General features: G+C 67.3%; 54 protein-coding genes and 2 tRNA genes (1 of these 56 only partly in view). 38 read left to right on the top strand and 18 right to left on the bottom strand.

The genetic code is table 11. The features are described from left to right. Positions 1-341: alpha/beta fold hydrolase (locus E3O19_RS03695; protein ID WP_166804446.1), on the bottom strand; the 341-nt coding region annotated here is incomplete at its 3' end. 120 nt (positions 342-461) lie between these two features. Between E3O19_RS03695 and E3O19_RS03700 the strand changes: the two genes are divergently transcribed. The 3 genes from E3O19_RS03700 to E3O19_RS03710 are packed head-to-tail and all read left to right on the top strand — an operon-like array spanning position 462 to position 2,418. Further along, positions 462-1,541, top strand: a complete 1,080-nt coding sequence (locus tag E3O19_RS03700; protein ID WP_134565359.1) for a zinc-dependent alcohol dehydrogenase family protein — start codon at positions 462-464, stop codon at positions 1,539-1,541. Between the two features lie 5 nt (positions 1,542-1,546). After that, complete coding sequence (locus E3O19_RS03705; RefSeq protein WP_134565360.1) at positions 1,547-2,062, top strand: DNA polymerase III subunit gamma/tau; 516 nt, start codon at positions 1,547-1,549, stop codon at positions 2,060-2,062. Next, positions 2,059-2,418, top strand: coding sequence for a hypothetical protein (locus E3O19_RS03710; protein WP_134565362.1), 360 nt, complete (start codon positions 2,059-2,061; stop codon positions 2,416-2,418). Before E3O19_RS03705 ends, E3O19_RS03710 begins: the two co-directional genes overlap by 4 nt. A gap of 92 nt (positions 2,419-2,510) precedes the next feature. Here the strand turns inward: E3O19_RS03710 and E3O19_RS03715 are convergent, their stop codons facing one another. Beyond that, complete coding sequence (locus E3O19_RS03715) at positions 2,511-2,927, bottom strand: DoxX family protein (protein ID WP_134565364.1); 417 nt, start codon at positions 2,925-2,927, stop codon at positions 2,511-2,513. Positions 2,928-3,024: 97 nt separating this feature from the next. On the opposite strand from E3O19_RS03715, the gene serA reads away from it, so the two are divergent. After that, on the top strand, positions 3,025-4,617 hold the full coding sequence (gene serA, locus E3O19_RS03720; protein WP_134565366.1) for a phosphoglycerate dehydrogenase: 1,593 nt from the start codon (positions 3,025-3,027) through the stop codon (positions 4,615-4,617). Here serA and E3O19_RS18545 read toward each other — a convergent pair. Continuing rightward, positions 4,607-5,200 carry a TetR/AcrR family transcriptional regulator gene (locus tag E3O19_RS18545; RefSeq protein WP_134565367.1) on the bottom strand — a complete coding sequence of 198 codons (594 nt, stop codon included), beginning with the start codon at positions 5,198-5,200 and terminating at the stop codon, positions 4,607-4,609. The genes serA and E3O19_RS18545 overlap by 11 nt on opposite strands. Before the next feature lie 61 nt (positions 5,201-5,261). On the opposite strand from E3O19_RS18545, the gene E3O19_RS03730 reads away from it, so the two are divergent. Beyond that, positions 5,262-6,788, top strand: coding sequence for an MFS transporter (locus tag E3O19_RS03730; RefSeq protein WP_241981171.1), 1,527 nt, complete (start codon positions 5,262-5,264; stop codon positions 6,786-6,788). Between the two features lie 49 nt (positions 6,789-6,837). Here the strand turns inward: E3O19_RS03730 and E3O19_RS03735 are convergent, their stop codons facing one another. Beyond that, positions 6,838-7,077: a DUF6458 family protein gene (locus E3O19_RS03735; RefSeq protein WP_134565371.1), complete on the bottom strand. Its 240-nt coding sequence runs from the start codon at positions 7,075-7,077 to the stop codon at positions 6,838-6,840. Between the two features lie 130 nt (positions 7,078-7,207). Between E3O19_RS03735 and E3O19_RS03740 the strand changes: the two genes are divergently transcribed. Genes E3O19_RS03740 through E3O19_RS03750 form a run of 3 tightly spaced genes read left to right on the top strand, consistent with a single transcriptional unit; the run spans position 7,208 to position 10,217 of the window. Next, positions 7,208-8,290 (top strand): 3-isopropylmalate dehydrogenase, encoded by a 1,083-nt coding sequence (locus tag E3O19_RS03740; RefSeq protein WP_134565372.1) that lies wholly within the window; start codon positions 7,208-7,210, stop codon positions 8,288-8,290. Then, a complete protein-coding gene (locus E3O19_RS03745) occupies positions 8,287-9,456 on the top strand; it encodes a branched-chain amino acid aminotransferase (protein ID WP_134565374.1) in 1,170 nt (389 codons plus the stop codon). The genes E3O19_RS03740 and E3O19_RS03745 overlap by 4 nt, the downstream gene beginning before the upstream one ends. Further along, positions 9,453-10,217, top strand: a complete 765-nt coding sequence (locus E3O19_RS03750; protein ID WP_134565376.1) for a fumarylacetoacetate hydrolase family protein — start codon at positions 9,453-9,455, stop codon at positions 10,215-10,217. Before E3O19_RS03745 ends, E3O19_RS03750 begins: the two co-directional genes overlap by 4 nt. Positions 10,218-10,353: 136 nt before the next feature. Here E3O19_RS03750 and E3O19_RS03755 read toward each other — a convergent pair whose 3' ends face one another. Further along, entirely contained in the window at positions 10,354-10,971 is a 618-nt protein-coding gene (locus E3O19_RS03755) for a TetR/AcrR family transcriptional regulator (RefSeq protein ID WP_134565378.1), read from the bottom strand. 101 nt (positions 10,972-11,072) lie between these two features. Here E3O19_RS03755 and E3O19_RS03760 point away from each other — a divergent pair, with 101 nt between their 5' ends. Both E3O19_RS03760 and E3O19_RS03765 read left to right on the top strand, forming a co-directional pair. Next, positions 11,073-12,107, top strand: coding sequence for an NADP-dependent oxidoreductase (locus E3O19_RS03760; protein WP_134565380.1), 1,035 nt, complete (start codon positions 11,073-11,075; stop codon positions 12,105-12,107). An 87-nt stretch (positions 12,108-12,194) separates the two neighbouring features. Further along, positions 12,195-12,902, top strand: coding sequence for a type 1 glutamine amidotransferase domain-containing protein (locus E3O19_RS03765; protein ID WP_134565382.1), 708 nt, complete (start codon positions 12,195-12,197; stop codon positions 12,900-12,902). Between the two features lie 40 nt (positions 12,903-12,942). Here the strand turns inward: E3O19_RS03765 and E3O19_RS03770 are convergent, their stop codons facing one another. Next, entirely contained in the window at positions 12,943-14,031 is a 1,089-nt protein-coding gene (locus tag E3O19_RS03770; protein WP_134565503.1) for an aminotransferase class V-fold PLP-dependent enzyme, read from the bottom strand. A 150-nt stretch (positions 14,032-14,181) separates the two neighbouring features. Here E3O19_RS03770 and E3O19_RS03775 point away from each other — a divergent pair, with 150 nt between their 5' ends. The 5 genes from E3O19_RS03775 to E3O19_RS03795 all read left to right on the top strand — a co-directional run bounded on the left by E3O19_RS03775 (position 14,182) and on the right by E3O19_RS03795 (position 17,834). Then, on the top strand, positions 14,182-15,150 hold the full coding sequence (locus E3O19_RS03775; RefSeq protein WP_134565384.1) for a LysR family transcriptional regulator: 969 nt from the start codon (positions 14,182-14,184) through the stop codon (positions 15,148-15,150). A gap of 12 nt (positions 15,151-15,162) precedes the next feature. Beyond that, positions 15,163-16,683: a glutamate--tRNA ligase gene (gene gltX / locus E3O19_RS03780; protein ID WP_134565386.1), complete on the top strand. Its 1,521-nt coding sequence runs from the start codon at positions 15,163-15,165 to the stop codon at positions 16,681-16,683. A 75-nt stretch (positions 16,684-16,758) separates the two neighbouring features. Next, a tRNA-Gln gene (locus tag E3O19_RS03785) sits at positions 16,759-16,830 on the top strand. A gap of 234 nt (positions 16,831-17,064) precedes the next feature. Beyond that, on the top strand, positions 17,065-17,205 hold the full coding sequence (locus E3O19_RS18210) for a helix-turn-helix domain-containing protein (RefSeq protein ID WP_338145065.1): 141 nt from the start codon (positions 17,065-17,067) through the stop codon (positions 17,203-17,205). Between the two features lie 149 nt (positions 17,206-17,354). Further along, positions 17,355-17,834 (top strand): hypothetical protein, encoded by a 480-nt coding sequence (locus E3O19_RS03795; RefSeq protein ID WP_134565388.1) that lies wholly within the window; start codon positions 17,355-17,357, stop codon positions 17,832-17,834. A 608-nt stretch (positions 17,835-18,442) separates the two neighbouring features. On the opposite strand, the gene E3O19_RS03800 is transcribed toward E3O19_RS03795, so the two are convergent. After that, on the bottom strand, positions 18,443-20,149 hold the full coding sequence (locus E3O19_RS03800; RefSeq protein ID WP_134565390.1) for a sialidase family protein: 1,707 nt from the start codon (positions 20,147-20,149) through the stop codon (positions 18,443-18,445). A gap of 515 nt (positions 20,150-20,664) precedes the next feature. On the opposite strand from E3O19_RS03800, the gene E3O19_RS03805 reads away from it, so the two are divergent. Beyond that, complete coding sequence (locus tag E3O19_RS03805; RefSeq protein ID WP_134565392.1) at positions 20,665-21,540, top strand: DUF1684 domain-containing protein; 876 nt, start codon at positions 20,665-20,667, stop codon at positions 21,538-21,540. A 220-nt stretch (positions 21,541-21,760) separates the two neighbouring features. Here the strand turns inward: E3O19_RS03805 and E3O19_RS03810 are convergent, their stop codons facing one another. After that, a complete protein-coding gene (locus E3O19_RS03810; RefSeq protein ID WP_134565394.1) occupies positions 21,761-22,054 on the bottom strand; it encodes a putative quinol monooxygenase in 294 nt (97 codons plus the stop codon). Between the two features lie 59 nt (positions 22,055-22,113). Further along, on the bottom strand, positions 22,114-22,470 hold the full coding sequence (locus E3O19_RS03815; RefSeq protein ID WP_134565396.1) for a DsrE family protein: 357 nt from the start codon (positions 22,468-22,470) through the stop codon (positions 22,114-22,116). A gap of 73 nt (positions 22,471-22,543) precedes the next feature. On the opposite strand from E3O19_RS03815, the gene E3O19_RS03820 reads away from it, so the two are divergent. From E3O19_RS03820 to E3O19_RS03840, 4 genes are all read left to right on the top strand, one after another. Beyond that, entirely contained in the window at positions 22,544-23,098 is a 555-nt protein-coding gene (locus tag E3O19_RS03820) for a TetR/AcrR family transcriptional regulator (protein ID WP_134565398.1), read from the top strand. Positions 23,099-23,255: 157 nt separating this feature from the next. Beyond that, on the top strand, positions 23,256-23,960 hold the full coding sequence (locus E3O19_RS03825) for a haloacid dehalogenase type II (protein WP_134565400.1): 705 nt from the start codon (positions 23,256-23,258) through the stop codon (positions 23,958-23,960). A 251-nt stretch (positions 23,961-24,211) separates the two neighbouring features. Continuing rightward, positions 24,212-25,498 (top strand): bifunctional alpha/beta hydrolase/OsmC family protein, encoded by a 1,287-nt coding sequence (locus E3O19_RS03835; protein ID WP_134565403.1) that lies wholly within the window; start codon positions 24,212-24,214, stop codon positions 25,496-25,498. Next, positions 25,495-27,348 carry a glycoside hydrolase family 15 protein gene (locus E3O19_RS03840; RefSeq protein ID WP_134565405.1) on the top strand — a complete coding sequence of 618 codons (1,854 nt, stop codon included), beginning with the start codon at positions 25,495-25,497 and terminating at the stop codon, positions 27,346-27,348. The genes E3O19_RS03835 and E3O19_RS03840 overlap by 4 nt, the downstream gene beginning before the upstream one ends. A 128-nt stretch (positions 27,349-27,476) precedes the next feature. Here the strand turns inward: E3O19_RS03840 and E3O19_RS17640 are convergent, their stop codons facing one another. Further along, positions 27,477-28,670 (bottom strand): DUF6114 domain-containing protein, encoded by a 1,194-nt coding sequence (locus tag E3O19_RS17640; protein ID WP_277613007.1) that lies wholly within the window; start codon positions 28,668-28,670, stop codon positions 27,477-27,479. A gap of 126 nt (positions 28,671-28,796) precedes the next feature. After that, entirely contained in the window at positions 28,797-29,393 is a 597-nt protein-coding gene (locus tag E3O19_RS03855) for a DUF6230 family protein (RefSeq protein WP_134565409.1), read from the bottom strand. Positions 29,394-29,842: 449 nt separating this feature from the next. Between E3O19_RS03855 and E3O19_RS03860 the strand changes: the two genes are divergently transcribed. Then, entirely contained in the window at positions 29,843-31,360 is a 1,518-nt protein-coding gene (locus E3O19_RS03860; protein ID WP_134565411.1) for an amino acid permease, read from the top strand. A gap of 94 nt (positions 31,361-31,454) precedes the next feature. On the opposite strand, the gene E3O19_RS03865 is transcribed toward E3O19_RS03860, so the two are convergent. Then, on the bottom strand, positions 31,455-32,723 hold the full coding sequence (locus E3O19_RS03865; protein ID WP_134565413.1) for a PucR family transcriptional regulator: 1,269 nt from the start codon (positions 32,721-32,723) through the stop codon (positions 31,455-31,457). 380 nt (positions 32,724-33,103) lie between these two features. Between E3O19_RS03865 and ald the strand changes: the two genes are divergently transcribed. After that, positions 33,104-34,222, top strand: coding sequence for an alanine dehydrogenase (gene ald, locus E3O19_RS03870; protein WP_134565414.1), 1,119 nt, complete (start codon positions 33,104-33,106; stop codon positions 34,220-34,222). Positions 34,223-34,292: 70 nt separating this feature from the next. Here ald and E3O19_RS03875 read toward each other — a convergent pair whose 3' ends face one another. The 4 genes from E3O19_RS03875 to E3O19_RS03890 form a co-directional block, all read right to left on the bottom strand. Next, a complete protein-coding gene (locus E3O19_RS03875) occupies positions 34,293-34,967 on the bottom strand; it encodes a TetR/AcrR family transcriptional regulator (protein ID WP_134565416.1) in 675 nt (224 codons plus the stop codon). A gap of 8 nt (positions 34,968-34,975) precedes the next feature. Further along, positions 34,976-36,277 carry an ABC transporter permease gene (locus E3O19_RS03880; RefSeq protein ID WP_134565418.1) on the bottom strand — a complete coding sequence of 434 codons (1,302 nt, stop codon included), beginning with the start codon at positions 36,275-36,277 and terminating at the stop codon, positions 34,976-34,978. Further along, entirely contained in the window at positions 36,274-37,008 is a 735-nt protein-coding gene (locus E3O19_RS03885; RefSeq protein ID WP_134565419.1) for an ABC transporter ATP-binding protein, read from the bottom strand. The genes E3O19_RS03880 and E3O19_RS03885 overlap by 4 nt, the downstream gene beginning before the upstream one ends. 231 nt (positions 37,009-37,239) lie before the next feature. Continuing rightward, complete coding sequence (locus E3O19_RS03890; protein WP_134565421.1) at positions 37,240-37,878, bottom strand: MBL fold metallo-hydrolase; 639 nt, start codon at positions 37,876-37,878, stop codon at positions 37,240-37,242. A 104-nt stretch (positions 37,879-37,982) separates the two neighbouring features. On the opposite strand from E3O19_RS03890, the gene E3O19_RS03895 reads away from it, so the two are divergent. The 10 genes from E3O19_RS03895 to E3O19_RS03940 all read left to right on the top strand — a co-directional run bounded on the left by E3O19_RS03895 (position 37,983) and on the right by E3O19_RS03940 (position 48,130). After that, complete coding sequence (locus E3O19_RS03895) at positions 37,983-38,891, top strand: diacylglycerol kinase family protein (RefSeq protein WP_134565423.1); 909 nt, start codon at positions 37,983-37,985, stop codon at positions 38,889-38,891. A 56-nt stretch (positions 38,892-38,947) separates the two neighbouring features. Then, positions 38,948-39,020, top strand: a tRNA-Glu gene (locus tag E3O19_RS03900). 262 nt (positions 39,021-39,282) lie between these two features. Then, entirely contained in the window at positions 39,283-40,308 is a 1,026-nt protein-coding gene (locus E3O19_RS03905; protein WP_134565425.1) for a TerC family protein, read from the top strand. Between the two features lie 123 nt (positions 40,309-40,431). Further along, the gene (locus tag E3O19_RS03910; protein ID WP_241981174.1) at positions 40,432-41,325 is read left to right on the top strand and encodes a PP2C family protein-serine/threonine phosphatase; all 894 of its coding nucleotides are present in this window, start codon (positions 40,432-40,434) and stop codon (positions 41,323-41,325) included. A gap of 361 nt (positions 41,326-41,686) precedes the next feature. Further along, entirely contained in the window at positions 41,687-43,144 is a 1,458-nt protein-coding gene (gene leuC, locus E3O19_RS03915; RefSeq protein WP_134565427.1) for a 3-isopropylmalate dehydratase large subunit, read from the top strand. A gap of 1 nt (position 43,145) precedes the next feature. Continuing rightward, positions 43,146-43,754 (top strand): 3-isopropylmalate dehydratase small subunit, encoded by a 609-nt coding sequence (gene leuD, locus E3O19_RS03920; protein WP_134565429.1) that lies wholly within the window; start codon positions 43,146-43,148, stop codon positions 43,752-43,754. Positions 43,755-43,855: 101 nt separating this feature from the next. Then, complete coding sequence (gene murA, locus E3O19_RS03925; RefSeq protein WP_134565506.1) at positions 43,856-45,184, top strand: UDP-N-acetylglucosamine 1-carboxyvinyltransferase; 1,329 nt, start codon at positions 43,856-43,858, stop codon at positions 45,182-45,184. A gap of 61 nt (positions 45,185-45,245) precedes the next feature. Beyond that, positions 45,246-46,001 (top strand): lysophospholipid acyltransferase family protein, encoded by a 756-nt coding sequence (locus E3O19_RS03930; RefSeq protein WP_134565430.1) that lies wholly within the window; start codon positions 45,246-45,248, stop codon positions 45,999-46,001. After that, on the top strand, positions 45,991-47,118 hold the full coding sequence (locus E3O19_RS03935) for an NAD(P)H-dependent glycerol-3-phosphate dehydrogenase (protein ID WP_134565432.1): 1,128 nt from the start codon (positions 45,991-45,993) through the stop codon (positions 47,116-47,118). The genes E3O19_RS03930 and E3O19_RS03935 overlap by 11 nt, the downstream gene beginning before the upstream one ends. Then, positions 47,021-48,130, top strand: coding sequence for a D-alanine--D-alanine ligase family protein (locus E3O19_RS03940; protein WP_134565434.1), 1,110 nt, complete (start codon positions 47,021-47,023; stop codon positions 48,128-48,130). Before E3O19_RS03935 ends, E3O19_RS03940 begins: the two co-directional genes overlap by 98 nt. A gap of 34 nt (positions 48,131-48,164) precedes the next feature. Here E3O19_RS03940 and E3O19_RS03945 read toward each other — a convergent pair whose 3' ends face one another. Beyond that, positions 48,165-48,680, bottom strand: a complete 516-nt coding sequence (locus E3O19_RS03945) for a DUF3515 family protein (protein WP_134565436.1) — start codon at positions 48,678-48,680, stop codon at positions 48,165-48,167. Positions 48,681-48,704: 24 nt separating this feature from the next. Here E3O19_RS03945 and thiL point away from each other — a divergent pair, with 24 nt between their 5' ends. Then, on the top strand, positions 48,705-49,712 hold the full coding sequence (gene thiL, locus E3O19_RS03950; protein ID WP_134565438.1) for a thiamine-phosphate kinase: 1,008 nt from the start codon (positions 48,705-48,707) through the stop codon (positions 49,710-49,712). Between the two features lie 96 nt (positions 49,713-49,808). On the opposite strand, the gene rsmD is transcribed toward thiL, so the two are convergent. Further along, a complete protein-coding gene (rsmD, locus tag E3O19_RS03955; RefSeq protein ID WP_134565440.1) occupies positions 49,809-50,393 on the bottom strand; it encodes a 16S rRNA (guanine(966)-N(2))-methyltransferase RsmD in 585 nt (194 codons plus the stop codon). A gap of 72 nt (positions 50,394-50,465) precedes the next feature. Between rsmD and E3O19_RS17930 the strand changes: the two genes are divergently transcribed. The 5 genes from E3O19_RS17930 to E3O19_RS03980 form a co-directional block, all read left to right on the top strand. Next, positions 50,466-51,356 (top strand): tetratricopeptide repeat protein, encoded by an 891-nt coding sequence (locus E3O19_RS17930; RefSeq protein ID WP_174776890.1) that lies wholly within the window; start codon positions 50,466-50,468, stop codon positions 51,354-51,356. Then, entirely contained in the window at positions 51,353-53,575 is a 2,223-nt protein-coding gene (locus tag E3O19_RS03965; RefSeq protein ID WP_134565442.1) for an ATP-dependent DNA helicase RecG, read from the top strand. The genes E3O19_RS17930 and E3O19_RS03965 overlap by 4 nt, the downstream gene beginning before the upstream one ends. A 99-nt stretch (positions 53,576-53,674) precedes the next feature. After that, complete coding sequence (gene coaD / locus E3O19_RS03970; protein ID WP_134565444.1) at positions 53,675-54,163, top strand: pantetheine-phosphate adenylyltransferase; 489 nt, start codon at positions 53,675-53,677, stop codon at positions 54,161-54,163. A 98-nt stretch (positions 54,164-54,261) separates the two neighbouring features. After that, positions 54,262-55,236 (top strand): AAA family ATPase, encoded by a 975-nt coding sequence (locus E3O19_RS03975; protein WP_134565509.1) that lies wholly within the window; start codon positions 54,262-54,264, stop codon positions 55,234-55,236. Positions 55,237-55,240: 4 nt separating this feature from the next. Continuing rightward, positions 55,241-56,289: the 5' portion of a DUF58 domain-containing protein gene (locus E3O19_RS03980; protein ID WP_166804448.1), read on the top strand. It continues 370 nt past the right edge of the window; 1,049 of the gene's 1,419 nt are visible here — the first part of the coding sequence; it begins with the start codon at positions 55,241-55,243; its stop codon lies off the right edge, out of view.

Below are 56,289 nucleotides of genomic sequence, written 5' to 3' on the forward strand. Positions count from 1 at the left end.
CCAGGGGTGCCGGCGCCCTCGGCGGCCCCGGCGAGCCCGAGCGCACGGAGCAGGTCGGCGGCATCGTCGGCGTGCCGCGCCGAGTCGCACGGCCAGCCGTCGCTGCCGCTGCGCAGGGTGCCGCGGGGATCGTAGGTGACGACGGTGAAACCAATGAGTCTCTCGGCGATCGGCCGGAACATCTCGGCGTCGTCGCTGGCGGCACCGATGATGAGGATCGCGGGGCCCCGGCCGCGCGTCTCCGCGTACAGCCGACATCCGTCGATGTCGTACCAGCCGACACGTGGTTTCTGCGCGCCCGGCACTGCGAAGGGATTGTCTCCGGACTTCCAATCCGTCATGGAGGAATCCTATGACGGTCGGCATCGGAGGGAGAGCGGAGCAGTGAGGCAGCCCCGGTCGGAGAGTACCGTGGTCGGCGTCGGGCGGCCGCCCGGATGACTGTGGACGAAGGAGAGATCATGAAGGCGCTGGTTTATCACGGTCCGGGGAAGAAATCCTGGCAGGAAATGCCCGACCCGAAGATTGTCGGTTCGGCCGACGTGATCGTGCGGGTGGACACGACCACCATCTGCGGCACGGACCTGCACATCCTCAAGGGCGACGTGCCGGCCGTGCAGGAGGGCCGGATCCTGGGTCACGAGGGGGTTGGGACCATCATGGAGGTCGGCAGCGCCGTCGCGACTCTGGCGGTCGGCGACCGGGTCATCATCTCCTGCATCAAGTCCTGCGGACACTGCGTCAATTGCAAGATCGATCTGTACTCACACTGCCTGGGCGACGAAGGGGCATCCGGTATCGGCTGGGTGTTCGGCCACCTGATCGACGGCACCCAGGCCGAGTACGTTCGGGTACCCTACGCCGAGAACTCCCTCTACAAGGTGCCGGCCGGGGTCACTGACGAGGAGGCCGTCATGCTCTCGGACATCCTGCCGACGGGATTCGAGATCGGCGTGCAGTACGGCGGGGTGAAGCCGGGGGACGTGGTGGCGGTCATCGGCGCCGGCCCGGTCGGGTTGGCCGCCATCGCGACTGCCGGGCTGTATGGCGCGGGCACCATCATCGCCATCGACCTCGACCAGAACCGGTTGGAGCAGGCCAGGCAGTTCGGGGCCACGGATGTCGTCGTCTCGGGTGCCGCCGACTGGAAGCAGCAGGTGCTGGCCCTGACCGACGGTGCCGGCGTCGACGTGGCGATCGAGGCTGTGGGGGTCCCGGAAACCTTCACCATGGCCATCGAGGTGGTGCGCCCCGGGGGGAACGTGGCCAATGTCGGCGTGCACGGAAAACCCGTCGAACTGCACCTGGAGAACCTGTGGATTCAGAACATCAACATCAGCATGGGGCTGGTGAACACCAACACCACGCCCATGCTGCTCAAGCTGGTGGCGCAGCATAAGATCCCGGCCGGGAAGCTGGCCACCCACCGGTTCCGGTTCGACCAGTTCGTGGAGGCCTACGACACGTTCGCCCGCGCGGCAGAGACCAGGGCGCTCAAGGTCGTGATCAGCCGGGGCGAGGGTGACGCCCCGCTAACCTAGGGCTTATGAACTCTCCACGCGAAGACGATGCCATGGGCTGGGCCGGCGACGACGACCCGACCCTGGAGACCGGCACCGGAACGGCATCCTCCGGCGGAGCAGACAGCGCCGACGCGGAGCATGACTCCGACGCCCCGCCGGCCACGGCCACGCCGCCCGAGGGCTGGACCGTCGCCGGTCCCGCGTCCGCTGTCCAGGCGCACGAGGCCGCCGAGGCCGCCGCCGCGCCCGTAAGTTCCTTCGCGCTGATCTCCCTCGGCGTGTTCTGCGGGGTCTACCTGCTCTACACGATCGGCTGGTTCATCGGCATCTCCCGGATCGACAATCCGCTGTCGGACGCCGTGGGGGCGTTCATGTTCTCGCTCGGACTGTGGCTCGCCGTCGCAGCCCCCGCCGCCTGGTTCGGCGCGACCTTTTGGCTGACCCGCACCAGGCCACGAGCCAGGCTCGGCCTGCTCCTGCTCGGTGTCGTCCTGCTCGCCCCGCTGCCCTTCATCATCAACGCCGGGGGAATCTCATGACCGCGACCGACGCAACCCATGGCGCTGGCAAGGCGGCCGGCACGCCGCGCTGGCTCTTCCTGTCCATGGCCATCGTCTTCGGCCTGTTCTACGCCTACGACGCGTGGGAGGGCGTCGGCAACCTGGTCGGTCTCAACGTCGCGGCCCAGAGCCTCGACACCACCCTGAGCGGCTTCGGCTGGGGGCTCCTCATTGCCGGCGTGCTCCTGCCCGTCGCGGTGTTCGCGCTCGTGATCCGGCTCGGCCGCGCTCGCGCGGTCGGCGTGCAGGCGCTCCTGTTGCTCGTGGGCCTGTGCCTGGTCGCGGCGCTCTCCACGGACATCTTCATGTTCGGCCTCGGCAGCCTCATCGTCTGACCCCCAGCCGGACCGATGCACCTCGCGGCGCAGCTAACAGAAGCGGGCGCAGGGTTTAGCCTGCGCCGCGAGCGCACGCCTACGCCGCGACCCTAGACCTGCGCGGTGGCCACCGGCACGATCGCGAGCGCGATCATGGCCACGAGCAGCGCCTGGCCGACCAGCCGGGGAACGAGCGGGATTGCGATCCGGCCGAATCGCTCCGGATGCCGGGCCGCGAAGGCATTCGCCGGGAACACGGCGACGAGGAACACGATCAGGCAGATCCCGCTCGTCACAATCAGGGGTCGATATAGCAGGCCGAGGCCGCCGGCGATCTCACACAGGCCGGTGAGGATGACCAGCGCCCGCGGGTTCAGGATACCGGTGGATCGCAGTCGTGGCGGGATCATCGCTGCCATCGTGCGCTGCACGGAGGGAAGGAAATGGGTGACCCCTGCCCCGATGAAGACCACCGCGAGAAGGAGGCGGAGGACGGTTTGGAGGTCGGTCAATGTAACGCTGCTCATTGCCCTATTCTGCAGCCGATAGAGTGTTTTTCTAACTGGCGCCCCACGGTCGCGGCGCAAGCCCACCCTTTCTGCTGCAATCGGAGGAACCTTTTTCGTGTCAAAACCAGTCGTACTCATTGCCGAAGAACTCTCGCCCGCAACCGTTGACGCCCTTGGACCGGACTTCGATGTGCGCAACGTCGACGGCACCGACCGCCCGGCCCTGCTCACAGAACTGGCGACCGCGCACGCCATCCTGGTGCGCTCCGCGACGAAGGTGGATGCGGAGGCCATCGCAGCCGCACCGCTGCTCAAGGTCATCGCGCGCGCCGGCGTGGGCCTCGACAATGTGGACATTAAGGCCGCGACCGCGGCCGGCGTCATGGTGGTCAATGCCCCGACCTCAAACATTATCTCCGCGGCCGAACTCACGGTCGGCCACATTATCAGCCTCGCCCGGCACATTCCGCCGGCCCACGGCGCGCTCGAGCAGGGCCAGTGGAAGCGCTCCAAGTACACGGGCGTCGAGCTCTACGAGAAGACGATCGGAATCATCGGCCTCGGCCGGATCGGCGCCCTCGTCGCCGCACGAATGCAGGCCTTCGGCACGAACATCATCGCCTTCGACCCGTACATCACCTCGGCACGCGCGCAGCAGCTCGGCGTGACGCCCGTCACCCTCGACGAACTGCTGGCCCAGTCGGACTTCGTCACGATTCACATGCCCAAGACGCCCGAGACGACCGGGATGCTCGGCGCGGCCCAGTTCGCGCTGATGAAGCCGACCGCCTTCGTCGTCAACGTGGCCCGTGGCGGCCTGATCGACGAGGCCGACCTGCACGACGCCCTCGTCGCAGGGACGATCGCTGGGGCCGGCCTCGACGTCTTCGTCAGTGAACCCCCGACCGGATCGCCACTGCTCGGCCTGCCGAACATCATCACGACCCCGCACCTTGGCGCGTCGACCGATGAGGCGCAGGAGAAGGCCGGTGTCTCGGTGGCCAAGTCGGTCCGCCTCGCGCTCTCCGGCGAACTCGTCCCTGACGCGGTCAACGTCGCCGGCGGCGTCATCGACCCGTACGTGCGTCCCGGCATCCCGCTCGTCGAAAAACTGGGCCAGGTCTTCTCCGGCCTCGCCGCGCACAGCCCGCTGACCAGCGTCGACGTGGAGATCCGCGGCGAACTGGCCGACTACGACGTGAGCGTACTCAAGCTCGCCGCGCTCAAGGGAATCTTCACGAACGTCGTCAGCGAGACGGTGTCCTACGTGAACGCGCCGCTCCTGGCGGAGCAGCGCGGCGTTGCCGTTCGCCTGCTCACCGACAAGGAATCGCCGGAGTACCGCAACGTCATCACCCTGCGCGGCGCTCTGGCCGACGGCTCGCAGGTCTCGGTGTCCGGCACCCTGACCGGCACCAAACAGATCGAGAAGATCGTCGAGGTGAACGGCTACGAGGTTGAGGTTCCGTTCGCGGAGCACCTCATCGTGATGGTCTACACGGACCGCCCCGGAATCGTCGCTGTCTACGGCCGCGAGTTCGGTGACGCCCAGATCAACATCGCCGGGATGCAGATTGCCCGCCACGTCGCCGGCGGGAAGGCGCTCAGCGTGCTGACCGTGGACTCACCGGTGCCGGTCAGCCTCCTCACCAAGGTGCGCCACGCGATCGCCGCCGACGTGATGGTCGAGATCGCCCTCACCGAGTAGCAGGCCGCTGGGCCATCCGCCCGATCACGGCCAGCAACCGGTCCAGCCTCGCCGCCGATGTCAGATCGGCGGCGGGCTGGTCCGGACCCGCAAGGGTGGATTCGTAGTACAAACCGTCACTGATGAGCATGACCGCTTCGGCCACGTCGGGGTCGCCCACCGCCTCCTCGATCACCGCCAGCCACTGGCGCCGGGTGGAGGCCAGGGCTTGGTTGGCCAGCGGATGTGCGCCCTGGGCCAGGCGCACTGAGGCGCCGATCGCCTGGTCCAGCCTCGTTCCCTCGCTCATCGACGTGCGGATCAGGTAGTCGATCGGGCCGGCCGGGGCCGCTCGAATCTGCTCCACGTCGTCGGCGACGAGCGCGGCCAGACGGGCGAGCAGCCCTTCGACGAGGGCGTCCTTCGAGCCGAAGTGGTAGAGCAGGCCGCCCTTGGACAGTCGGGCGGCCACGGCCACCGCCTCGAGGGTGGCAGCCCGTTCGCCCTGGTCGATCAGGAGCTGCGCGAACGCGTCGAGGATGCGGTCGCGGGTGGGCACCGACGCCGGTGCGCGGCCTGCGGGGGATGCGAGATCGGAGGGCATGGTGCTACTGTACCGTCTGGACGGTGTAGTAGCCGTCCATCGAATCCGAAAGCAGCTTCCCGTGTCGTCCGACCTCCGCCAGATCGCCCCCGTCGCCTCTGAACTCAGCCCCCGCCGCCGGTGGTGGGCGCTGGTCGTGCTCATGCTTCCGGTGCTCCTGGTCTCGATCGACAACACCGTGCTCAACCTCGCCCTCCCCGCCATCTCAGAGGCGCTCCGGCCCACGGGTACCCAGCTGCTCTGGGTGATCGACATCTACCCGCTCATGCTCGCCGGGCTGCTCGTGGCCATGGGCAGCCTCGGCGACCGGATCGGCCGCCGTCGCCTGCTCCTGATCGGATCAGCCGGTTTCGGCACCGTCTCCGTGGTGGCCGCCTTCGCCCCGAGCATCGAATGGCTCATCATCGATCGCGCCGTGCTCGGTGTGTTCGGTGCCATGCTGATGCCGCCGACCCTCTCCCTACTCCGCTCCGTCTTCACGGAACGCGACCAGCGACGGCTGGCGATTGCCATCTGGGCCAGCGGTTTCGCCGCCGGCAGCGCACTGGGTCCGGTCGTCGGCGGTGTGCTGCTGGAGCACCTTGCCTGGGGTTCCGTCTTCCTGCTCGCCGTGCCGCTGCTCCTGCCGCTGCTCGTGCTCGGCCCGCTGCTCGTGCCGGAATCGCGTGATCCGCACCCCGGCCGGATCGACCTGCCGAGCATCCTGCTCTCCCTGGCAACCATGTTTCCGGTTGTCTACGGTATCAAGGTGCTGGCCGAACACGGACCGTCCGTCAGCACTGTCGGTCCCATCCTGCTCGGGCTGTTCGCCGGCATCCTCTTCGTGCGCCGCCAGCCTCGCCTGCCCCAGCCGATGATCGACCTCGCGCTCTTCCGCACGGGCGCCTTCAGCGGGGCGATAGGCGTGAACCTGCTCAGCGTTGTCGCCCTCGTCGGCGGGTTGTTCTTCATGTCCCAGTACCTGCAACTCGTGCTGGGCCTGTCTCCGCTCGCAGCCGGGCTGGTGCTCGTGCCCGGCCTGACCGCCATGATCGTGGCCGGCCTGGTGATCGTGCCGATCTCCCGGCGCGTGCGGCCCTCGCTCGTGGTGCCGGCGGGCCTGCTGATCTCGGCCGGGGGCTACCTGGCGATCGCCCTCGGTGGTGCGACGTTGGACGCGGTCGGGGTCGCGCTCGTCTTCGCTCTGCTCGGGATCGGGATCGGTGCGGCGGAGACCGTGTCGAACGAACTCGTGGTGGCGACCGCGCCGGCGGACAAGATGGGCGCGGCGTCCGCGGTCGGTGAAACGGCCTACGAGCTGGGCGCGGTGCTGGGCACGACGATCCTCGGTACCATCCTCACCGCCGCCTATCGAGGCGCTGTGGTGCTTCCGGAGACGCTGAGTGCCGCCCAGCGGTCGGCCGCGGAGGAGACACTCGGCGGAGCCGTTGCCGTGGCCGGGGGGCTTCCGGTCGGCCAGGCCGACGCGCTGCTCGCCTCAGCGCGGGACGCCTTCGGAACCGGCATCGGGCCCACCGCCTGGATCGGGCTGGGCCTGGTCCTGGCCGCGGCCGTCGTCGCGCTGCTCACGCTGCGCAAGGCACGTTGAAGCGGAGCTCCGGGGAGCGTCGGGCGCAGTGTGGAGCGTAGTGGACGGATCAGGCGTCGTCGATCGAGCGCTTCTCCTTGGTGACCTGCTCGCCGTTGACGACGGCGCTGCGGGTGATGCTGGTGCGCTTGCGGGTGATCAGCACGATGCCGAGCACGATGATCACCGCGCCGGCGCCCATCAGGATGTAGCCGACCAGGTCGAGGTCGATCCAGTCGACGCTGATGTTCAGTGCGTAGACGAGGATGGCGCCGGCGACGACGAGGAAGATTCCGAGTCCAAGGCTCATGAAGAACTACTTTCTTTGGCCGACAGGGAGTGAACTGTCGGGTGGGTGTTGTCAGGGATTGTCCAGCTTAGACAATGGATTGCTCGCAGTAGGGTGTTTCTACAGGTAAATCCCAGACATACGGAGCCGAATGTCCACTCAAATCAAGCTCGCCGTCATTCCAGGCGACGGGATCGGTCCCGAGGTCATCGCCGAGGCGGTCAAGGTTCTCGAAGTTGCGACGTCCGCCGCCGACGTCACCTTCGACCTGAGCTGGTTCTCACTCGGGGCCGCCCGGTTCCTCGAAACCGGTGATGTGCTCACCGACGAGGACCTCGCGTCCATCGCCGCGCACGACGCGATCCTGCTCGGCGCCGTCGGCGGGGTGCCGGGAGACCCTCGCCTGGCTAACGCGAACATCGAACGAGGGCTGCTGCTGAAACTGCGCTTCTCCCTCGACCACTACGTCAACCTGCGGCCGAGCGTGCTCTTCCCGGGGGTGCCCAGTCCGCTGGCCGCTCCCGGCAACGTCGACTTCGTCGTTGTGCGGGAGGGAACGGAGGGGCCCTATGTCGGCAATGGCGGCGCGATCCGCCAGGGCACGGCCCACGAGGTGGCCAACGAGGTCTCCGTGAACACGGCCTTCGGCGTCGAACGAGTCGTACGGCACGCGTTCGCGGTTGCGCAGGCCCGGCCAGGCCGGCACCTCACGCTCGTACACAAGACCAACGTGCTCGTTTTCGCCGGCGGCCTCTGGCAGCGCATCGTCACCGCCGTCGCGACGGAATTCCCCGAGGTGAGTGTCGACTACCTCCACGTCGACGCGGCGACGATCTTCCTCGTCACGAATCCGAGTAGATTTGATGTCATCGTCACGGACAACCTCTTCGGCGACATCCTGACCGATCTGGCGGCCGCAATCAGCGGCGGCATCGGTCTGGCGGCCTCCGGGAACATCAACCCGGACGGTCGCTTCCCCAGCATGTTCGAGCCGGTGCACGGATCGGCACCCGACATCGCGGGCAAGCAGCTGGCCGACCCGACGGCAGCCATCCTGTCGGTCGCGCTCCTCCTCAGCCACCTGGGCCTGACGGATGCCGCGGCCAGGGTGACCGCCGCGGTCACCGCCGACATCGCTGCCCGCAGGGGGGACGGTGCTGCAACGGCACCGCGCAGCACCACCGACGTGGGCAATGCAATCGTGACCCGACTGACAGACAAGGGACTCCAATGAGCCAGGCAGCACCGAGCCAGACGACACCCAACGAGGCGACACCGGTCCGGGCGGCCACAACGGCTCCGCCGGCCTTCACAATCACCCGGGCGACCGCGCCCCGCACGACGGCCGAGCGCGACGCCATCCTCAGCGACCCCGGCTTCGGCAAGCACTTCACCGACCACATGGTCGCGATCGACTGGACGCTGGACGGCGGCTGGCACGATGCCCGCGTCATACCCTACGGCCCGCTCCAGCTCGACCCTGCCTCCTCGGTGCTGCACTACGGCCAGGAGATATTCGAGGGCCTGAAGGCGTACCGGCATGCCGACGGCTCGATCTGGACTTTCCGTCCCGAGAAGAACGCCACGCGACTGCAGCGTTCGGCCCGCCGCCTCGCCCTGCCCGAACTCCCCGTGGCCCACTTCATCGAGTCGATCAGGCAGATCATCACGGTCGACGGGGGCTGGGTGCCGTCCGCGGCCGAGACGAGCCTGTACCTGCGCCCGTTCATGATCGCCAACGAGAGCTTCCTTGGCGTGCGGGCCGCGCATAAGGTCGGCTATTACGTGATCGCCAGCCCCGCGGGGGCGTACTTCAGCAACGGAGTCGCTCCGATCAAGATCTGGCTCTCCACCGAGTACTCCCGGGCCGGCCGCGGCGGCACCGGTGCCGCCAAGTGCGGCGGCAACTACGCCGCGTCGTTGCTGCCCCAGATGCAGGCCTATGACAACGGCTGTGCCCAGGTGCTCTTCCTCGACGGTGAGACCAGCAGCCGCATCGACGAACTCGGTGGCATGAACGTCTTCTTCGTCTACGGCACCCACAAGCTCGTCACCCCGCGCTTGACCGGGTCGATCCTCGAGGGCGTCACCCGGGACAGTATCATTCAGCTGGCCAGGGACCGCGGGATGACCGTCGAGGAACGCGACGTGACCCTCGGCGACTGGCAGGGCGGCGTCGAATCCGGGGCGATCACCGAGGTGTTCGCCTGCGGCACCGCCGCTGTCGTCACGCCGATCGCCGAGCTCAGGGGCCCCGACCTCTCGATCGGCAACCCGGATGCCCCCGCCGGCGAGATCACGATGGCGCTGCGCCAGGAACTGACCGATATCCAGTACGGCCGCCTGCCGGACCGTCACGGCTGGCTCACCCGCCTCGACACCCCGGCCGGCCAGGCGTGAAGGTCGCGCGGTTCAGCCACGCCGACATCATCGCCTTCGGGATCATCGACGACGACGAACTGGTCGTGTTGAAGGGCGACCCGATGTTTGCCGGCTACGACCCGACCGGGGAACGGATCGGATTGCGCGAGGTCAAACTGCTTGCCCCGGTGATCCCGCGCTCCAAGGTGGTCGGGATGGCCCACTCCTTTTACGCGAACCGCGAGGAACAGGCCGCCGGCACGCCGAGGGAACCCCGGTTCTTCCTCAAGCCCAACACTGCCGTCGTCGGACCGGGCGACCCGATCGTGCTGCCGACCCAGTCCGGCGACGTGCGGGTCGAGGGGGAACTCGCCGTCGTCATCGGCAGGATCACCAGGAACGTGTCGGTCGAAGATGCCGAGGACGCCATCTTCGGTTACACGATCGCCAACGACGTGACCGCGCGCGATCTCTTCGAGCGCGACGAGGACCTGACCCGGGCCAAGAGCTTCGACTCGTTCTGCCCGCTCGGACCGGTCATCGACACCGAGTTCGACTGGACGGGTCTGTCACTGCACGGCCGAATCAACGACGAACCGTTCCAATCGGGCAACGCGGCCCTGCTGAGGCACACCATCGCGGAGATGGTGTCGTTCCTCTCCGGCGTCTTCACACTCCTGCCGGGCGACGTGATCCTGACCGGCGCGCCAGGGACATCCGGAGCCGTCGTCGAAGGCGACACCGTGCAGGTCGAGATCGCGGGGATCGGCGTGCTCTCCAACCCGGTTCGCCGCGCCTGAGCCGATTCGTACTGGGTGAACTCAACGCACTGAATGAGCGGAGCGGAACGGAAGGAGCCGGCCGACTCAGCCGGGCCGACTCAGCCAGGCCGACTCAGCCGGGCCGACTCAGCCGGGCCGACTCAGCCGGGCCGACTCAGCCGGGGGAGCCCGGGAACCAGATCCTGACCTGGCTCGACGCCGTCTTCAGCAGGGCGATGGCCTCGTCGCGGTTGACCCGGGCGACGAGCATTGCGCTCATCGAGAGCGATGACAGGGTGCGCACCCGCTCGTCGAGCCCGACGGACCCGGCACCCGCCGCTGACGGCTCCGACTTGGACGCCGACGCCAGTGCGTACCGCAGCGCGTCGGCAAGCTCGACCCGGTAGCCCTCCACGAGCGCGCGGGCCGGGTCGTCGTGGGCGGCGAGACCGGCCGCGCAATTGACCAGCAGGCACCCCATGCGAGGCGAGCCGTCCGCCAGCGAGGCCGTCGCCCGAATGAGGGCGTCGAAGTAATAGAGCAGAGCCGTGGCATCCGTGGTTCCCTCGTGCAACACGGCCAGCCGGGGCCGGATGACCGTGTCCAGGTAGTCGGTGACCGCGGCGTCGAAGAGCCCGCGTTTGCTCCCGAAGGCGTGGTAGAGGCTCGAGCGGCCCAGACCGGTGGCCGCTTCCAGGTCGGCCAGGGACGCCGCCTCGTAGCCCTTGTCCCAGAACAGGTCCCGTGCAGCTTGCACGACGACACTGTTGTCGAAGGTCTGCAGCCGCCCCATTGTCCGCTCCTTGATTTCGTGTGCCGTTCAGTCAATTTTGTGTACCGATAGGTCCACTATATAGTAAAACGATCGTTCCAAAACTAGCAGAGGAGCCCAACATGGCCTCATCCACCATCAGTACCCAGGTCCAGCTCGTTTCCCGCCCCGTCGGCTGGCCGACGGCCGCGGACTTCCGCACCGTGACCGTCGACCTGCCCGACCTCGCGCCCGGCCAGGTTCGCGTCGCTAATGAATTCGTCTCCGTCGACCCGTATATGCGCGGCCGGATGAATGATGTGAAGAGCTACGTGCCGCCGTTCACGCTGGGTGAAACCATGACCGGCGGGGCCGTCGGCCGCGTCATCGCCTCCGCGAGTGACGCGCTCGCCGTCGGCGACGTCGTCACGCACGGCTACGGTTGGCGCGACCTGGTGCAGGAGGACGCCGCCGGCTTCAAGGTCGTGCCCGAACTCCCCGGCGTGCCGCTCTCCGCCTACCTCGGCGTGCTCGGCATGACCGCCCTCACCGCCTATGTCGGCCTACTCGAGATCGCCGGACTCAAAGAAGGCGACACCGTGTTCGTCTCCGGAGCAGCGGGCGCCGTCGGCAGCATGGTCGGGCAGATCGCCAGGCTCAGGGGCGCGAAGCGCGTGATCGGCTCGGCCGGATCGGCCGAGAAGGTCGCCCTGCTCACCGGCAAGTACGGCTTCGACGCCGCCTTCAACTACAAGGACGGGTCCGTCAGGGACCAGCTCGCCGCCGCGGCTCCCGACGGCATCGACGTCTACTTCGACAACGTGGGCGGCGACCACCTCGAGGCAGCCCTGGCCTCCTTCAAGGACGGCGGGCGTGCGGCCATGTGCGGTTCGATCTCGCTGTACAACAGCACGGATGCCCCGACCGGCCCGAACAACCTGTCTAACATCGTCACCCGTGGACTGACCCTCCGGGGCTTCACGGTCGGCAACTTCTGGGGTCACCTCCCGGCGTTCTCGGCCGAGATGGCCGGCTGGCTCGCCTCCGGCGAGATCGTTTTCGACGAGACCGTCGTCGACGGCGTCGAGAACACAGTCGACGCATTCCTCGGCCTCATGCGCGGCGAGAACACCGGCAAGATGGTCGTCCGAACGGGCGAACTCGCCCCGGCGGTCTGATCCCCGGTCATCGAGCCTGTCGAGATCCCGACCCACGCACAACTTCACGCATCAATCCACGTACCCTTCACCGACAAAGGACAACCCATGACCCACGTACTCTTCGTCGTCAGCGCCGCTGACCACTGGACCCTGAACGACGGCAGCCTGCACCCCACCGGGTACTGGGCCGAGGAACTCGCCGAACCGCACCGCCTTTTCACCGAGGCAGGCTGGCAGATCAGCATCGCCACACCCGGCGGCGTGGCTCCGACGATCGACGCCGTCAGCCTGCGCCCCGAAGCCGCCGGGGGAGAGGACCGCGCGGCGGCGATCATCGACTACATCGGCACGATCTCCGGGGAACTCGACGAGCCGAAGAGCCTTGATGCCATCGACGTGGCCGACTACGACGTGGTCTTCTACCCGGGCGGACACGGCCCGATGGAAGACCTTGCCGTCGACGCCGCCTCCGGTCGCATCCTGACCGAGGCGCTCGACACCGGCCGTATCCTCGGCGTGCTCTGCCACGCCCCGGCCGCACTGCTTGCGGCGAAGCGCGCCGACGACAGCTGGCCGTTCACGGGGTACCGGATGACCGGCTTCACCGACGCCGAGGAGGTGCTTGGCGGCCTGGCCCCGAAGGCGCCGTGGCTCGTTCAGAGCCGTCTGGTCGAACTGGGCGCCGACTTCATCGCCAGCGACTCCTTCGCCCCGCACATGGAGATCGACCGTAATCTTTACACCGGCCAGAACCCGGCCTCTTCGGCCGAGCTCGCCCGGACGATCATCGCGGCCGTCGCCGACAAGGGGTAGCCGGGGGGTGTGATCGGGCTGGGGATCCCGACTGGTTCGATCACCGACTGGTTCGATCACCGGCGCGGCTCGATCGGCGGCGGCCCAGTGCCGCAAGCACGGCGTCGACGTCGCCCCTGTCATTCCAGAGGTGGAACGCCACCCTGGCCCGACCGGCCCGGCCCGACGCCGTGATCCCCGCCGCGGCGAGGCCGGCCAGGTCGCTGCCGTCGGCATCCGCCCAGGTCACGATGGACTGACCGTTCGCGGCAATGCCGAGGCCGTGGCAGAGCGCATCGCCGAGCCCGGCGTCGTGGCGCCGCACCTCCTCAGGATCGATCGAAGCGAAGAAAGCCAGCGCGGTCCGGGCGCCGACCCAGGCCGGCCAGGCTGGGGACACGTCAAAACGGCGGGCATCCTCCGCCAAGGCCATCGCGGGCCCGTAACAAGACCGCCAGGGGTCGTCCCCGGCGTACCAGCCGGCCTGGCTCGGCCGGAGCCGAGCAGCGAACTCCGGGAGCACGGTCAGGAATGCCGCGCCCCTCGGCGCACCGAGCCATTTGTAGGCGTGGCAGATCGTGGCGTCGAAGCCACCGGCGACCACCGGCATCCAGCCGACCGCCTGGGTGGTGTCGCAGAGGGTGAACGCGCCGTGGGCCCTGGCCGCCTGTGTGATCCGGTCGGCATCGGCGAGCCGCCCGGTGGCCGACTGCACGAGGGAGAACGCGACCAGCCAGGTCGCCGCCGTGACAGCCCCGGCCAGATCATCGAGCGCAATGTGCTGCACCCGCACCCCGCGGTGGGCCTGCTGCAGGAACGGGAACACCATCGAACTGAAGTCGCCGTCGACGCAGAGCACCTCGGCGCCGTCGGGCACCGAGTCCGCGACCATCGCCGCGAGCACGGATGCCTGTGACCCGATCGCCACGGCCCCGGCCGGAACGCCGACGAGGGATGCGTAGCTCTGCCGGGCGGCCGTGATGTCGGCCGTGTAGCCGGCCGGGCAGGCCTCGCCCCGCGCCCACCGCTCACCGTCTTCGCGGAGGGCCGTCACGGTGTCGATGGTCGGGAGGCCGAGCGTGCAGGCGGCGAGGTAGCGTCCCACGGTCGGCGCGTATGCGTCCTTCGCCTGCGCGAGGGTGAGACCCATGGCGGGCATGCCACGGGACGCGCTTGTCGCGGCAGGGCTGAACGGCACGGGCGGGGATGGGGCGGGCATGAGACCATCGTCCCCGGGATCGTCCCATTCGTCAACTCCCGGTATCTGATCAAATCCATAAGCAGGGTTTATGCTTAGGGGATGACGCTCAGCCAACCGGAGGCCCTCGACCTCGACTCCCAAGCGCTGCGGGTCGTGCAGCGGATCGCCGAACTGGGCTCGATCACCGCTGCGGCGCGTTCCCTCGGCTACAGCCAGCCGGCGGTGAGCCAGCAGCTGAAGCGCCTCGAGGCCCGGATCGGGTTGCCGGTCGTCAGCAGGGTCGGCCGTGGCGTGCGCCTGACCGAGGCCGGCCGCATCCTGAGCCGGTACGCGGTCACCGTCACCAACGCCCTCGACGCGGCGGCGGGAGAGCTCGGCGAGCTGGCCGGGCTGCGGTCGGGGCGCGTGCGGCTCGCCTCGTTCCCCTCGGCGTCGTCGACGATCGTGCCCACGCTGCTGCGCGAACTCGCAACCCGGCACCCGGGGCTGCAACTGAGCTACCGTGAGGCCGAACCACCCGAGGCGGTGCAGTTCGTGCGCGACCAGGCCGCGGACCTCGCCATCACCTTCAGCTACCCGGGCGACCCAGGCGACCCGCACCGGTCCAGCGCCAGGGGCCTCGCGGTGCTGCCGCTCTGGCGGGACGAGATGCTCGTGGTGCTCCCCGCCGCGCATCCGCTTGCTGACGGTGCCGTGATCGACCTGGCCGACCTTGCCTTGGAGAACTGGATCGCCGGCTGCCCCCGCTGCCGGGCCCACCTGCTCGCGCTCGCGGAGCCCCGCGGGTACGTGCCCCGCATCGCCCACGAGACGGACAACTTCGTGGCCGTGTTCGGCCTGGTCGCCGCCGGCCTCGGGGTCGCCCTCGTACCCGCCCTGGCCGTGGCGGCATCCGCCCTCCCACAGGGCGCCGTTGCCCGGCCGACCTCCGGCGGCGACTTCCGTACCATCCACCTCGTCTCCGCGGCGGGCTCAGACCTGATTCCTGCGGTGGTGGCCACGACCCGGGCCATTACCGGGCTGGATGAGACCATCTGGTCTCTCTCGCGGCTAGAGCACAATCGCTAGGATGAGTGGCGTATGTCTACGACACCAGCACACCCATTCTCGACCGCGACCGGCACCGATGTGCGCGTGCGGTTCTGCCCATCTCCCACCGGAACGCCGCACGTCGGCCTGGTGCGCACCGCGATGTTCAACTGGGCCTACGCCCGGCACACCGGCGGCACGTTCATCTTCCGGGTGGAGGACACCGACCCGGCGCGCGACACCGAGGAAAGCTTCGTGCAGCTGCTCGAAGCCCTCCGCTGGCTGCGGCTGGACTGGGACGAGGGCATCGACGTGGGGGGACCGCACGGCCCGTACCGGCAGTCCCAGCGCTACGACATCTACCGTGATGTCATCGCCAGGCTCACAGAGTCCGGCCACATCTACGAGAGCTTCGCCACCGGCGAGGAGATCGAGGCCCGCAACGTTTCGCTCGGGCGCGACGCGAAGCTCGGCTACGACAACTTCGAACGCGACCTGACGGACGCCCAGAAGGCCGCCTACCGTGCGGAGGGGCGCTCCCCGGCGCTCCGGCTCAAGGTACCCACCGAGGACATCACTTTCGATGACCTCGTCCGCGGCGAGATCACCTTCCCGGCCGGCTCATTCAGCGACTTCGTCGTCGTGCGTCCCAACGGGCATCCGCTCTACCCGTTCGTGAACCCGGTCGACGACGCCTTGATGGGCGTGACACACGTTCTCCGGGGCGAGGACCTGCTCTCGTCGACCCCGAGGCAGATCGCGCTGTACCACGCTCTGATCGAGATCGGTCTGACCGACTTCGTGCCGCGCTTCGGCCACCTGCCCTACGTGATGGGCGACAAGAACAAGAAGCTCTCCAAGCGCGACCCCGAGTCGAACCTGTTCCTGCACCGTGAGCGCGGGTTCATCCCTGAGGGTCTCGTCAACTACCTGTCGCTGCTGGGCTGGTCGCTGTCGCACGATCGTGACGTTTTTTCGATCGAGGAGATGGTGGCCGCGTTCGACGTGGTCGACGTCAACCCGAACCCGGCCCGATTCGACCTGAAGAAGGCCGAATCGATCAACGGTGACCACATCCGGCTGCTGGGCGTGGCCGACTTCGCCGCCCGCCTCGTGCCGTACCTGGCCGCCGCTGGGATCGTCACGGAGCCGTTGACTGAGGCCGACCGGGCCATTCTCGAGGCCGGCGCGCCGCTGATTCAGGAACGCATCGCCCTCCTCGGGGAGGCGCCCGGGATGCTCGGGTCGCTCTTCATCGCCGGGGAGGCCCTCGTGCACGAGGCCGACGCACTCGCGTCCCTGCCGGCGAACACCCCGGAGATCCTCGCGGCGTCCAGCGCGGCGCTGCGGGACATCCCCGAGACGGACTGGGCCAACGAACTCGTGCACACGACCCTGGCCGCGACGCTGATCGAGGGGCTCGGGCTTAAGCCGCGGATCGCCTTCGGCCCGCTCCGGGTGGCAGTGTCCGGGCGCAAGGTGTCGCCGCCCCTGTTCGAGTCGATGGAGATCCTCGGCAAGACCGAGTCTCTTGCCCGGCTCGACCGGCTGGCGGCCGTGCGGTCCGTCTGAGCCCAGCGAGTCGGTTTGTCCTCTTCCCGCAGGTACGTTAGAGTTATAAACCGGCCCGCTCTTCGGAATGGGCATTGGGGTATGGTGTAATTGGCAACACGACTGATTCTGGTTCAGTTGTTCTTGGTTCGAGTCCAGGTACCCCAGCTCTGACCCCTGAGTTTCCGCGGAAACCAGGGGTTTTTTCCCATCTCACTGATCACGTCCAGAAGTGCCACTTTGAGTGCCACATTGGCGTCGTGGACGTCGTTCCAGCCTCAGCGGTCGCGGTTGACGCGGCTCACCACGCATTGCTACGGCCGTGCACGGGGTGCCGTGTCGTACCTCACTGTTATGACGGATGAGGACGGGCAGATCATGACCGGGTAACAGGTCGCAGACCTGTTGCAGGTCTCGCCGCGCACGCTCGAAGAATGGCGCCAGATGCGTAGCGGGCCGCCCTGGCGTCGCATGGGGCGCCACGTTCGCTACCTGCGGAGCGAGGTTCTTGCATGGTTCGAGCGCCTCGACGCGCATGTCTAGGCGGCGCCTGGGAGCGGGCGAGGTTGGCACCAAGTAGCTCGGCGTCCGCACGGCGCAGGAAGCGCACCATGAATGACACCAGAGTCTCGGTGGTCTTCATTCCCCGCGGACCCTGCACGGGAGGTTGGCCCTGCCGATAGATTGAGTTCATGCCGGCGATCTTCATCATAAGTCTCGCAATTGTTGTTGCCGTGATCTTGGGGTTGCAGTTGTTACCGGGGGTGCCGCGGCGTCGGGCGGCGGCCCGCGTCTCGGGAGTGGGTATCGTCGTCTCGCTTGCCGGTGTTGCGGGGCTGGGCCTTCATTGTGCTGCGATGTTCAACCGGCCGCTCTTAGAAGCGATTCCTGGTGCCGAGATCGTGGTTCGGCAGATCAGTGAGCTGTCGATGGTGAGTATCCTCTGGTACGTCGTGCCGTCGCTTCTCCTTCTGATTGGGTTGCGGCGCCAGCGCCCGGCTGTGATGGCAGTGCTGGCTGTGCTCTTGGTCGTGGTTGGCGTCACCATGTTCGACGACGGCCCGTTGGCCCTTCACCTCGCCTCAATATTTGCCTTCGTCGTTGTTTTGTCGGCGGTCCTTGCGCTGTTCCTCCTGCCGCCGTGGGATCGCGGGCGGGCATCGCGTGTCTAGCCCGCCGTCCAGGCGTATTGCGTCCGGGCCGGGCAGCGTGAGTGCGACGGGATGACTGTGCCGTTCTCGATGACTTTCGTCACCACGCGGCGTCTCGATCTTGCCGCCATGGTTGTTCGCGGGTTGCGGTGAGCCAGGCTTGGTATCGTGCTGCGATTTCGGCGTCGGTGCGGTCGCCGATCTCGAGTCGGCGCAGTCACCGGTAGGAAACGTTCATCGGCTGGGGGTGGGTGATGAGGTCGAAGACATCGTTGGCGACGCGGCGTTTGAGGCGGCGGTGGTGTCACGGCCGGACAGCCCCTCAGGCGCACGAGGGGAGTCGAGCTGGTTATCCGAAGAGCGACATACCTGTTCAGTTCCTGATGGCGGGCGGCCGGGCGTTTCAGGGACTGCCGGCTCACGTGCGCAGATCGGAACCGAGACTGGGGCGTGTGGTGGCGAGTACCGTGACCAATTTGTTGCCGCCATAGAGACGAGGAGGGCATGGATCTAGTTCATCGTTGCCGATCGGCTCTTGCGGCAGCCGCTGTTTCACCGGCACTTCGGGTGCGGGCGACGGGACAGCTTGGCCGCGGAGCCGACTCGGACCGCCCGGCGCCCTCCCCGTCTCAGGGGGCCGAGGTCCAGCCGAAGATTTCGGTGTTACCGAACGCTGTCGGCGGCGTCTGGCACGGAGAAGGCTTCGAAGTCGGGCTGCCGCTCACGAGGGACTGGCGGAACGCGTCCACGGCGGGGCAGTCGGTCGCGTTCCGGACGTCGTTCCAGACTGTCGAGCCGTAGGTGTTCGAGGCGACTGCGTAGTTGTAGTCGCCGAGGAACTCGGCCGTCAGCGAGTTGGCACTGGACCCGCGGGCGTCACCGCTCGCGCCCCGGTTGGCTTCAACAAGGCTGCCTCCTGCCGGACCACTCAGGACCACGCCTTCCATGGGACGGGCGCTGGCCGTCGTCGTTTGCCACGGCTGGTGCCACGCGTTGTACGTGATGTAGACCTTGGACCCGTCCGGGGCGATCGCGACCGCCGGCTGGTTGGCACGGTCACCCGCGGTGGACACGGCCGTTGCAGGGCTGTAGCTGGCGCCGCGGTTGGCGGAGTAGCTCACGTAGGCCTTCTCATTGTTGAGACCGGCCCGGTCGTCCGACCACCCCAGCACGATGGTGTTCGGTGCCCCGATACCGCTGGGGGCGCCGTTGGCGATGTCGATACTCGGGAACACGTCAGTGCGTGACCCGGCCACGCCGTCGATGGTTGACCGGCCGGTGACGGGGTCAAGCTGGCCGATGCCGGCTGTGGCCATGATGATCTGAGGCCGGGTGAAATTTGCGCCACCGTTGTCCGAGGTCACCTGGAAGAACACGCCGCTGTTCGACTTCTGGTCGAACCCGGACCATACGACGCTGATGCGCCCCGTGCTGTCGGTGCGAATGGCGCATCCCTGCCGCCCGCCCGTCTGCACGTTGTTCGTTGCTGAGGACAACTGGGTGGTGGTCCAACTGTCGCCGCCGTCGGTGGAACGGTGGAACATCACCGGTTCCGGAGCGCCGCCGTTGCTGCGGAAACTGACGTTGCAGACGTACGCGTTGCCGAAGAACGGGCTACTCGCCGCGTTGTCAGCCCACAGCTGTTCCTTGTCACTGAACGTGGCCGAACTCTGCCGGGATACGATAACCGGATCCATCCACGCGTTCGCGTCCCCGGCGGCCGCTGCTGTCACGTTGTCGGTGCGGGACACTGCAATGGCTCCCGTGCCTTTGAACGCCTGGTCGTCACGCGTCGAGCCGAAGTTGGTCGCGATGTTGGAGTAGTACAGCCGCGAGCCAGCGGCCCAGGAGAACTTGCCATTGGCGCCGCGCTTCGGCCCAAAGGCGAGCTCTGCGTCACCGTTGGAGACCAGGCCGTTCTCAAAATACTTCGGCAGTGTCCCGATCGACCCCACGTGGGGAGCACAGGATGCCGGTCCGAGGCAGTCCCTGGCGGTCCAGCCCTGGTAGGTCGGTTGGGTCCAGGTGTGTCCGGAATCGAAGGAGAAATAGACGCCACTCACGCCGACACCGGGAGTGAACGGGCACGATGTGGGCGCGCCGGCGTTGCATGCCTCCATATCGATCTCGTCGTTGGACCCGGCAACTAGGACGTTCGGGCGGGACGCGTCGAGCGCGAGGCCCGGCTCGTTCTGCTTGTTCTGGGAGAAGGGACTTGGCGGACTGCCAACGCTAACCCGGGTGCTCATGTCCGGGCTCGCAGCCGCGGCGATACTGACAGGGAGTGAGGCCACCAGGGCGACGGCTCCGGCAACGAGGAGACGGTGTACACGCATGAGGACCTCCACAGAGTCACGTACATTAATGGATTTGTCGGCGCTAGTATAAGCACTCCGGCAGGTCTCAGTCCAGAGGACGACGAGACTTATCTTAAGGGCTCGCGAAAATGGGGCGCGTGCCTCAAGTCACGTAATTGCTCGCGAAATTGCCCGCCGTCCTGCGGGTGCTGCGGTGGGCTTGTCGGCTGGGTCAGCTGGTCGCCAACGACGGGCTGTTCGCGGGCGACCGCGAGTCGGGCATTGAGCGCTGGTGGGTAGCGGAAGGGACCCGCATGAGCGGCCCAGGGGGCACCGCAGCAGTTCAGTACCGCCTCGGAAATCGGGCCTTCGTCGAGCACTACCTGGCACGCGAGAGCCAATGATCACCCACGAAGACCACTCACCCGCTCGGCCGATAATCCAACGATATGGTCAGGCTCGCGGGGTCGAATGGACCACCCGAAATAAAACGTAGCGGCGGCTGGTTCTGGACCGTGAACCTTCTTGTGACGAAACCGTGTTGGGATGAAACAATGACGCACCCGATCGACCGTGCAATCGGCATCTCCAAGCTCACCGACGGTGAGCCTGAGCCCGACGCACTCGTTGACGCGGCGCGGCGCCAGCGCGCTTCTGCGGTAATTGCTCCCCAGGGGAACCTGGCGCTCATGAATACCCAGTGGATTACCGGTGACGTCGGGGTGAGCCAACCGATCTGGGGTGTCCCTGGCCTGTGGTCGCCTCTGCCGATCGGGTCGTGCGGATTGCTGTTGAGGGCGCCTGCGTCCGACGCGATCCTGGTGGACGATGAGCTTGTCCACGGCGACGTGGTCGTGTCGGGCATGGACGCCGTGTCCCCATCCCGGATTAGGTTCAGCGACACCGTCACGGGAACCGTCATCGCAAACGAGGAGGGAGACCATGCCCTGCGGGTATGGGATGCCGACTCGGAGGCCATCCGTGACTTCCGTGCGATCGAGGCGTTCCCCTATGACCAGGCCTGGGTCGTCGAGGCGAAATTCACTCCGGACGCCGGCACGAGCGATGTCAGCATCGCCTACCTCAAGGAGGAGGGGAAGACTCGTGCGAACACTGTGCCGGGCGAGATCAGCTTCACCCTCGGCGCTGAGGAGCATCGTCTTGTGGTGTACCAGGACGGTCCGAGCTGGTTGCTCGTTTTCGCCGACGCCACTACCGGGGACACAAGCTATAGCGTCGGTCGGTTCCTCCGCGTGGCCCCCGGCTACAAGGGCGCGGTCAGCTTGGACTTCAATCTGGCCTATCTTCCGCCGTGTGCCTTCAGCTACAACTTCAGTTGCCCCATCCCGCCGAAACAAAACCGGCTGGGAATCGCCGTCACTGCGGGAGAGCGGAACGTACTGACCAGGAACAGTGACCTGCTCCACTGACAGCCGGGGATAAGGCGCCGATCTGGTTGGACGCGGTGACGGCCTCAGCCCACCCGCGCGACCGCCATCGTTCCCGGCCCGGGCTGCTCCCTGATAGTTGTGTGCGGGAAAGACCCGCGGTTGCATCTACAGTGGCACCGTGCAGGCTTGGGTTCCGTCACCTCGGACACACAACGGCGCAGAACCGAGGTTTGTGGTCGGTCCTGCGCCGCAGGGTTGATCAGATGTCGCTGGCCGTCTCAAACTGCGAGATTTTCGGAGCGTGGGCCAGGAGCGACCCCAGTTCGGTCGCGCCTGCTCCGGCGCGCCATTCACGGTAGGTCGCATCGGCTTCGACCGAGGCCCAGCGCTCCAGGAGGATGACGTGCGCGGCATTCTCCTTATCAAGGAGCACGTCGACGCCCAGGCAGCCGGCGAATGCGCGGGTCTGGGCGAGGATCTCCCGCAGCATCGCGGGCGCGGCCGCAGTAGCTTCTGGCTTGAGCTGCAGGTCAAGAAAGACGGTGAGGGTCATGAGGGCTCCGAATCGAGTGGGCGGCGGGACGGCGGGTTGAAGCTTAGAAGCTTTAAAACTTAGAAGCTGAGGATCTGGTAACCCTCGAGCACGAGGTTGCGCACGCTCACCTCGCCCTTGTAGTCAGTGAGCAGGTCCCAGCCGCCCAGAGCAACAGCATCGGAGACACCGTGGGAGGTGACGCAGAATCCGCACGCGCCTCGGATGTTGTCCTTGAGCGCCACGGCCAGGGGATTCATCTTGTGGATGGGCGCGGTGATGGCAGCCAACGTTTCAACGCCCGAACCGTCGAACACGACGGTGACGTCATCGCCCGCCTGCTTGAATTCGAGGGCGGTCTTCAGTCCGCGGTAGACGCGTGAAGAGTCGGAGTCGATGGGCTCGTAGATGACGACGGCAATTTTCAAATCTGACATGGTTTGCCTTACGTTCCAGGTAGACCGATCTGGCCACTAGCCACTATACCGATCTGTCTGGTAAAGTCCATCCATGGAATCCACGATTGCACCGCCGTTGCTGAGTGCGCGGACGCGCCTCCTCGCATCGGCCAGTCGCCTTTTCCACGAACATGGCATCAACGCCACGGGAATCGATCTCGTCGTTCGTGACGCGGGGGTGGCGAAGGCCAGTCTCTACAACAACTTCGCCGGCAAGGAAGCACTCGTGGTGGCGTACCTGGAACAGGAGCTGGGCGGCTGGGTGCGGAATGTTCACGCCCTGGACTATCCGTTGGCGCCGCCGCGGCAGCGGGTGGCGGCCCTGTTCGAGGCACTGGCGCTCTCGGTCGAATCAAACAGGTTTTACGGCTGTCCGTTCACCAACGCGGTGATCGAGCTGCCGGAGTGCGTGAGTGTGCGCACGGTCGCGGAACGCTACCGTGCGGTCGTTCGCGCGCACATCGCCGATATCACCGGAGAGGATGCCGCCTCCACGACGGTCTCACGCCTTGTTCTGCTCTACGACGCGGCCATCACGGCGGCGAAGGTCGGCCGCGACGCCGCTCTGGTTCGCGAAGCGAGCACCATGGCGCAGGAACTTGTTTAGGCGTTCACCAGAATGCAGACGAACCGATGAAGGTCTCAGACGCGTCGCTCACCGCCATCCGCGCGGACGGTCGCGAACCGATGTCCATGACGCACGGCGCCTGGTCTGAACTGAATACTATTCATGCATCACCTGCGCCAACCTCAGAGGACCCGCTATGACTAATCGCACGCCGTCAGTGATCGTTTTCGATGTCAACGAAACACTCTCGGACATGTCACCCCTGAAGGCCCGCTTCGTCGCGGTCGGCGCACCGGCCCACCTCGCTCGGACCTGGTTCGCCGCGTTACTCAGGGACGGATTCGCCCTCGCCGCCGCCGGTGGAACCACAAAATTCTCGGTGATCGGCTCCCACCTCCTGCGGGAGATGCTCCGCGACGTCACCCTGACCCGCAGCCTCGACGATGCCGTGAACCACATCATGGACGGCTTCGCAGCGTTGAACCTGCACCCGGACATTCCAGACGGTATCCGCGCGCTGAAACGTGCGGGAGTGCGCCTCGTGACTCTCTCCAACGGGTCCGCGGAGGTGGCCCGGACCTTGCTGACCAGGGCCGAACTCGTAAACGAATTCGAAGCCTTGCTCACGGTGGAGGACGCGCCGGCATGGAAACCGGTTCGGTCCGCCTACCACTACGCCGCGGATGCCTGTGGGGTCCAACCGGCCGACATCCTGTTGATCGCCGTCCACCCCTGGGACATCCACGGTGCAGCCCAGGCGGGTCTGCGCACCGGGTGGTTGAACCGCACCAACGCGACCTACCCCCGCTACTTCGCGGCACCGGACTACACGGCCAGCACGCTGAGCGAACTTGCCATCCAGCTCGGACACGACGGAGGGAGCGCGGCCCATGAAGATTGAGCTACTCCACATCGGCGACTGCCCCAACTGGAAAGAAGCCGGTCAGTAGGTGTTGGCCACGAAGATCGCGGCCGGTTGGCTGGAACAGGCCGACGCGTTCCCGGACCCAGGACCCAGGCCCCAGGCCCCAGGCCCCAGGACCCAGGACCCAGGACCCAGGACCCAGGACCCAGGACCCTGGCCCCAGGACCCGCGCGTAAGGGAGCGAGCCCTCAGCCCCCGGCCAAGGATCACCGACAGAGACGGAAGCCATGAGCAGGCGGAGCGAGAGACTGGAATTCCCCGGATCGCAAGGGTCGCCACTGGCAGCGCGGCTGGACGTCCCGGACTCGATACCCCGAGCGTATGCCCTGTTCGCGCACTGCTTCACCTGCACTAAAGATGTGGTTGCGGCCGCCCGGATCTCCCGAGCCCTGACCGACTTCGGAATTGCGGTCCTTCGATTCGACTTCACGGGTCTGGGCCAGTCCGGGGGCGACTTCGCCAACACCAACTTCAGCTCCAACATTGAGGATCTTGCCCACGCCGCCGATTTTCTGCGCAAGAACTTTGCGGCACCATCGCTTCTTATCGGGCACTCGCTGGGCGGGGCTGCCGTGCTCGCCGTCACCCACCGCATCCCCGAAGTGCGGGCTGTGGCGACGATCGGGGCTCCGGCCGATCCCGACCACCTCGCCCATCTCCTACTCGAGAACCGTGCCGAGATCCAAGCCCGTGGAGAGGCTGAAGTGCAACTGGCCGGTCGCACGTTCCGCATCCGCCGGCAGTTCCTCGACGACATCGCCGCCCAACCTCAGGCCCAACGCATCCGCAACCTGGGTGCGGCCCTGCTCGTCATGCACTCACCGGTCGATACCACCGTCGACGCGGACAACGCGCGGCGCATCTACGATTCCGCCCGGCACCCCAAGTCCTTCGTCGCACTCGACGGCGCCGACCATCTGCTGACCAAACCCGCCGATGCCACCTTCGCGGCAGGGATGCTCGCCACCTGGGCAAGCCGCTACGCGTTCGACCCGATCCCGGAGCCGATCGTTCCCTCGCCAGCGGCAGATCCGGCCGAAGGACTGGTCGTGGTGTCCGAAAGCGGCACGGGCACCTTCGCCCAGAGCGTCTCGATCGGCCGGCACCGGCTCACCGCCGATGAGCCCGAACCGATCGGCACCGACACCGGCCCGTCACCGTATGACTTCCTCCTGGCGGGGTTGGGCGCGTGCACATCGATGACGGTGCGGATGTACGCCGAGCGCAAGAAGTGGCCACTAAAGAAGGTCACCGTGACGCTCCGACACTCCCGAATCCACGCGCAGGACTGCGCGGACTGCGACACCGAAATCGGACAGGTGGACCGGATCGAACGGGTCATCCGTTTCGACGGCGACCTCGACGACAGCCAGCGCCAGCGGCTGCGCGAAATCGCCGACAAGTGCCCCGTGCACCGAACCCTGCACTCAGAAGTCATCATCGACACGATCGTCTCTCCAGCCGGCGAAGGCGCGCGAGCCCCAGAGTCAGTCGTCGCGGAAGGAATCGTATGAGTGACCTCCCGATCGCCGACCACGCGCTGCTCTCGGATCGGCACTCGGCCGCCCTGGCGACCCGGGACGGTTCGATCGTCTGGCTCTGCTTTCCCCGGTTCGACAGCGAATCCGTGTTTGCGTCAATCCTGGACGACGATGCCGGGCACTGGTCGATCCGGCCCACCGCGCCGAGCACGTCAACCCGCTCCTACGTGGCTGGAACGATGGCCCTACAGACCACCTTCCACACCGATGAGGGCACCCTCGAACTACTCGACGCCCTCGAGCTGGGGGACGGGACCGATCCACACCGCCTCGGCGAAAACGCCCCGCATTCCCTTCTCCGCGGCGTTCGCTGCACCAGCGGTCAGGTCACCGTCGAGATGGTCTGCCGACCTCGCCCCGAATACGGGCTGGTGGTCCCGGTCTTTGCGGAGATCGATTCCGGCGTCGTCGCCACGGGCGGGTCGGGCCGGCTCACCCTGTCGCTTCCCTCCCCTGCGATGGGCCTGGGCGGGGAGATCCGGGTCCGGTTCACTCTCGAGGCGGGGCAGCACCGGTATTTTGCCCTGCAGCGCACGCGTCTCGGCGAGCCACTGCCTGGTGCCTATGGCCAGGATGAGATCGCGGCCGGCTTGGCGGCCACGACCGCGAGTTGGCAGGAGTGGTCGGCGATCCACCAAAGCTATGACGGGCCGTGGCGGGAGCTGGTTCATCACTCGGGACGGGTGCTACAGGCGCTGAGCTACCAGCCCACCGGTGCGATCGTGGCCGCCGCCACAACCTCCCTGCCCGAGGAAATCGGCGGTGAACGCAACTGGGACTACCGCTACTCCTGGGTACGCGACGCCAGTTTCACCATGAAAGCCCTCTGGATTGCGGCCTGCCCGGACGAAGCCCACGAATTCTTCGACTTCATGACGGCGGCCGCCGCGAACTCGCGCCCCGAGCGTCATCTGCAGGTCATGTTCGGCATCGGCGGCGAACATGACCTGTCCGAACGGTTCCTCCCGCAACTGACCGGGTGGCGGGGGAGCGGCCCCGTGCGGGTCGGAAACGGAGCGTGGGATCAACCGCAACTCGATGTCTACGGCGAACTCCTCGACGCGGCGTTCCGGCTTCGAGGGCAACTCGGGGAAATCGAACCGGCCACGCGAACCTTCCTGATCGCCCTCGCCGACGCCGCCGCAAGCCAGTGGCAGCAGCCGGACAACGGCATCTGGGAGGTCCGTGGTGCCCCACGCCACTTCCTCTACTCGAAACTGATGTGCTGGGTGGCGCTCGACCGGGCACTCGCCATGGCCGAGCAGCTGAACGCAACCGATCGAATCGCAAAGTGGTCGGCGACGGCCGCTCAGATTCGCGCCGCCATCCTCGCGAAGGGATGGAACGAGGAGGTCGGTGCTTTCACTCAATCCTTCGATTCGCCCGAGCTGGACGCGGCGGCACTGATGCTTCCGATCGTCGGGTTCCTCCCGGCCTCCGATCCACGTGTGCTCGCCACTGTGGACGCCATCATCGAGCGGCTCACGGACGCCCGAGGGCTGGTCTATCGGTACCAAACCGACACCGGTGTCGACGGCCTGAACGGAAACGAGGGCACCTTCCTGCTCTGCACATTCTGGCTCGCCCATGTGCTCGCCGCCGGAGGCCGGTCCGGTGAGGCCCGAGAGGTGTTCGAGCGAGCCGTGAGCCACGTCAACGACGTCGGCCTGCTCGCCGAGGAGATTGACTCGGTGACGGGCGAACAACTGGGCAACTTTCCCCAGGCATTCAGCCACGTCGGGCTGATCAATGCCGCGTGGGCCATCGATTTGGCCGAGAGCGGCTACCCGGCCGACGAGGGAACACCAGCCGACGCCCCGTAGCCGAGGATGTCGCTATGCGTCTCAATCCCAACCCGTTCGCGAATGCGTTCCTTTTCCCCATCGTGGCCCCCCTGATCCTGGCGGCTCGTGTTTCCTGAGCTCCGTCGCACGGAGGGGGTGGTTCGCGGTCAGCCGACCGACATCGCGGCACCGGTCAACGTCGCTGTCGCGCTCGTCACGGTGAGCAGCCCGATGGTCGCGCTCGTCAGCGACGGAAGGTCGACGCCCAGCGGCGGCGGGGTCGACGGCTCGAAGCTGACCGGGGTGCCGTCAGCGAGACTCCCGGAAAGCGACGTGCAGTACATCGTCACGGGCCCGCCCAGGATTACTTTCGTCGCGTTAGTAACGGGAATCCCTGCAGCGGGATTTGTCGAGTCGAGCGAAAAGGCGTCCAGCACGACACGGTCGGCGGTGATCTTGAGCGCCGCTCGGGTTGAGCCGTCCGCGAGCATTAACGCCACGGTTTCGATGTAGCGCGCGCCCTCGAGGGTGACGGCTGTGCTGCGCAGCCTGGCCCCGGTGATCGCGGCAACCGGCGCCCCTTGATCGATGACCAAGGGGGGCACTGTAGTCGGCGGAGTGACGGGCGGGGCGGCGGCCGTCGGCGCCTGGGGCGCCGGGGTTGCAGCGGGAGTGGCTGTCGGAGCTGGAGTCGGAGTCGGAGTCGGAGTGGAAGTAGGAGCCGGACTCGCCGTCGAGGCCGGTGCCGGGACAGAGGTCGGAGGCGGCGATGACACCGCCGCCGCAGGCACAGTCGGATTCGGGGTCGTGACGCTGGAGACCGCGAAGGACGGGCCAGCGGCCAGACCGGTGGACGCCGCGCCGAGGAGCACCGCGAGGGCAACGATGGTGAGCGCGTGTCCCTGCCACCGGCGGGCAACGAGGTCGGCCAGGTCGTTCACTCCGGCGTCATCCGCGGGTTCGAGGGACTCCATGGCCGAGGTGCGTCGCGGCATCCAGGACACGGCCATGACTCCGCCGGCAACACCGAGGAGGGTTCCGATGAAGAATCCGCCGAGGTTGACGCCGACGAGTGCGTAGATCGAGAAGGCGAGCGACATGACCCCGTAGAACATGCGGTGCGCCGGCATCACGATGATGAGAACACCGAGAGTCACCAGTGCGATCGGCAGGATCATTGCCTGCATCCCCTCGATGCCTACCTGTATCCGGATGTTGCCGAGATCCAATTGCCCTGAGAAAAGCATTTCGATTCCCGAGATCACAATCAGGAGACCGCCCATGGTTGGCCGGCTCCGGTACCACCGGCCGGACCTGGAACCCACGTTCGGTCCATCCGAGCCTGCTGCGGCCGTCTTCATCCCGCGTCGAAATGTGATCACCCGATTGATTCCTTTACTGTGGTGGTGGAGAGCCGCAGGTGCCGACCCGCCAGGATGGCGTGATCGGCACCCCGGCGAACGGAATGACTTCTTATGCGTGTCGCGTTAGAAACACTTTGTTCCGTTGGTGATCTGCATGTGCAGGCCGTTCAGGGCGAACGTGCCCGCCTGGGTGCTCCAAGCCGTCTGCTTGAGGCCAGTGATGGTGATGTGGTCAGCGTCCTGGGCGAAGTCGCCCACACTGCCCTTGGCGCTGGTGTTGACCTTGGAAGCGTCGACACCGATCCGGATGTTGGTGAAGGTCGCATCACCCTGGAGGTCCGTCATTCCGAGCTGCAGTGCGCTGGCCTGGGCGGGGTTACCCCCGCCGCCCGCCTTGATGAGCAGGCCGAGCGTGCCAAGCGGTGTCACGCTGACGACCGACTGGCACAGATCCGTCAGTGAGGCCGAACCGATGTTCGCGATCGCGACAGGATGCATGGTCTTACCGTCAGCGGCCACGGCAACGCCCGCGTACTGCGAGAAGCCGGTCCCGTCGAGCTTGCTCGCACCGATCTGGAACTGGCTGCCCGACACCGCGAACGCGACGGGGACGGCGCCTTGTGCGACGCCCGTCATCAGGACGCCCATGACGAGTGTGACGGGGATGACGGCGAGGGTGATTCGACCTGCCCTGGACTGCGTGAGCTTCTTGAACTTCATGGATCCTCCTTGACACATGAGTGTGCGGGCGACTTCGGTATCGCCCTGGTGCAGAATATTCAAGGTATTATCGAACTGTCAATAAGGATCGGGATGATTGCCGCGAACGGGGGGTATGCGCTCTCCACGCCGCCGGGCCTCGGCTGGCGACGGTCACCCGGTCGGTCGGTGGCTCCCGCGAGTCGGAGTGGAACAACGGTGCACATTTTCCCGTCGAACAGTCGACATCTGTTGAGCGGAGGTTGGCTCGGGGCAAGTGAGCGACCGGTTGGGAACCCCTCGTTCGGGTCACGCCCGAGTTGGTCCTCCAGCTGCCCGTAATTACGCCCCCTAGTGTTGCAACCTCAGTTCCGAGTTGTACCGGTCGTCACATTCGTGGAGACCCCAGCCGGTTGACGTGGTCGTCCGCTGAACGGCTGCGTCTGTGCCGTGATGAGGAAAGAAGACCCATGCCTGATCAGAACGACGCGGTTAGCGTAAGCGCGCACACCGGGGCCACGAGGCACACTGGATCGGAAACGACCACGACAAGTGCCACGGCCCCGCACCTCGACCCCCCGCTCGCGCGGTCGCTCAGCCGCCGCCACATTCAGATGCTCGCTATCGGCGGAACCATCGGCACCGGCCTGTTCATGGGGGCAGGCAAGACGATCTCCCTTGCTGGTCCGGCCGTCATCTTCGTCTACACGATCATCGGCTTCATGCTCTTCTTCGTGATGCGAGCGATGGGCGAGATCCTGCTCTCCAACCTCAACTACAAGTCCTTCAGCGACTTCGCCGGCGACCTGCTTGGGCCGTGGGCAAGCTTCTTCACCGGTTGGTCATACTGGGCCTTCTGGGTCGTCACCGGGGTAGCCGACATTGTGGCGATCTCCGGCTACGTCAACGTCCTGGCTCCGGGCACGCCGCTGTGGATCCCCGCGCTGCTCACGCCCGTCGTCCTGATCCTGCTCAACCTGCCGAGCGTGAAGGCCTTCGGCGAGGCCGAGTTCTGGTTCGCCCTGGTCAAGGTGCTCGCCATCCTCGCCCTCATTGTCACCGGCGTTGTGATGATCGCCACCCACTTCACGTCGCCCTCCGGCGCCGTCGCCGGCCTGGAGAACATCTGGAATGACGGTGGGATGTTCCCCCACGGCGCAGCGGGCTTCGTGCTCGGCTTCCAGATCGCCATTTTTGCCTTCGCGGGCATCGAGCTCGTAGGCACCGCGGCCGCCGAGACGAAGGATCCCGAGAAGAACCTGCCCCGTGCCATCAACACCATCCCGGTGCGGCTGCTCCTTTTCTATGTGGGCGCACTGGTGATCATCATGGCCGTCAACCCCTGGCGCACGATCGACCCCGGCAGCAGCCCGTTCATCGGCATGTTCACCCTGGCCGGCCTGGGCGTCGCAGCCATCGTCATCAACCTGGTCGTGCTCACCTCCGCTGCGTCCAGCGCCAACTCGGGTATCTACTCGACCTCGCGCATGGTCTACGGCCTGGCCCAGGACGGCAACGCCCCGCGGTCCTTCGGCAGGCTCAGCAGCCGCAGGGTGCCCCAGAACGCCCTGCTGTTCTCCTGCATCTTCCTGCTCGCCGGAGTGGTGCTGCTGTACACGGGCGATTCGTTCATGGGCGCCTTCACGTTCGTCACCTCGGTCGCTTCCGTGCTGACCATGTTCGTCTGGTCCATCATCATGGTCAGCTATCTCGCGTTCCTCCGGCGGCGTCCTCACCTGCACGCCGCGTCGAAGTACCGGATGCCCGGTGCCCGGTTCATGCCCTGGGTCGTGCTGGCATTCTTCGCCTTCATGCTCTGGGCACTCGGCCAGGCCGATGACACGCGCCTGGCACTCATCGTCGCCCCGATCTGGTTCCTCGCGCTCGGCATCGCCTGGTACGTGAACCGCAGGGCCCCTCTGCAGCAGGCTCGGGTCGAGGAGTGGAAGGCCGAGGCGCGCGCGGAGAAGGCCGCCCTCGTTCGCTAGCCCAGCCGCCGACCACGCGGCCTCTCTCCGCCGGCCCCTCCCAGGCAGATCAGGGGCCGGCGGCCCGCGTCAGATCCGGGGTCGGCGGCCCGCGTCAGATCCGGGGTCGGCGCGACCAGCGGTCGGCCTTCATCGCCAGGTGCAGTTCCAGCCGAACCTGGCCGCCGAGCGGGTCGGCGCCAATCAACGAGCGGATCTTCGCCAGCCGGTTGTAGATGCTGCTGCGGTGCAGGTGCAGGGCGGCGGCGACATCCTGAACTGCACCGTCGGTGTCGTAGAGCAGCTCAAGCATGGGTAGGAGCTCTCGGTTGCCGTCGAAGTCCCGGAGCTCGGTGAAATAGACGGACTCCACGGGGGCCAGGTTGCGGCTGGCCGCAGCGAGGAACTGGTAAACGCCGATCCGGCGGTAGTCCGCCACCGTGCCCAGCCGTCCGTCGACGGCGGCGGCCTGCACCGCCTTGCGGGACTGGGCGTAGGCCTCCGGCAGGAGCCGGAGGTCGTGGAAGGCCTCACTGACGCCCATCAGGTCCGGGCGGGCCGGTGTGCCGCCACGACGGGCGATCTCGGCCCCATACCGGGCAAGCACCTCGGCGTGCGCCAGCTTGCCGGGGGAGTCGCGTAGCAGCACGACGGCGTGCGTCTCGGTGCCGGCGCTGAACCTGGCCGCGTCGATGCCGACGGTGGCCTGCAGTGCAGCAATGCGCTGTAGTAGGGCTCCACTCTCCTGTGCGCTGCCGCTCGCGTCGTTCGCACAGTCATTCGTCGCGACACCGCCCGCTCCCGCGCCGTGCGAAAGGACGCCGGCCGGGCGGTCGATCAGGGTCGCGACATGCCAGGGCCCGGTGGCGTGGATCTGCGGCCAGTCCGCGATCTCCTCGACCGCGACAGGATCGGCGGCGCAGGCGGCCAGGAACAGCGTCTCGCGCTGCCTTCGGTGTTCGGATTCGGCCGTGTTGGTGTCGAGCAGCATCTCGGCGAGCCGGTCGAGCTGGGCCCGCACGGCCGGTAGCTCGCCGAGGATCTCCGCCGGCGACTCGTCCCGGGACCCCTGCAACGCCCAGAGATAGCCCACCCGGAAGCCGCGCACGAGCAGGGGAACACACACCCGCCCGAGCATCCCGAGTTCGACATTGGCCGGCACGACCACCGGCCGCACCGCCGCGGCGATGCCGTGCCGCAGCTGCCAGGCGCTCACGTCGGCCGGGACCCTCTTACTGAGCAGAAAATTGACTCGCACGCTGTCGGCGAGTGGCTGGTCGCGGCTGTACGCGACGAGCCCGCCGTCGAGGTCTTCGAGCGAGAGTGCGCGGTCCAGGCCGGCGGCAAGCGCCTCGACGAGCTCCTCGATTTGCGCCGTTTTCATGGGCTCAATGCTAAGCGCCAGACGGGGCTCGTTTCGGACATCCGGCGACGATTGGCGAGCCGAGAGTAGACAACTGTCGAGTGACAAACGGTCGAGGCGTCCCTTTGGGCCCCAAACACCATGCATCGACGGTCGCACGGGCCGGGGCAGGTTCAGGGCAAAACCCCTGAACCACGGCGGAACGGAAGATCGGTATGGCCAGCTGACAGCATCCGGCGTCCTCGATCACCGACGCTCGCGGCCGACGGATGCCGGGCGCGCCGGCTCCGCTCTCCGGTCCGGCCCCGAATGCGGCCCTAGTCTTGACCCCGCCGCCGGCAGTGTCGCAGAGGCACGCCAGCGGACCCTTCCACGAGAACCAACCAGTAACGGAGTCGGTCATGATCATCGGTGTACCCAAGGAAATCAAGAACAACGAGTACCGTGTCGCGATCACCGCCTCCGGCGTGCACGAGTTCCTGGCCAACGGCCACACGGTTCTGATCGAGACCGGAGCCGGACTCGGCTCGCAGATCAGTGATGAGGAATACCGCGTCGCCGGCGCCGAGCTGGTCGACTCCGCCGACGCACTCTGGTCCCGCTCCGACATGGTGATGAAGGTCAAGGAACCGGTCGCCGCGGAGTACCACCGCTTCCGTGAGGGCCTCGTGCTCTTCACCTACCTGCACCTGGCCGCCGAGCCCGAGCTGACCGTGGCACTGATCGACGCGGGAGTCACGGCGATCGCGTATGAGACCGTGCAGACTCCCGGCCGCGGCCTGCCCCTGCTGGCCCCGATGAGCGAGGTGGCCGGTCGGCTCTCCGTCCAGGTCGGCGCGCAGTCGCTGATGGCGCCCGCCGGGGGTAAGGGTGTGCTGCTCGGCGGCGTGCCGGGCGTGCGCCCGGCCAAGGTGGTCGTGCTCGGAGCCGGCGTCGCCGGAACGAACGCCGCCGCAATGGCCCTGGGGCTCGGCGCTGACGTGACCATCCTCGACATCAACATCGACCGCCTCCGCCAGCTCGACGGCCAGTACCAGGGCCGGCTGAAGACGGTCGCCTCGAACTCCTACGAGGTCGAGCGGGCCGTGATCGACGCCGACCTGGTGATCGGCTCGGTCCTGATCCCGGGTGCCAAGGCCCCGAAGCTGGTCACCAACGAGCTGGTCTCGCGGATGAAGCCAGGCTCGGTGCTGGTGGACATCGCCGTCGACCAGGGCGGCTGCTTCGCGGATACCCGCCCGACCACGCACGAGAACCCGACCTACACGGTGCACGAGTCGATCTTCTACTGCGTGGCCAACATGCCTGGCGCGGTGCCGAACACGTCGACCTACGCCCTGACCAATGTCACCCTGCGCTACGGCGTTGCCCTGGCCAACCTGGGCGTGAAGGTCGCCTGTGAACGTGATTCGGCGCTGGCCCTGGGGTTGAACGTCGCCGCCGGGCGGGTCACGAACCAGTCGGTGTCCGACGCCCACGGCCTGGAACTGGCCGACTGGCGCGAGCTCGTCACGGCCTGATCTGGCACGCACGTCGGGGCCGTCCTGGCCCCGCGGTGCGCAGTGCGGCGCCGATGCCGCCGGCCCGGCGTCAGCCGGGCCCGGCGTCAGCCGCGCGGTGCCGGCCCGGTCGCGCCGGTGATCCGGCGCACCAGCGCGATCGAGTGCCGGAGAAGTTNAGAAGTTCACCCGGACTGCCGGCGAAACCGCCGCTGAACCACTTCTGCATCGAGAAGCGCATCACGCTGCCGGCGAGGGTGACCACCATTCGCGCCTCGTCCTCGAGGTCGGGCGTCGATTCCTCGGTGCGGCCCTGGGTGTGGAGGCGCTCCTGCACCAGCAGGGTGAGGCTTTCCTCGAGCTCGGTGATGCGGGTGTTCTCCCGGCCGAGCAGCTCCGGGGTGCGTTCGATCAGTAGCCGCCGTGACCGGAGGATGCCGGGGTCCGGCTCCTGGTCGACTAGTGCGGCGGTGATCAGCCCAACGAGGTCGCCGAGGATATCGGCGTCCGTGCCGTGCACGAAACGCGCCAGTTCGGCATCCGCCGGCATCGGTGGCGGCGTGCCCAGGAAGACGCCCTCCTTGGTGCCGAAGTAGTTGAAGAAGGTGCGCTGGGAGATCATTCCCGCGTCGCAGATCATGTCGACCGTGACGTTCTCGTAGCCGTGCTCGAGGGCCAGGGCCAGGGCCGCGCGTTCCAGGCCGGCCTGGGTTGCCGCGCGCTTGCGGGCGCGCAGCCCGTCGTCCAGGGTCGGCTTGCTCGTCATCCCGTCTGCTACTCGTACCGGAGGGCGTCGATCGGGTTTTGCCTGGCGGCGGCCCTGGCCGGCAAGGTGCCGGCGAGGAACGCGATCAGCATGACGACACCGATGATGATGGCGATGGAGCTAGGCGCGAACTGCACCACCTGCAGGCCGGGCAGGGCGGAGAAGACGCCGTCGGCGAGGATGTTGCTGACCAGGGAGCCGACGCCCACGGCGGCAAGCGCGCCGAGGGCGCTGCCGAGAAAGCCGATGAAGACCGCCTCGGTGCTGAAGAGGGTATACACGCGCCCACCGTTCATCCCCATGGCCTTCATCAGGCCGATCTCACGGGTGCGTTCCTGCACGCTCATCAGCAGGGTGTTGATGATGCCGAAACCGGCGGCGATGAGCGCGATCACGGCGAACGCGTTGAGCACGCCGATGATGACATTGATCACGGTCTGGAAGGAACCGATCGTGTCGGCGACGGTCTGCGACGCGAAGCCCTGCTTGGCGAGGTCGTCCTTGATCGCGGTGATCTCCGCCGGGGTGCTCTTGATGTCGAAGTTCGCGGTGGCCGTCGCATAGCTGTCAGTGGCGCCCGCGGGCGCCCCGGTGACCTCGATCGTGTGCAGTCGGTCGGTCAGCGGCTGGTTGAGTCCGGCGCCGACGCCGAGGATCGTCTCGTTCTGCACTCCGATGACGGTGGCCTTGACCTCCTGCTGGACGCCAGCATAGTCGGTGATCCCGATCGAGACGGTCTGGCCGATCGCCGCCTTCGCGCTCGCGAAGCCCAGATTCTTCAGGTAGGTCGTCGGGAGCAGGATCTGGTCCGTCGTGCTCGAGTTGTCCAGCTGCGCGCCCGCGGCCAGGTCCGCGGTGGTGAGGGTGGCCGTGGCGTTGACAATGATCTCGAACTTGCCCTTGCCGTCGTACTCGATGTAGTCAGGGGTCACCCGAACCGAGGGATCGACGTTCAGGATCCCCGTGGTCTTCGCGATTTTGGTGAGGTCCTTGGCGGTGAGGGCCTGGATGGTCGTTCCCGGACGCGATCCGTTGCCGAGGCTGACGGTGGTCGCCTTGCTTGGGTCGTAGGCGGCCGGGCCGTCGGTGGTGGACGAGGTGGAGTCGGCCGCCTTGGAGACCGTGAGCACGTCCGCCGCGCCGATCGCGGAGACCTGCGTGTCGATGTAGCTGGTGACGCCGGTGCCGATGCCACTGGTGATGGTGAGGGTGAAGGCGCCGATGAAGATTGCGATCACGGTCAGTCCCGTGCGGAGTTTGCTGCGGAAGCTGTTCGCGATCGCGGTTTTGACGATGTCGATGAACTTCATGCGTGTGCTCCTGCGTGTGCGCCGGGGTGTCTCTTGTTCGGGGTTCCGGATTCGGTGGTGTCCTCGAGGCCGTCGCGGATGAAGATCTGGCGGTCGCAGCGAGCGGCGAGTTCGATGTCGTGGGTGACGATGATGAGCGTGATGCCCTTGTCCTTGTTGAGCGCGAAGAGGATGTCCTCAACCACCGCCCCCGTCGCCGTGTCGAGGTTGCCGGTCGGTTCGTCCGCGAAGATCACCTTCGGGTTGTTGACGAGGGCGCGGGCGATGACGGCGCGCTGCTTCTGTCCGCCGGACAGGTTGATGGCCGTATTCCGGGCCTTGTCGGCGAGCTCCAGCTGTTCGAGCGCGGCCATTCCGCGGGCCTTGCGTTCCCGGGGCGGCACACCGGCGATCTTGAGCGGGAGCACGACGTTGTCGAGCACCGTGGCGTTGGCGGTGAGGAAGAACTGCTGGAAGACGAAGCCGAAATCCTGGTTGCGCAGCCGGTTCACCTCCTTGCCCTTGAGCTTCTTCGCGTCGGTGCCCTCGACCAGGAGAGTGCCGCTGTCTGGGTCGTCGAGGAGCGCGAGCAGGTGCATCAATGTGGACTTGCCCGATCCGCTCTTACCGACGATGGCGACGGATTCACCGGCACGGATATCCACGGACACCCCCTTGAGTGCGTCGAAACGGTTCGCGCCGCTTCCATAGGACTTGCCTATGTTCTGGGCCGAAAGCACGGGAACGCTCATGATGCGGGAATCCTTCGCTGGGAGGGTTGTGCAGACACAATAGAATTACAGTAGCTGCACCCATGCCAGACTGACTGGAAGCGGGCTGTGTGCTCTCCGTCAGTTTGATTCACGCCCGACGACAGACGCGTTCGTTCGCGGAAAAAGCACCTCCGCGCCGGGCGCGAGCGTGCTTTTTGCGTAACTCAACAACCGGGGCCGCAGATCCGCTGCCGGGACGGAGCGCCACGGTCAGAGGTTCAGGGACTCGCCCGGTTCGAGGGGGAAGAACTCGCCACCGTTCTGCTCGGTGGCGGAGCGGATCCGAGTGTTCGAGAGCTCCTTGCCTGCCCTCGAGAGCAGCATCTCGTGGGTGGGGAAGCTGCGCCGCGGCTTGATCGCGAGCACGTAGTCGATGACCTCGCTGATCTTGAGCCAGGGGGCGTTGGCCGGGACGGCCAGGGTGGACACCTCAACCCCGGCCGGGATCGTGAACGCGTCGCCGGCGTAGTACAGCTCGTCATTGACGAGCACTCCGACGTTGTCGATCACCGGGATCGACTCGTGGATGACGGCGTGCTTCTCGCCGAAGAACCGCAGCCGGAACGCACCGACGTCGACTTCGTCGCCGGCCGCGACGACCGTGACCGGGTAACCTGGCGCTGCCGCGGCGACCCCGGCCGGACCGAAGATCCTGGCATCGGGGCTGAATTCCAGCACCCGGTCGAGCTGCTCGGGCCTCCAGTGGTCAGGGTGCTCGTGAGTGATGACGACGGCATCCGTGTTGGCCGTGTCGGTGAGGGCGGTGGTGAACGAACCGGGGTCGATGAACAGTCTGCGGCCGGCGACGTCGACGATGAGGGCGGCGTGCTCCAGTTTGGTCAGCTTCATGCCCCGAGCTAATACCCATACGAGACGCGGGGCAAGCCGCGACACAGCGAGCACGACGGGGCCAGCAGCCGAGGGAGACGGGGCCGTCCCCCTACGCTGGATCCATGCCCGCTCCCGCTGCTGCCCTGCGCATCATCGTCGCCATCAACGCCTACGCCTCATTCGGTCGTCGCCCGGAAGTCGGTCCCCGGGTCGAAGCCGCCCTGGTGGCGGCCGGCCACACCGTCACCGGCCGCAGTGAGGTCAACTTCGAGCTGCTCCGCACCGAGGTGGCATCCGATCTCGTGCCCGGTGTGGACGTGCTCGTCGTGGTCGGGGGAGACGGGATGGTGAGCCTGGCCACGAATCTGGTCGCCGGAACCGCGATCCGGCTGGCAATCGTGCCGACCGGAACGGGCAACGACCTCGCTCGCGGGCTGGGCATCCCACTCGAGGACACGGAGGCCGCCATCCTTCACCTCCTCGACGCGATCTCCCGCCCGCCTCGGGCGATCGACGCGATCCGGGTGCGGGCCGAAGGTCGTACCAGCTGGTGCGCCGGCGTCGTCTCGGCCGGCTTCGATGCCGTGGTCAACGACCGGGCAAACCGGATGCGGCGACCGCGCGGCAAGAGCCGCTACACGCTCGCCATGCTGCTCGTGCTGGCCACCTTCAGGCCGTTGTCCTACCGTCTGACCGTGGATGGCGTGGAACGTACCGTCCGCGCCATGCTCATCTCGGTCGCGAATAACACCTCGATCGGCGGCGGCATGCGGATCGCCCCCGACGCGCTCCTGGACGACGGCCTGCTCGACCTGTTCATCGTCGCGCCCCTGTCGCGGCTGGGCCTCCTGCGGGTGTTCCCGAAAGTATTCTCCGGAACGCATACCGCGCTTCCGCAGGTTGAACTCAGCCGGTGCCGGAGCGTACGGATCGACGCGGACAACGTGGTCGCCTTCGGCGACGGCGAGCGGATCGGACGGCTCCCCGTTCAGCTCGATGTCGTGCCCGGAGCGCTGCTCGTACACGCTTGAGCGGCTCGGTTTGGTCCGGGTCCATTCCGTGTGGCATACTCGGTGAGTTGCGAAACGGCCCCATCGTTTAGCGGCCTAGGACATCGCCCTCTCACGGCGGTAACGCGGGTTCGAATCCCGCTGGGGTCACAACAAAAGCTCCTCCGGTTTACCGGGGGAGCTCTTTTGTTTTGCGCTGGCGGGGATGGGTCCCAGTGCAGGGAGCGTGCCGGTAGACTTCACCGAGTGAAAGGGAGTATCCCTGTGGGCTGAGACTCTCCGCCCTATGCCGTGATCGTCAACACGGGCCGCAGCATCGTGGGCCCCGGGCGCGGTGGTGTCGACAGATACGGGAGAGACTTTCGGGTTTCGTGCTGCTCTCAGCACCCCGTCAGTGAAAGGCTCTGCCCGCATGGATCTTGCTCTACCGCTCTGGTTTGAAATCGGCGCACTCGTCATCCTCACGCTCATCCTGGTCGCCGACCTGCTGATCGTGTTCAAACGGCCGCACGTGCCGTCAATGCGGGAGGCGACACTCTGGGTGGGGTTCTACGTGGGGCTCGCCCTCGTCTTCGCCCTGCTCATGCTCGTGCTGGCCGACGCCGAACACGCCGGCCAGTTCCTTGCCGGCTGGCTGACCGAGTACAGCCTGAGCATCGACAATCTATTCGTCTTCGTGATCATCATGGCCAGGTTCCAGGTGCCCAGGAAGTACCAGCAGGAGGTGCTCATGGTGGGCATCATCATTGCGCTCGTGCTGCGCGGCATCTTCATCCTCCTCGGCGCCCAGCTGATCGAGAACTTCAGCTGGATCTTCTACATCTTCGGGGCTTTCCTGCTCTACACGGCTGTGCACCAGGCGGTGGCGAAGGACCCTGAGGAGGACGAGGCCGAAAACGGTCTGATTCGTTTGTTGCGCAAGCGGATGCGGATCTCCCCGGACTTCAACGGCTCCAAGCTCCGAACGCTGGTCGACGGCCGCAAGATCTTCACCCCGATGCTGATCGTGCTCCTGGCGATCGGCACCACAGACCTGGTGTTCGCGCTCGACTCGATTCCGGCGATCTTCGGGATCACGACCAGCCCGTTCATCGTGTTCACCGCCAATGTGTTTGCGCTGATGGGCCTGCGCCAGCTCTACTTCCTGCTCGGCGGGCTGCTCGAGCGGCTCGAATACCTCAAATACGGGATCGCGTTCATCCTCTTCTTCATCGGGGTCAAGCTCGTGCTGCACGCCCTGCACACCAACGAGGTCGCGTTCATCAACGGCGGCAACGGTGTCGCCTGGGCGCCGGAGATCGACACCTGGACGTCGCTCGGCGTGATCGTCGGGTCGATGGCCGTCGCCACCGTGGCCAGCGTGATCAAGGCCTCCCGCGACGCCGGGAAGCGCGGCCACACCCTCGCCGAGGAGACTTCGCAGCCCGTCGAGGGGTAGCCGGCCACGCGGTGACGGGCTGCGGCCCAGCGAACGTCACGGATCTTGGTACGGTGGAAACTCATCGTCGTCGGTGGCGCGTCCGCGGCTCATCGACGCGAAGAACCGAACACTGGAGTGCCCGTGTCCCAACCTGGCGAGATCGACATGATGCTGCCCTCCACCCTGGTGCGATTCTCGTTCAGCGCACACAGCGACGTCGGCCTCGAGCGCAGGATCAATGAGGACAGCTTCATGGCCCAGGCGCCGGTCTTCCTTGTCGCGGACGGGATGGGCGGCCACGCCCACGGCGACGTCGCCAGCCAGACCGTCGCGCGGGTGTTCGAGGAACACATCGAGCGCGGTGCGCCCTCGACTCCTGAACGCATCCTCGACGCCATCCACTCATCGAATGACGCGGTGCGCGACCTGAGCGCCGTCGACGACTTCGGCACGGCGGTCTCCGGAACGACCCTGGCCGGCGTCGCGTTCGTGGACGCGGGCGACGACGTCGGATTCCATTGGATGGCCTTCAACATCGGCGATTCCCGGGTCTACACCTGGGACGGCCACACACTGGCCCAGCTCAGCGTCGATCACTCCGCCGTTCAGGAAATGGTGGATGCCGGGCTGATCACCGCCGAGTCCGCCGAGCAGCATCCGGAGCGCAACGTGATCACCCGGGCTGTCGGCGCCGACGAATTCGTGGACGCCGACGTGTGGCTGATACCGGCATCCGGCCGCCATTCGTTTCTGGTCTGCACAGACGGCCTCACCAAGGAACTTGGCCATGCGGAGATCGCCGGGCTGTTGGCGACCCACGATGAGTCCTCCGCGACCGGGCGCTCCATCGCCGAGGTTCTCGTCGACGCCGCGCTGGCGCACGGCGGCCACGATAACGTCACGGTCGTATATGTCGAATCGGTGCTGGGCGATCCGGAAACGCGCGGTCAGGATCCGGACGATGAGAACACGCAGGATCGGATGCCCGTGGCTCGGGAGCATCTCGAAGACGCGAGGCCACGCAGCCAGGGGTGAGGGACACTGCTCTCCATCGCGCGGCGTCGCGTCGCTGCGCCTGGCCGGCAAGAAAGCGGATGTCGCTCCGCGGCGACGGTTTCCCCGGCGATCATGGCCCGTGTCGGCGGTGTGACCGATCTCGACCCGGGCTTGCGAGGATCTCCCGAATTGGGTTCACGCCTGATCCTGGTCAATTTCGGCGTCACCGTCGCTCGCGAATGACGGTCGCTTCCAGTCCAGGGACAGGCAAAGTGTTAGCCTGTCGGAGTGCTGTTTGGTCGACTTCTTCTTCTTTGCCGCGACGAGTCCCAGTTCTGAGGCCTCCCTCGTCGCGGAGTCCGTCGTTGGCTGCCATCAATCCTGAGGAAGACGCACAAACATGACTGACGCAACATTGACGGGCACATTGACGGGCGGACGGCCGCGGAACCTGGCCGAGAAGGTCTGGGACAAGCACCTCGTCGCCAAGGGCGAGGGTTGTACGCCCGACCTCATCTACATCGACCTGCACCTCGTGCACGAGGTGACCAGCCCGCAGGCCTTCGACGGTCTCCGCCTGGCAGGCCGTCCCGTGCGACGCCCCGATCTGACCATCGCCACGGAAGACCACAACACCCCGACCCTGGCGATCGACCGGCCCATTGCGGACCCCACCAGCCGCATCCAGATCGAGACCCTGCGCCGCAACTGCGAGGAGTTCGGCATCCGCCTGCACTCCCTCGGCGACATCGAGCAGGGCATCGTGCACGTCGTCGGACCGCAGCTCGGGCTGACCCAGCCGGGGATCACCGTGGTCTGCGGCGACTCGCACACCTCCACCCACGGCGCCTTCGGGGCGATGGCCCTCGGTATCGGCACCAGCGAGGTCGAACACGTCCTGGCCACGCAGACCCTGCCGCTGCAGCCGTTCAAAACGATGGCTATCACCGTCAACGGCACCCTGCGACCTGGTGTCACCGCCAAGGACATCATCCTCGCCGTGATCGCGAAGATCGGCACAGGCGGCGGACAGGGCTACGTGCTCGAATACCGTGGCAGCGCCATCCGGGACCTGTCAATGGAGGGCCGGATGACGATCTGCAACATGTCGATCGAGGCCGGCGCCCGGGCCGGCATGGTGGCTCCGGATGCGACCACCTACTCCTATCTCAAGGGCCGCGCACACGCGCCGTCCGGCCAGGACTGGGACGACGCCGTGACCTACTGGGACACCCTCCCGACCGACGAGGGCGCCGTCTTCGACGCGGAGATCGTGCTCGACGCTGACGCCCTCGAACCTTTCGTCACCTGGGGCACCAACCCGGGCCAGGGCGTCTCGCTCAGCGCGACAGTGCCCAACCCGGCCGACATCGATGACGCGAACGAACGCGCCGCCGCAGAGCGCGCCCTCGAGTACATGGACCTCGCCGCAGGCACCCCGATGAAGGAGATCAGGGTCGACACCGTCTTCCTCGGCTCCTGCACCAATAGCCGGGTCGAAGACCTCCGCGCTGCTGCAGAGATCGTCAAGGGACACTCCCTCGCCGACGGCGTGCGGATGCTCGTCGTGCCCGGTTCCGCCCGGGTGCGGATCGAGGCGGAGGCCGAGGGTCTCGACAAGATCTTCACCGACTTCGGCGCCGAGTGGCGGTTCGCCGGCTGCTCAATGTGCCTCGGCATGAACCCAGATCAGCTCGCCCCGGGGGAGCGATGCGCCTCGACGAGCAACCGCAACTTCGAGGGCCGGCAGGGCAAGGGCGGACGAACGCATCTCGTGTCCCCGCTCGTCGCCGCAGCCACCGCGATCCGCGGCACCCTGTCCAGCCCGTGGGACCTGATCGAGGATGGAGATCACTGACTTGGAAAAGTTCACGACCGTCACGGGGATCGCGCTGCCGCTGCGCCGCTCGAACGTCGACACGGACCAGATCATCCCGGCCGTTTACCTCAAGCGCGTCACCAAGACCGGGTTCGACGACGCCCTCTTCGCAGCCTGGCGACAAGACCCCGATTTCGTCCTCAACCAGGCGGCCTACCAGGGCGCCCGGGTGCTCGTCGCCGGCGCCGACTTCGGCACAGGCTCTTCCCGCGAGCACGCCGTCTGGGCACTGCGCGACTATGGCTTCGACGTCGTGCTCAGCCCCCGTTTCGGCGACATCTTCCGGGGCAACTCCGGCAAGCAGGGGCTCCTCGCGGGCCAGATCACCGAGGCGGACGCCCAGCAGCTCTGGGACATCATCGAGGCCAACCCGGGAGTGGAACTCACCGTGGATCTGGTTGCCCGCACTGCACGGGTCGGCGATCTGAGGATCCCGTTCGTGATCGACGACTACACCCGTTGGCGCCTTCTTGAAGGCCTCGACGATATTGGCCTGACCCTGCGCGACGAGGCGCGGATCTCAAAATTCGAATCCGATCGGGAGTCCTGGCGACCCCGAACACTCCCCGCGAAGCAGGTAAATCAGTGAGCACAGTCAGCGATATCGAGCGCAATCGTGAAGTCGCACAGCAGCGTGAAGACGATCAGAGCCGCGAGAACGCCCAGAACGCCCAGAACTGGGGTGCGGCCGTGGGCTTGAAAGGCGACAAGATCACCATCCGCGGCGGCATTCCGTTGCGCGGCAGGATCGAGCTGAAGGGCGCGAAGAACCTGGTCACCAAGGCCATGGTCGCCGCCCTGCTCGGGGAAAGCCCGAGCCTGCTGAAGAACGTGCCGAACATCAGCGACGTGCGCATTGTGCGCGAGCTGCTCGAGGTGCACGGCGTCAAGGTCACCGAGGGCGCCGAGCCCGGCGAACTTCTGCTCGACCCGATCGACGTCGAGAGCGCCCACTTCGCGGCGATCGACGCCCACGCCGGCTCCTCCCGCATCCCGATCCTGTTCTGCGGGCCGCTGCTGCACCGCCTCGGCGAGGCGTTCATCCCCGACCTGGGTGGTTGCCGCATCGGCGACCGCCCGATCGACTATCACCTCGACGTGTTGCGCAAGTTCGGCGCCGTGGTCGAGAAACAGCCCAACGGCATCCGGATGTCCGCACCGAACGGTCTCAAGGGCACCAAGGTGTCCCTGCCGTACCCGAGTGTCGGCGCGACGGAGCAGGTTCTCCTCACCGCCGTGCGCGCAGAGGGCATCACCGAGCTCAAGGGCGCGGCGATCGAGCCCGAGATCATGGATCTCATCAACATCCTGCAGAAGATGGGCGCCATCATCACGGTCGACACCGACCGGGTCATCCGGATCGAAGGCGTCGAACGGCTCGAGGGCTACAATCATCGCGCCCTGTTCGACCGGAACGAGGCGGCCAGTTGGGCCGCCGCCGCCCTGGCCACCGACGGCGACATCTTCGTCGGCGGCGCCAAGCAGGCTGAGATGCTCACCTTCCTCAACGTGTTCCGCAAGGTCGGCGGCGCCTTCGAGATTCACGACGACGGCATCCGTTTCTACCACCCGGGCGGCGAGCTGAAGCCGGTCATCATCGAAACGGATGTGCACCCCGGCTTCATGACCGACTGGCAGCAGCCGCTCGTGGTCGCGCTCACCCACGCGCACGGTGTCTCGATCGTGCACGAGACCGTCTATGAGCAGAGGTTCGGATTCGTCGACGCACTGGTCGAGATGGGCGCGACGATCCAGATCCACCGTGAGTGCCTCGGCGGGCACCCGTGCCGTTTCGGCCAGCGCAACTTCAACCACTCGGCCGTCATCACCGGGCCGACGAAGCTGCACGGCGCCGACATCGAGGTTCCCGACCTGCGCGGCGGGTTCAGCCACCTGATTGCCGCGCTCACCGCGGAGGGTACCTCGACCGTCAGCAACGTGGGGATCATCAGCCGCGGCTACGAGAACTTCATCACCAAGCTGGAACTGTTGGGGGCTGACTTCGATCTCGAAGGATAATGGGCCTGTGCCAGTTCCCGATCAAGAGCCCCAGCCAGAGCAGCGTCAGCAGAAACAACGCGTGACAAGGATCAGGGAGGGGTCGGAGACCACCCGGCCGTCGGTCTTCTGGGTGCTGGCGGTCCTCGTGCTGCCGCTGATCAACCTGTCGGTGCGCTACCGAATCACGGATGGCGGCAAGTTCCCGCGGTCGGGCGCGTTCGTGATGGCGCCCAACCACTTCAGCGAAATCGACCCGCTGGTGATGGGAGTGCTGAGCTGGAAGCTGGGAAGGGCGCCCCGGTTCATGGCCAAGGCATCCGTGTTCTCGATCCCCGTGATCGGGGTGCTGCTGCGCAAGTCAGGTCAGATCCCGGTCTCCCGCGGCGGAGCCGTGCGCGGCAACGAACCGGTCAAGGCCGCCGAACGGCTCGTCCGCAACGGCCAGATGGTCGTCGTCTACCCCGAGGGATCGCTCACCCGCGACCCAGGGCTGTGGCCGATGCGCGGTAAGACGGGGGCGGTGCGGATCGCCCTCGAACAGGGCATCCCGATCGTCCCGGTCGCCCACTGGGGCACCCAGGCGCTGATGCCGCGATACTCCAAGAGGCTCAGCGTGTTTCCGCGCAAGACGGTCCTGGTCAAGATCGGCGATCCGATCGACCTGGACGAGTTCCGCGGCCGCAACCTGGACACGGCGACCCTGAACGAAGCGACCACCGTGGTCATGGAAGCCATCACCCACCTGCTCGAAGACCTCCGCGGGGAAAAAGCGCCCGTGAAGCGCTGGAATCCCGCCGAGCACGACCAGAAAGAGACCGGCCGTTTTGAAGCCTAAGGTTCAGCCAGGCAAGCGGGTCGCCGTTCTCGGTGCCGGCAGCTGGGGTACCACGTTCGCGAAGATCCTCGCCGACGGGGGAGCAGACGTCGTGCTCTGGGCCCGCCGCCCCGAACTGGCCAGGGAGATCACCGAGGCGCGCCGCAACAGCGACTATCTCCCCGGCATCAACCTGCCGGCCGGCCTGCGCGCCACCTCACGGCTCGACCTTGCCCTCGCCGGCGCCGAACAGGTCTTCGTCTCGGTGCCGAGCCAGTCGCTGCGGGAGAACCTTATCCTCGCCGAGCCGTTCCTCGCGCCCGGCGCGATCGTCGTCTCTCTGATGAAGGGAGTCGAGCGTGGCTCCGGCATGCGGATGAGCGAGATCATCGCCGAGGTCCTGCCGATCAACCCCGACCTGATCGCGGCCATCTCCGGGCCCAACCTCGCCCTCGAGATCGCCAGGGAGCAGCCGACCGCGGCCGTGGTTTCCTCGAACAGCCTCGAAACCGCCCACGCGGTCGCCGTGCTCGCCACCAACCGCTACTTCCGCTCCTACGTCAACACGGATGTCATCGGCACCGAGTTCGGCGGTGTGCTCAAGAACCTGATCGCGGTCGCCATCGGCATCGTCGACGGGGTCGGCTACGGCGAGAACACCAAGGCGTCGATCATCACGCGGGGCCTGGTCGAGATGACCGACTTCGCCGTGGCCTACGGCGCCCACCCGGAGACGCTGGCCGGGCTGGCCGGGCTCGGCGACCTGATCGCGACCTGCCAGTCACCGTTGTCTCGGAACAACACAGCCGGCCGGCTACTCGGCCAGGGTTACGGCATCACGGACGTCGTCAAGCAGATGCAGCAGACTACCGAAGGCCTCGCCTCGGTCGGACCCATTCTCGACCTTGCCCGTGCCAAGGGGGTGGACATGCCCATCGTCGAGCAGGTCCGCCAGGTGCTGGCCGGTACTCTGAAACCGCGGGACCTCGCCCCGCACCTGACCACGGACTCGGATGAGCCGCAGGGCGAAAGGACGATCGATGACTCACAAGCTCACGGTGGCGCTGCTTTTTGGGGGTCGGTCAAGCGAACATTCGATCAGCTGCGCCACGGCGGGCGGCGTCCTGGCGGCAATTGACCGCGAACGATACAACGTCATCCCGATCGGGATCACCCGGGATGGGGCCTTCGTGCTCGAGGAAGACGACCCTGCCCGGTTCGCGCTCAACGCGACCGAACTGCCGGAGGTCTTCGACAACGGCAGCCGGGTGCGCTGGCCGGAGAGCACCCTCAGCCGGCAGGTGACCGTCACCGACGGCGCCGGGCTCGGCGCCCGCTCGCTGGGCAACGTCGACCTGGTCTTCCCGATCCTGCACGGGCCGTTCGGCGAGGACGGTACCGTTCAGGGCCTGCTCGAACTCACCGGCCTGCCCTACGTGGGCTCAGGCGTGCTCGCGTCGGCGCTCGGCATGGACAAACACTTCACCAAGACGGTCTTCCAGCAGGCGTCCCTTCCGGTCGCGCCGTGGCGCACGATCACGGCGGATGACTGGGCCGAGGCGCCGGGGATGGCCCACGCGGCGGTCGAGGAACTCGGGCTTCCCGTGTTCGTCAAACCGGCCAGGGCCGGGTCCAGCGTTGGAGTCAGCAAGGTGTCGACCAGGGACCAGCTCGCCGAGGCGATGCGGGTCGCACTCGCCGAAGACGACAAAGTGCTGATCGAGGCCGGCCTGGTCGGGCGCGAACTCGAAATCGCGGTGCTGCAGGGTCGCCGCGGGGAGCCGGCCCGGGCATCCGTCGCCGGTGAGGTGCTCGTCAGCGGCCGCGACTTCTACGACTTCGCCGCGAAGTACCTGGGCGCGCCAGGCATCGACCTGGTCTGCCCGGCCAATCTCACTGCGTCCGAACTGGCAGAGATGCAGAGGCTGGCGATTCGCGCGTTCGAGGCCATCGACGGTGCCGGCCTGGCCAGGGTGGACTTCTTCCACACCAGGGACGGCTGGATGATCAACGAGATCAACACCATGCCGGGGTTCACGCCGATCTCGATGTTCCCCAGCTGCTGGCTCGCCAGTGGCTTCACCTACCCGCAGCTGATCGACGAGCTGATCGAGGTAGCCCTCAGTCGCCGCGGGGTGCGTTCGTCCTGAGCCCGGCCAGGGAGGCCTGCCTGCAGTCGACGTGCTACGGGGCGGGGACGGCTGTGCCGCCGTCGGTGGGGATGGTGAGGTCTTCCACGCCGAGGCACTGCTTGGTGGCGGGGATGGCGGACACGGCCTTGGCGAGGTCGACCAGGACGGTCGATCCGCTGACCTTGCCCGAGTCGATCACCAGTTCGGTTGCCGGGTCTCGGCCGTAGGTCGTGTACCGGTAGAGCGGTGCCTCGGAGTCCTCCTCGATCCAGTCGATGCCGTTGACACTGAGGCAGGGCAGCGTGGTGGGCACCGGGACGGTGACCCCGCAGTGCAGGAGAACGGCGGCCGGGGTGCCCCAGGCGCCGGTGGCCTGCGCGTTCGTCTCGCGCTCGGGCAGCGACGCTACGGCGGTCGGCAGGCGAACGATCAGGTCGGCGCACGTCGGGTTGGCGGCATCCTTGGACGGCTTGAGCGGCACGATCGCTGTGCAACCGGTCAGCAGAACGGAGCCGGCGACGAGCGTGATCGTGAGGCCGGTACGGACGCGGCGGGAACGGAGAGTCATTGCATTCAGGCTACCGTTTGATGCATGACGAATGCTGCGGCCGCACCGCTTCCCTCGAGCGAGACTCTCGCTGACCTGAGCGAGGGCGAGGTGCTCGCCCGAATCTTCCCTCGACTGCCCGGTTCCGACGCCCAACTGCTCGGGCCGGGGGACGACGCCGCCGTGCTGCGGGCACCGGACGGGCGCTACGTAGTGACAACGGACATGATGATCCAGGGTCCGGACTTCCGGCTGGCCTGGTCCACCCCGCACGATCTCGGGTGGAAGGCCGCCGCAACGAACCTGTCGGATGTCGCCGCCATGGGCGCACGACCGACCGCACTCGTCGTCGCCATCGCGGCACCTCCGTCCACTCCGATCTGGGTGATCGAGGGGATCGCCGACGGGCTCAGGGACGGCTGCGAGGCGCTCGCCCCCGGCTGCGGCGTCGTCGGCGGCGACCTGTCCGCCTCCGACGCCCTGACGCTGGCCGTGACGGCGTTCGGCGACCTCGAGGGACGCGAGCCCGTGTTGCGCTCCGGGGCTCGCCCAGGCGACGTTGTGGCGCTTGCCGGGCGGCTCGGGGACGCCGGATGGGGGCTCAGCCTGCTTTTCCGGCTCGGGGTCGACGCCGACGGCACTCCGGATGCCGCGCTCGCCGCGGCACTGCGGGAGAGGCATCCGCGGGAAATCGGAGCGCAGCTCGCTCCGGAGCCGCCGATCGGCCGCGGCCCCGCCGCCGCGCTCGCCGGGGCAACCGCGATGCTCGACGTGTCCGACGGCCTGGCCATCGACGCGGGCCGGATCGCGCGGGCGAGCGGCGTGGGGATCGACTTCGACTCGAGCGCCCTGGGCGGGCAGGTCGAGCGTGCACTCGGCGGCGGCGAGGACCACGGACTGCTGGCCACATTCCCGGCCGGCGCTCTGCTGCCGGACGGTTTCCGCTGCCTCGGGGTCGTCACGGCCGCGGCTGGAGTGGTACTGGTCGACGGAACACCGCACACTCAGGGCGGCTGGGACCCGTACCGCGGCTGGGACGGCGCGGCGGGCTGAGCCTCGGATCCCACACTGCCTCGCGGGACGGGCGCGCCGGTTTCGGCAGGCCGCCCCGGCATCCGCGGTCGCGGGCTGCCGAAACGGGCGCGGCGGTCAGGCCTGCGGCGGGGCGACGACCGGAGAGGCATACCAGACGGTGGTGTCGCCGTAGTCCTTCCGCCGTTCACTCTCGAGGCCGGGGCCCCAGGCAGGTTCGGGGGAGCGGGAACTGCGCTCGACGACCACGAGGGCGTCCTCGTCGAGGACCGCGGCGAGCGAGGCCAGGTTGTGCCCGAGTTCGGCCTCCGGAAGATCGTACGGTGGGTCGAGGAAGACGAGGTCGAAGCCCTCCCCGGTGGCGGCGAGGAATGACTGCACGGCCTGCGAGGTCACCGTGATCTTCGGCGCGTTCTTCTTCGGCGCGGCGCGCAACACGGCATTCGTGTTCTTGCGGCACAGCTGGGCGGCCCCGAAGCTGTTCTCGACCAGCGTCACGATGCGTGCTCCTCGGCTCGCGGCCTCGAGCCCCAGCGCCCCCGAACCCGCATACAGGTCCAGCACCCGGGCGCCGCGCACGATGTCCCGGGCGTCGAGAGCCGAGAAGATGGCTTCGCGCACCCGGTCGCTGGTGGGCCGGGTGCCGGTCTTCGGCACCGCGAGGGGGAGGGAACCGGCAAACCCGGCGACAATTCGCGTCATGAGGTTTCGAGCCTATCGCCGCTGCCCTTTCGCCGGCTGCGGGGGGAGGGCGCCGGATGCCATGATGGACCGGTGACCGATACATCAGCGTTCGCGGTGGACCAGCCTCCGCCTTCGGGCAGCGCGCAGCCCGGCCCGGCACCGCAGAAGACCGGACCGGTCAGCCAGGCTCTCCTCGACTCCCTCTGGGACTTCAGCGACGCTGCGGCGTCCGCCCAGCGCTTCCAACAGGCCGCAGACGACACCGGCCGCGACGAAGGCGGACGCGCCGAGTTCGCCACCCAGCTCGCCCGGGCGTTCGGCCTCCTCGGCCGTTTCGACGACGGTCTTGCCGTGCTCGCCGCGGTGCAGGGGGCGACGGAGGATCCCTCCGACCGTCTGCAGGCCCGCGCCGCTCTCGAACACGGTCGTCTCCTGCGCAGCATGGACCGGCCCGATGACGCGGTGCCCTTCTTCACCCTCGCTGTGCGGAAGGCGGCATCCGCCGGGGCCCAGTTCCTCGCCCTTGACGCCCTGCACATGCTGGCCGTCTCCGACGCGGGGCACGAGGAGGAGTGGGCCGCCGAGGGTCTCGCGCTCGTCGACGCGGCCACGGATGACCGGATCCGGCGCTGGGGAGTCGCGCTGCACAACAACATCGGCTGGTTCCTTCACGACTCCGGCCGGCCGGAAGAGGCCCTCCCCGAGTTCGAGGCGGCGCTGCGTGCGGCGGAGACCGTCGGCACCCATGAACAGCGCCACCTGGGCCGCTGGGCCGTCGCGCGCTGCCTGCGTACCCTCGGCCGGCTGGACGAGGCCGGGGTCCTGCAACAGCAGCTGGCGGCCGAGCGGCCAGACGACGGATTCGTGCGCGCCGAACTGGCGTTGCTCGCCCAGGCCGCCGACGCGGCCGATGTCGTCCCCCCGGCGGAGCCGACCGACGCGACCGGAGTGTCAGGGGTCGCGCCTACGATCGAACCATGACCGAATCGGCTGCCGCGGAGACCCCTGCCGTCTCACCCGATGCCGTCTCACCCGATGCCGTCTCACTCGATACGAAGCTGGCGAACGTCGTCGGCGGCCGCACAACGACCGCGCTCACCAAGGCGTTCGGCATCGTCACTGTCGGCGAGCTGCTCAGCCACTACCCGCGACGATACGCCCGCCGCGGCGAGCTCTCGGCGATCAGCGACCTGCCGCTCGACGAGACAGTGACGATCATCGCCGAGATTCGCACGGTGGAGGAACGTCCGATGAAGGCCCGCAAGGGCTCAATCGTCGAGGTCAAGATCTCCGACGGCCGCGGCATCCTCAGCCTCACCTACTTCAATCAGTCCTGGCGCGCCAGGCAACTCGCACCGGGCATGCGCGGCATGTTCGCCGGTAAGGTGTCCGACTACCGGGGCCACCTGCAGCTCACCCACCCGACGTATCGGCTGTTCGGCGCGGGAGAAGACGACGAACCCGACATGCCCACGGATGCCGCGGCAGCGAAACTCTGGATCGAACAACCGATCGCGATCTACCCGGCCACGAACGCCATCACGAGCTGGCAGATCACGAAGACGGTGGAGGTCGTCCTGGACGTCATCCGGCGCGTTCCCGACCCGATCCCGGCCTCACTCCGCGCCGAGCGGGGTCTCCTGTCGCACGCCAGTGCCCTCGAACTCATCCACCGTCCCGAGACAGACTCGGACTGGCGCCGAGCCAGGGACACGCTCCGTTTCACGGAGGCCCTGGTGCTGCAGACCGCCCTGGTGCAACAGCGAAATTCCGCCCGCGCCCAGAAAGCGACGCCGCGGGTACCGGTGCCCGGCGGCTTCCTCGAACGCTTCGATGCAGCCCTGCCGTTCACCCTGACGAGTGACCAGGCCGTCGTCGGCGACGAGATCGCTCGTGACATCGCCGGGGACGCCCCGATGAACCGTCTGGTGCAGGGTGAGGTCGGCTCCGGCAAGACTGTCGTCGCGCTCCGGGCGATGCTCGCGGTGGCCGACTCCGGCGGGCAGGCCGCGTTCCTCGCCCCGACCGAGGTCCTCGCCGGGCAGCACCTCCGCTCGATCGTGCGTGCCCTCGGACCGGATCTTGCCGTGCAACTCATGCCCACCCTGCTCACCGGGCAGTTGCCCGTCGCCGATCGCCGGAAGGCCATGCTGAGGGCGGTGTCCGGCCAGTCCCGCATCGTCATCGGCACCCATGCGCTGCTCGGCGACACGGTCACCTTCTTCGACCTCGGTCTGGTCGTCGTCGACGAACAACATCGCTTCGGCGTCGACCAGCGTGAGGCCCTGCGGCAGAAGGGGGCCGTGCCGCCGCACGTACTGGTGTTGACCGCGACCCCCATCCCGCGCACGATTGCGATGACGGTCTTCGGCGACCTCGACGTGAGCACGATCACCATGCTCCCCGAGGGGAGGCAGGGCATCGAGACCTTCGTCGTGCCTCTCGGCGATAAACCGGCCTGGGCGACCCGGGTCTGGCAGCGGCTTGCGGAAGAACTGGCGCTGGGCAGGCAGGCCTTTGTGGTGTGCCCGGCCATCGCGCCCAAGCAACTAGAGGAGGGTGAGGTGCTCGACCCGGAGGCCAGGGCGCCGGCCTCCGTCGAGGAGATGCTCGCCGAACTCCGGGCCAAGCCGATCTTCGCCTCGGCGCGGATCGAACCCCTGCACGGCCGGATGACCAGTGAACAGAAGGACCAGACCATGCGGTCGTTCGCCTCCGGAGAGATCGACGTGCTCGTGGCCACGACCGTGATCGAGGTCGGCGTCGACGTCCCCAACGCCTCGGCGATGGTGGTGATGGACGCCGACCGGTTCGGCGTCTCCCAACTGCACCAGCTGCGCGGCCGGGTCGGGCGCGGGGGAGTGCCCGGGCTCTGCCTGCTTGTCACGACCGCCGAGGCCGAGTCGGTGTCCCGGGAGCGGGTCGAGGCCGTCGCGGCGACCCTCGACGGCTTCGAACTCGCTCAGGTCGACCTGGAGCTGCGCCGGGAGGGCGATGTGCTCGGCAGCAGCCAGTCCGGCGGCCGGTCTTCGCTGCGCCTGCTCCGGGTGGTGACCGACGGCGATCTGATCGGGGAGGCGAGGGGCCACGCGCAGGCGCTGATCGAATGCGACCCCGAACTGGAGAGCGTTCCGGCGCTGCGCGACGCGGTGCGGCGGCGGCTCGACGACTCCGAACGGGCATCGCTGACGAAGAGCTGACGACGCTCTGACGACGAGCCGACGCGGCCGCCTCGGAGCTTGCCGCACACTTGCCCCACGCGCAGGCGCTGTTCACGGTGTGGGGCTAGGGTGAAGCGTATGCGCAGGATCGCCGTCGTCCCTGGATCATTCGACCCCGTCACACTGGGGCACCTCGACGTGATCGAACGGGCGGCCGGTCTCTTCGACGAACTGCATGTCCTCGTCGTGCACAACCCGGACAAGTCGGCCCTCCTGCCGATCAGCCAGCGGGTGTCGCTGCTGCAGCTGGCCATCAGGGATGCCGGCCTGCCGGACAACATCACTGTCGCGTCGTGGAGCATGGGTCTGCTCGTCGACTACTGCCTCGAGGTCGGCGCCAGCGTGCTCGTGAAGGGCATTCGTTCCCAGGTCGACGTGGCCTACGAAACCCCGATGGCGATCGTCAACCGCAACCTCGCAGCCGTGGAAACCGTCTTCCTGCTGCCGAACCCGGCCAATGCGCACGTCTCCAGTTCCCTGGTGCGCCAGGTGGCCGCGCTCGGCGGGGACATCACGCCGTACGTGCCCCGTGTCGTCGCTGAATTCCTGCAGAAGGCACCCGTGTGAAGGCAGCGCCCGTCCGAGTGGTGACGGGTCCGGCGATCGCCGGGACCGCGGTCGGCGCTGCGGACGGGTACGACGACGAGGCCGAGATTGAGACGCCGATGGACCTCGCCGCTGTCGAGGCGTCGGCGCGGGCGATCATCCGCAACGTCGAAACCGTCATCGACGGCAAGCATGCGGCGGTCAAGACGGCACTGACCGTGTTGCTGGCGGAGGGTCACCTCCTGATCGAGGACGTCCCCGGCGTCGGAAAGACCATGCTCGCCAAGGCCCTGGCCAAATCCGTGCACTGCACGGTCAGCCGGATCCAGTTCACCCCCGACCTGCTCCCGTCCGATGTGACGGGTGTGTCCGTGTTCAACCAGTTCGACCGGCGATTCGAGTTCAAACCGGGCGCCATCTTCGCCAACATCGTCATCGGCGACGAGATCAACCGGGCCAGCCCCAAGACCCAATCCGCCCTGCTCGAATGCATGGAGGAACGCCAGGTCACGGTCGACGGCTCCACCTACCTCCTGCCACCACCCTTCACAGTGGTGGCCACCCAGAACCCGATCGAGATGGAGGGCACCTACGCGCTGCCGGAGGCCCAACGCGACCGCTTCATGGCCCGGATCTCCATGGGTTACCCCGATAAGGAGTCCGAGCTGGCCATGCTCGACTCCCGGGACACCTCGAGCCCACTGGCGGGCATCACCGCCGTGGTCTCCGGAGCCCAGCTGCGAGGAATGATGACCGCGGCGCGGGCCGTGTTCGCGTCCGGCGCGGTGAAGCAATACGCAGTCAACCTCGTGCGGGCGACCCGTGAAGACCGGGACCTGCGCCTCGGGGCCAGCCCGCGGGCGACCCTGCAGCTCATCCGTGCGGCCAAGGCGCAGGCCGCGCTGAACGGCAGAGAATACGTGCTGCCCGACGACATCGATTCGCTGGCCGTGTCGGTGCTCGGTCACCGCCTCGTCGCCAGTACCAGGGTGCTCGGACATCACCACCAGAATGCCACCCCCCTGATTGACGAGATCGTCACCCGCATCGTCGATGCCACGCCGGTGCCGATCGGCGCCCAGGGGCGCCCCTAGGCCCATGTCAGCGTCGCGGCGGCCCGTGTGGTTTCCCCGGCTCACCCTCCGGGGCGGGGTGTTCCTCGGTGTCGGCGGGCTCTTCCTGGCGCAGTACCTGTTCACCGGGCGCCGGGACATCCTCTTCGTGGCCTGCCTGCTCCTGCTTGTGCCCGTGACCGCCGCCGCCTACGTCGCGATCCGCCCGGTGACGGTGAAGGTGAGCCGGGCATTCCGGCCGGCGGTCGTGGAAGCCGGCCGGGAAGCGATCGTCTGCCTGACCGTGCGCAACCTGTCCGCCCGTCCGCTCTACGGGCTGCGCTGGCGGGACACCGGCGCGCCGGGACTGGCCACGCGCGGCGCCCTGGTTCTGCCCGGCCTCGACCGGTTCGAGGGCGGCAGGGACGACGGCGCTGATGCCGTGAGACTCGAGTACACGCTGATGCCCCGGCACCGGGGCATCTACTCCAGCGGCCCCCTCCGGCTGGAGCGGTGCGACCCGTTCGGGCTCGCGTCGAGCGAATGGGTGGTCGGGGAGCCCCTCGATCTCGTGGTCACCCCGACCGCGGTTCCGCTTCCCGGGGTCGGTCTGACCGGTGCGGGCGGGGACGGCGACGCCCGTGAGCGGTTGTGGCGCCTCAACCGCAACTCGGACGAACTGATCGCCAGGGAGTACCGGCCGGGGGACCCGCTCCGACGGGTGAATTGGCCCGCCACGGCGCGGCACGGCGAGATCATGGTGCGCCAGGAAGAACACCGCAGCAACCCAAGGGCCAGGATCGTGCTCGACACCGCACTGCGGGGACGACCGGTGCCGCCTCCCGGCCAGGGACCCGACCGCCGTTTCCGACACGACCAGACCTTCGAAGTCGCCGTCGAACTCGTCGCCTCGGTTGGTGTGCACCTCCTCGACGCCGACTTCCGGCTCGACCTCGTCGAGCTGGGGCCCGGCCAGCTCGCCCCTCACGCCGGGACGGGCCGCGGCGGGCTGCGCGGGGACGCGGCCGTCGGCTTCCAGGCGATAGGCGGTGTACGGGCGTTGCTCGAGGGCCTGGCCGGCGTGGTTCCCCTCGA

Origin of the sequence: Cryobacterium algoritolerans, from assembly GCF_004402785.1 — a bacterium.
Lineage (GTDB): Bacteria > Actinomycetota > Actinomycetes > Actinomycetales > Microbacteriaceae > Cryobacterium > Cryobacterium algoritolerans.

Excerpts from the sequence above, each read along its gene's own strand:
- E3O19_RS03770 (WP_134565503.1), bottom strand. The coding sequence starts at position 14,031 with ATGGGTCTCACCCTCGCGCAGGCGAAGGACGCATACGCGCCGACCGTG.
- E3O19_RS03860 (WP_134565411.1), top strand. The coding sequence starts at position 29,843 with ATGCCTGATCAGAACGACGCGGTTAGCGTAAGCGCGCACACCGGGGCC.
- E3O19_RS03835 (WP_134565403.1), top strand. The coding sequence starts at position 24,212 with ATGAGCAGGCGGAGCGAGAGACTGGAATTCCCCGGATCGCAAGGGTCG.
- E3O19_RS03965 (WP_134565442.1), top strand. The coding sequence starts at position 51,353 with ATGACCGAATCGGCTGCCGCGGAGACCCCTGCCGTCTCACCCGATGCC.
- E3O19_RS03815 (WP_134565396.1), bottom strand. The coding sequence starts at position 22,470 with ATGTCAGATTTGAAAATTGCCGTCGTCATCTACGAGCCCATCGACTCC.
- E3O19_RS03700 (WP_134565359.1), top strand. The coding sequence starts at position 462 with ATGAAGGCGCTGGTTTATCACGGTCCGGGGAAGAAATCCTGGCAGGAA.
- E3O19_RS03740 (WP_134565372.1), top strand. The coding sequence starts at position 7,208 with ATGTCCACTCAAATCAAGCTCGCCGTCATTCCAGGCGACGGGATCGGT.
- E3O19_RS03800 (WP_134565390.1), bottom strand. The coding sequence starts at position 20,149 with ATGCGTGTACACCGTCTCCTCGTTGCCGGAGCCGTCGCCCTGGTGGCC.
- thiL (WP_134565438.1), top strand. The coding sequence starts at position 48,705 with ATGACGAATGCTGCGGCCGCACCGCTTCCCTCGAGCGAGACTCTCGCT.
- rsmD (WP_134565440.1), bottom strand. The coding sequence starts at position 50,393 with ATGACGCGAATTGTCGCCGGGTTTGCCGGTTCCCTCCCCCTCGCGGTG.
- E3O19_RS03805 (WP_134565392.1), top strand. The coding sequence starts at position 20,665 with ATGACGCACCCGATCGACCGTGCAATCGGCATCTCCAAGCTCACCGAC.
- E3O19_RS03825 (WP_134565400.1), top strand. The coding sequence starts at position 23,256 with ATGACTAATCGCACGCCGTCAGTGATCGTTTTCGATGTCAACGAAACA.
- gltX (WP_134565386.1), top strand. The coding sequence starts at position 15,163 with ATGTCTACGACACCAGCACACCCATTCTCGACCGCGACCGGCACCGAT.
- leuC (WP_134565427.1), top strand. The coding sequence starts at position 41,687 with ATGACTGACGCAACATTGACGGGCACATTGACGGGCGGACGGCCGCGG.
- E3O19_RS03945 (WP_134565436.1), bottom strand. The coding sequence starts at position 48,680 with ATGACTCTCCGTTCCCGCCGCGTCCGTACCGGCCTCACGATCACGCTC.
- E3O19_RS03705 (WP_134565360.1), top strand. The coding sequence starts at position 1,547 with ATGAACTCTCCACGCGAAGACGATGCCATGGGCTGGGCCGGCGACGAC.
- E3O19_RS03810 (WP_134565394.1), bottom strand. The coding sequence starts at position 22,054 with ATGACCCTCACCGTCTTTCTTGACCTGCAGCTCAAGCCAGAAGCTACT.
- E3O19_RS03905 (WP_134565425.1), top strand. The coding sequence starts at position 39,283 with ATGGATCTTGCTCTACCGCTCTGGTTTGAAATCGGCGCACTCGTCATC.
- coaD (WP_134565444.1), top strand. The coding sequence starts at position 53,675 with ATGCGCAGGATCGCCGTCGTCCCTGGATCATTCGACCCCGTCACACTG.
- E3O19_RS17640 (WP_277613007.1), bottom strand. The coding sequence starts at position 28,670 with ATGAAGACGGCCGCAGCAGGCTCGGATGGACCGAACGTGGGTTCCAGG.
- E3O19_RS03895 (WP_134565423.1), top strand. The coding sequence starts at position 37,983 with ATGCCCGCTCCCGCTGCTGCCCTGCGCATCATCGTCGCCATCAACGCC.
- E3O19_RS03765 (WP_134565382.1), top strand. The coding sequence starts at position 12,195 with ATGACCCACGTACTCTTCGTCGTCAGCGCCGCTGACCACTGGACCCTG.
- E3O19_RS03775 (WP_134565384.1), top strand. The coding sequence starts at position 14,182 with ATGACGCTCAGCCAACCGGAGGCCCTCGACCTCGACTCCCAAGCGCTG.
- E3O19_RS18545 (WP_134565367.1), bottom strand. The coding sequence starts at position 5,200 with ATGCCCTCCGATCTCGCATCCCCCGCAGGCCGCGCACCGGCGTCGGTG.
- E3O19_RS03755 (WP_134565378.1), bottom strand. The coding sequence starts at position 10,971 with ATGGGGCGGCTGCAGACCTTCGACAACAGTGTCGTCGTGCAAGCTGCA.
- E3O19_RS03975 (WP_134565509.1), top strand. The coding sequence starts at position 54,262 with ATGGACCTCGCCGCTGTCGAGGCGTCGGCGCGGGCGATCATCCGCAAC.
- E3O19_RS03855 (WP_134565409.1), bottom strand. The coding sequence starts at position 29,393 with ATGAAGTTCAAGAAGCTCACGCAGTCCAGGGCAGGTCGAATCACCCTC.
- E3O19_RS03760 (WP_134565380.1), top strand. The coding sequence starts at position 11,073 with ATGGCCTCATCCACCATCAGTACCCAGGTCCAGCTCGTTTCCCGCCCC.
- E3O19_RS03840 (WP_134565405.1), top strand. The coding sequence starts at position 25,495 with ATGAGTGACCTCCCGATCGCCGACCACGCGCTGCTCTCGGATCGGCAC.
- E3O19_RS03710 (WP_134565362.1), top strand. The coding sequence starts at position 2,059 with ATGACCGCGACCGACGCAACCCATGGCGCTGGCAAGGCGGCCGGCACG.
- E3O19_RS03890 (WP_134565421.1), bottom strand. The coding sequence starts at position 37,878 with ATGAAGCTGACCAAACTGGAGCACGCCGCCCTCATCGTCGACGTCGCC.
- ald (WP_134565414.1), top strand. The coding sequence starts at position 33,104 with ATGATCATCGGTGTACCCAAGGAAATCAAGAACAACGAGTACCGTGTC.
- E3O19_RS03735 (WP_134565371.1), bottom strand. The coding sequence starts at position 7,077 with ATGAGCCTTGGACTCGGAATCTTCCTCGTCGTCGCCGGCGCCATCCTC.
- E3O19_RS03715 (WP_134565364.1), bottom strand. The coding sequence starts at position 2,927 with ATGAGCAGCGTTACATTGACCGACCTCCAAACCGTCCTCCGCCTCCTT.
- E3O19_RS03795 (WP_134565388.1), top strand. The coding sequence starts at position 17,355 with ATGCCGGCGATCTTCATCATAAGTCTCGCAATTGTTGTTGCCGTGATC.
- E3O19_RS03865 (WP_134565413.1), bottom strand. The coding sequence starts at position 32,723 with ATGAAAACGGCGCAAATCGAGGAGCTCGTCGAGGCGCTTGCCGCCGGC.
- E3O19_RS03940 (WP_134565434.1), top strand. The coding sequence starts at position 47,021 with ATGACTCACAAGCTCACGGTGGCGCTGCTTTTTGGGGGTCGGTCAAGC.
- E3O19_RS03820 (WP_134565398.1), top strand. The coding sequence starts at position 22,544 with ATGGAATCCACGATTGCACCGCCGTTGCTGAGTGCGCGGACGCGCCTC.
- E3O19_RS03745 (WP_134565374.1), top strand. The coding sequence starts at position 8,287 with ATGAGCCAGGCAGCACCGAGCCAGACGACACCCAACGAGGCGACACCG.
- E3O19_RS03880 (WP_134565418.1), bottom strand. The coding sequence starts at position 36,277 with ATGAAGTTCATCGACATCGTCAAAACCGCGATCGCGAACAGCTTCCGC.
- E3O19_RS03885 (WP_134565419.1), bottom strand. The coding sequence starts at position 37,008 with ATGAGCGTTCCCGTGCTTTCGGCCCAGAACATAGGCAAGTCCTATGGA.